At 70.8% G+C, this 54,853-nt stretch carries 53 protein-coding genes and 1 pseudogene (2 of these 54 only partly in view); 23 read left to right on the forward strand and 31 right to left on the reverse strand.

The window, feature by feature from the left end; all coding sequences use genetic code 11:
• Positions 1-275: the 5' portion of a uroporphyrinogen-III synthase gene (locus MPE_RS15140; protein WP_011830577.1), read on the reverse strand. It extends 553 nt beyond the left edge of the window; the window shows 275 of its 828 coding nt (coding positions 1-275); the start codon lies at positions 273-275; the stop codon falls past the left edge of the window.
• Positions 276-304: 29 nt separating this feature from the next.
• Positions 305-1,258: a hydroxymethylbilane synthase gene (gene hemC / locus MPE_RS15145; RefSeq protein ID WP_011830578.1), complete on the reverse strand. Its 954-nt coding sequence runs from the start codon at positions 1,256-1,258 to the stop codon at positions 305-307.
• Between the two features lie 108 nt (positions 1,259-1,366).
• On the opposite strand from hemC, the gene ppc reads away from it, so the two are divergent.
• A complete protein-coding gene (gene ppc / locus MPE_RS15150; RefSeq protein ID WP_011830579.1) occupies positions 1,367-4,171 on the forward strand; it encodes a phosphoenolpyruvate carboxylase in 2,805 nt (934 codons plus the stop codon).
• A gap of 6 nt (positions 4,172-4,177) precedes the next feature.
• On the opposite strand, the gene MPE_RS15155 is transcribed toward ppc, so the two are convergent.
• Positions 4,178-5,041 carry a ZIP family metal transporter gene (locus MPE_RS15155; protein WP_049820910.1) on the reverse strand — a complete coding sequence of 288 codons (864 nt, stop codon included), beginning with the start codon at positions 5,039-5,041 and terminating at the stop codon, positions 4,178-4,180.
• Positions 5,042-5,158: 117 nt separating this feature from the next.
• Positions 5,159-6,031 (reverse strand): dienelactone hydrolase family protein, encoded by an 873-nt coding sequence (locus MPE_RS15160; protein WP_011830581.1) that lies wholly within the window; start codon positions 6,029-6,031, stop codon positions 5,159-5,161.
• 98 nt (positions 6,032-6,129) lie between these two features.
• On the opposite strand from MPE_RS15160, the gene MPE_RS15165 reads away from it, so the two are divergent.
• Positions 6,130-7,668 carry a Ppx/GppA phosphatase family protein gene (locus MPE_RS15165; RefSeq protein WP_011830582.1) on the forward strand — a complete coding sequence of 513 codons (1,539 nt, stop codon included), beginning with the start codon at positions 6,130-6,132 and terminating at the stop codon, positions 7,666-7,668.
• Between the two features lie 31 nt (positions 7,669-7,699).
• On the opposite strand, the gene MPE_RS15170 is transcribed toward MPE_RS15165, so the two are convergent.
• The 3 genes from MPE_RS15170 to MPE_RS15180 form a co-directional block, all read right to left on the reverse strand.
• The gene (locus tag MPE_RS15170; protein ID WP_011830583.1) at positions 7,700-8,161 is read right to left on the reverse strand and encodes a SixA phosphatase family protein; all 462 of its coding nucleotides are present in this window, start codon (positions 8,159-8,161) and stop codon (positions 7,700-7,702) included.
• 19 nt (positions 8,162-8,180) lie between these two features.
• Positions 8,181-10,277 (reverse strand): polyphosphate kinase 1, encoded by a 2,097-nt coding sequence (gene ppk1 / locus MPE_RS15175; RefSeq protein ID WP_011830584.1) that lies wholly within the window; start codon positions 10,275-10,277, stop codon positions 8,181-8,183.
• Positions 10,278-10,422: 145 nt separating this feature from the next.
• Positions 10,423-11,511 carry a porin gene (locus MPE_RS15180; protein WP_041930215.1) on the reverse strand — a complete coding sequence of 363 codons (1,089 nt, stop codon included), beginning with the start codon at positions 11,509-11,511 and terminating at the stop codon, positions 10,423-10,425.
• A 548-nt stretch (positions 11,512-12,059) separates the two neighbouring features.
• On the opposite strand from MPE_RS15180, the pseudogene MPE_RS15185 reads away from it, so the two are divergent.
• A pseudogene (locus MPE_RS15185) lies at positions 12,060-12,623 on the forward strand (OmpW/AlkL family protein); the annotation flags it as partial.
• Here the strand turns inward: MPE_RS15185 and MPE_RS15190 are convergent.
• Complete coding sequence (locus MPE_RS15190) at positions 12,534-13,676, reverse strand: glycosyltransferase family 4 protein (protein WP_011830587.1); 1,143 nt, start codon at positions 13,674-13,676, stop codon at positions 12,534-12,536. The pseudogene MPE_RS15185 and the gene MPE_RS15190 sit on opposite strands and share 90 nt — an antisense overlap.
• Positions 13,673-14,620 (reverse strand): UDP-2,3-diacylglucosamine diphosphatase, encoded by a 948-nt coding sequence (locus tag MPE_RS15195; protein WP_011830588.1) that lies wholly within the window; start codon positions 14,618-14,620, stop codon positions 13,673-13,675. The genes MPE_RS15190 and MPE_RS15195 overlap by 4 nt, the downstream gene beginning before the upstream one ends.
• A 140-nt stretch (positions 14,621-14,760) precedes the next feature.
• On the opposite strand from MPE_RS15195, the gene MPE_RS15200 reads away from it, so the two are divergent.
• Both MPE_RS15200 and MPE_RS15205 read left to right on the forward strand, forming a co-directional pair.
• Complete coding sequence (locus MPE_RS15200; protein WP_011830589.1) at positions 14,761-15,753, forward strand: YncE family protein; 993 nt, start codon at positions 14,761-14,763, stop codon at positions 15,751-15,753.
• A gap of 58 nt (positions 15,754-15,811) precedes the next feature.
• Complete coding sequence (locus tag MPE_RS15205; protein ID WP_011830590.1) at positions 15,812-16,333, forward strand: SRPBCC family protein; 522 nt, start codon at positions 15,812-15,814, stop codon at positions 16,331-16,333.
• A 347-nt stretch (positions 16,334-16,680) separates the two neighbouring features.
• Here the strand turns inward: MPE_RS15205 and MPE_RS15210 are convergent, their stop codons facing one another.
• The 12 genes from MPE_RS15210 to murJ all read right to left on the reverse strand — a co-directional run bounded on the left by MPE_RS15210 (position 16,681) and on the right by murJ (position 27,081).
• Complete coding sequence (locus MPE_RS15210) at positions 16,681-17,691, reverse strand: inorganic phosphate transporter (RefSeq protein ID WP_011830591.1); 1,011 nt, start codon at positions 17,689-17,691, stop codon at positions 16,681-16,683.
• Positions 17,692-17,699: 8 nt separating this feature from the next.
• Complete coding sequence (locus MPE_RS15215) at positions 17,700-18,347, reverse strand: DUF47 domain-containing protein (protein WP_011830592.1); 648 nt, start codon at positions 18,345-18,347, stop codon at positions 17,700-17,702.
• Between the two features lie 66 nt (positions 18,348-18,413).
• The gene (locus tag MPE_RS15220) at positions 18,414-19,154 is read right to left on the reverse strand and encodes a deoxynucleoside kinase (RefSeq protein ID WP_011830593.1); all 741 of its coding nucleotides are present in this window, start codon (positions 19,152-19,154) and stop codon (positions 18,414-18,416) included.
• A complete protein-coding gene (locus tag MPE_RS15225) occupies positions 19,151-19,507 on the reverse strand; it encodes a DMT family protein (protein ID WP_011830594.1) in 357 nt (118 codons plus the stop codon). Before MPE_RS15225 ends, MPE_RS15220 begins: the two co-directional genes overlap by 4 nt.
• A gap of 9 nt (positions 19,508-19,516) precedes the next feature.
• The gene (gene folK, locus MPE_RS15230) at positions 19,517-20,008 is read right to left on the reverse strand and encodes a 2-amino-4-hydroxy-6-hydroxymethyldihydropteridine diphosphokinase (RefSeq protein WP_011830595.1); all 492 of its coding nucleotides are present in this window, start codon (positions 20,006-20,008) and stop codon (positions 19,517-19,519) included.
• Positions 20,009-20,010: 2 nt separating this feature from the next.
• On the reverse strand, positions 20,011-21,618 hold the full coding sequence (gene pcnB, locus MPE_RS15235; protein ID WP_011830596.1) for a polynucleotide adenylyltransferase PcnB: 1,608 nt from the start codon (positions 21,616-21,618) through the stop codon (positions 20,011-20,013).
• Entirely contained in the window at positions 21,615-22,283 is a 669-nt protein-coding gene (locus MPE_RS15240; RefSeq protein WP_011830597.1) for an HAD family hydrolase, read from the reverse strand. Before MPE_RS15240 ends, pcnB begins: the two co-directional genes overlap by 4 nt.
• Complete coding sequence (gene hda / locus MPE_RS15245; RefSeq protein WP_011830598.1) at positions 22,280-22,960, reverse strand: DnaA regulatory inactivator Hda; 681 nt, start codon at positions 22,958-22,960, stop codon at positions 22,280-22,282. The genes MPE_RS15240 and hda overlap by 4 nt, the downstream gene beginning before the upstream one ends.
• A 10-nt stretch (positions 22,961-22,970) precedes the next feature.
• Entirely contained in the window at positions 22,971-24,032 is a 1,062-nt protein-coding gene (locus MPE_RS15250; protein ID WP_011830599.1) for an AI-2E family transporter, read from the reverse strand.
• 187 nt (positions 24,033-24,219) lie between these two features.
• Positions 24,220-25,089: a SirB1 family protein gene (locus tag MPE_RS15255; RefSeq protein ID WP_011830600.1), complete on the reverse strand. Its 870-nt coding sequence runs from the start codon at positions 25,087-25,089 to the stop codon at positions 24,220-24,222.
• A gap of 66 nt (positions 25,090-25,155) precedes the next feature.
• Positions 25,156-25,359 carry a hypothetical protein gene (locus tag MPE_RS15260; protein ID WP_041929717.1) on the reverse strand — a complete coding sequence of 68 codons (204 nt, stop codon included), beginning with the start codon at positions 25,357-25,359 and terminating at the stop codon, positions 25,156-25,158.
• A 156-nt stretch (positions 25,360-25,515) separates the two neighbouring features.
• Positions 25,516-27,081 carry a murein biosynthesis integral membrane protein MurJ gene (gene murJ, locus MPE_RS15265; protein ID WP_011830602.1) on the reverse strand — a complete coding sequence of 522 codons (1,566 nt, stop codon included), beginning with the start codon at positions 27,079-27,081 and terminating at the stop codon, positions 25,516-25,518.
• Positions 27,082-27,251: 170 nt separating this feature from the next.
• Here murJ and rpsT point away from each other — a divergent pair, with 170 nt between their 5' ends.
• Positions 27,252-27,545, forward strand: coding sequence for a 30S ribosomal protein S20 (rpsT, locus tag MPE_RS15270; protein WP_011830603.1), 294 nt, complete (start codon positions 27,252-27,254; stop codon positions 27,543-27,545).
• 58 nt (positions 27,546-27,603) lie between these two features.
• Here rpsT and MPE_RS15275 read toward each other — a convergent pair whose 3' ends face one another.
• Entirely contained in the window at positions 27,604-27,945 is a 342-nt protein-coding gene (locus MPE_RS15275) for a DUF3579 domain-containing protein (RefSeq protein ID WP_041930219.1), read from the reverse strand.
• A gap of 196 nt (positions 27,946-28,141) precedes the next feature.
• Here MPE_RS15275 and MPE_RS15280 point away from each other — a divergent pair, with 196 nt between their 5' ends.
• From MPE_RS15280 to MPE_RS15295, 4 genes are read left to right on the forward strand one after another with little or no spacing between them, the layout of a single operon-like run.
• Positions 28,142-29,374: an aspartate aminotransferase family protein gene (locus tag MPE_RS15280; RefSeq protein WP_011830605.1), complete on the forward strand. Its 1,233-nt coding sequence runs from the start codon at positions 28,142-28,144 to the stop codon at positions 29,372-29,374.
• 39 nt (positions 29,375-29,413) lie between these two features.
• A complete protein-coding gene (gene argF, locus MPE_RS15285; RefSeq protein ID WP_011830606.1) occupies positions 29,414-30,376 on the forward strand; it encodes an ornithine carbamoyltransferase in 963 nt (320 codons plus the stop codon).
• Positions 30,377-30,413: 37 nt separating this feature from the next.
• The gene (locus MPE_RS15290; protein WP_011830607.1) at positions 30,414-31,157 is read left to right on the forward strand and encodes a metallophosphoesterase family protein; all 744 of its coding nucleotides are present in this window, start codon (positions 30,414-30,416) and stop codon (positions 31,155-31,157) included.
• Positions 31,154-32,605, forward strand: a complete 1,452-nt coding sequence (locus tag MPE_RS15295) for a serine/threonine protein kinase (protein WP_011830608.1) — start codon at positions 31,154-31,156, stop codon at positions 32,603-32,605. Before MPE_RS15290 ends, MPE_RS15295 begins: the two co-directional genes overlap by 4 nt.
• 6 nt (positions 32,606-32,611) lie before the next feature.
• On the opposite strand, the gene MPE_RS15300 is transcribed toward MPE_RS15295, so the two are convergent.
• Together MPE_RS15300 and MPE_RS15305 are read right to left on the reverse strand one after the other, a co-directional pair.
• Entirely contained in the window at positions 32,612-33,544 is a 933-nt protein-coding gene (locus MPE_RS15300) for a bestrophin family protein (protein ID WP_011830609.1), read from the reverse strand.
• 46 nt (positions 33,545-33,590) lie between these two features.
• Entirely contained in the window at positions 33,591-33,971 is a 381-nt protein-coding gene (locus tag MPE_RS15305; protein WP_011830610.1) for a YdeI/OmpD-associated family protein, read from the reverse strand.
• A gap of 129 nt (positions 33,972-34,100) precedes the next feature.
• Between MPE_RS15305 and argG the strand changes: the two genes are divergently transcribed.
• Both argG and MPE_RS15315 read left to right on the forward strand, forming a co-directional pair.
• Positions 34,101-35,441 carry an argininosuccinate synthase gene (gene argG, locus MPE_RS15310; RefSeq protein WP_011830611.1) on the forward strand — a complete coding sequence of 447 codons (1,341 nt, stop codon included), beginning with the start codon at positions 34,101-34,103 and terminating at the stop codon, positions 35,439-35,441.
• Between the two features lie 105 nt (positions 35,442-35,546).
• Complete coding sequence (locus MPE_RS15315; protein ID WP_011830612.1) at positions 35,547-36,338, forward strand: M48 family metalloprotease; 792 nt, start codon at positions 35,547-35,549, stop codon at positions 36,336-36,338.
• Between the two features lie 25 nt (positions 36,339-36,363).
• Here MPE_RS15315 and MPE_RS15320 read toward each other — a convergent pair whose 3' ends face one another.
• The 3 genes from MPE_RS15320 to murB all read right to left on the reverse strand — a co-directional run bounded on the left by MPE_RS15320 (position 36,364) and on the right by murB (position 38,425).
• Entirely contained in the window at positions 36,364-36,828 is a 465-nt protein-coding gene (locus MPE_RS15320; protein WP_011830613.1) for a hypothetical protein, read from the reverse strand.
• Between the two features lie 130 nt (positions 36,829-36,958).
• Positions 36,959-37,360, reverse strand: a complete 402-nt coding sequence (locus MPE_RS15325) for a 4a-hydroxytetrahydrobiopterin dehydratase (RefSeq protein WP_036230038.1) — start codon at positions 37,358-37,360, stop codon at positions 36,959-36,961.
• A 36-nt stretch (positions 37,361-37,396) separates the two neighbouring features.
• Positions 37,397-38,425, reverse strand: coding sequence for a UDP-N-acetylmuramate dehydrogenase (gene murB / locus MPE_RS15330; RefSeq protein WP_011830614.1), 1,029 nt, complete (start codon positions 38,423-38,425; stop codon positions 37,397-37,399).
• 42 nt (positions 38,426-38,467) lie between these two features.
• On the opposite strand from murB, the gene MPE_RS15335 reads away from it, so the two are divergent.
• Complete coding sequence (locus MPE_RS15335) at positions 38,468-38,956, forward strand: YajQ family cyclic di-GMP-binding protein (RefSeq protein ID WP_011830615.1); 489 nt, start codon at positions 38,468-38,470, stop codon at positions 38,954-38,956.
• 12 nt (positions 38,957-38,968) lie between these two features.
• Positions 38,969-39,622 (forward strand): retropepsin-like aspartic protease family protein, encoded by a 654-nt coding sequence (locus MPE_RS15340; RefSeq protein WP_011830616.1) that lies wholly within the window; start codon positions 38,969-38,971, stop codon positions 39,620-39,622.
• 112 nt (positions 39,623-39,734) lie between these two features.
• Here MPE_RS15340 and ggt read toward each other — a convergent pair whose 3' ends face one another.
• Positions 39,735-41,402 carry a gamma-glutamyltransferase gene (gene ggt, locus MPE_RS15345; protein WP_237706419.1) on the reverse strand — a complete coding sequence of 556 codons (1,668 nt, stop codon included), beginning with the start codon at positions 41,400-41,402 and terminating at the stop codon, positions 39,735-39,737.
• Positions 41,403-41,616: 214 nt separating this feature from the next.
• Here ggt and MPE_RS15350 point away from each other — a divergent pair, with 214 nt between their 5' ends.
• On the forward strand, positions 41,617-42,318 hold the full coding sequence (locus MPE_RS15350) for a pseudouridine synthase (protein WP_011830618.1): 702 nt from the start codon (positions 41,617-41,619) through the stop codon (positions 42,316-42,318).
• 29 nt (positions 42,319-42,347) lie between these two features.
• On the opposite strand, the gene MPE_RS15355 is transcribed toward MPE_RS15350, so the two are convergent.
• Both MPE_RS15355 and MPE_RS15360 read right to left on the reverse strand, forming a co-directional pair.
• Positions 42,348-42,977, reverse strand: coding sequence for a response regulator (locus MPE_RS15355; protein WP_011830619.1), 630 nt, complete (start codon positions 42,975-42,977; stop codon positions 42,348-42,350).
• A gap of 184 nt (positions 42,978-43,161) precedes the next feature.
• Positions 43,162-44,532, reverse strand: coding sequence for an ATP-binding protein (locus MPE_RS15360; protein WP_041930221.1), 1,371 nt, complete (start codon positions 44,530-44,532; stop codon positions 43,162-43,164).
• 190 nt (positions 44,533-44,722) lie between these two features.
• Between MPE_RS15360 and pqqA the strand changes: the two genes are divergently transcribed.
• The 5 genes from pqqA (at position 44,723) to MPE_RS15380 (ending at position 50,322) form a co-directional block, all read left to right on the forward strand.
• Positions 44,723-44,797, forward strand: a complete 75-nt coding sequence (pqqA, locus tag MPE_RS23380; RefSeq protein WP_081771315.1) for a pyrroloquinoline quinone precursor peptide PqqA — start codon at positions 44,723-44,725, stop codon at positions 44,795-44,797.
• 121 nt (positions 44,798-44,918) lie between these two features.
• A complete protein-coding gene (locus MPE_RS15365; protein ID WP_011830621.1) occupies positions 44,919-45,968 on the forward strand; it encodes a bifunctional riboflavin kinase/FAD synthetase in 1,050 nt (349 codons plus the stop codon).
• Between the two features lie 86 nt (positions 45,969-46,054).
• A complete protein-coding gene (gene ileS, locus MPE_RS15370; RefSeq protein WP_011830622.1) occupies positions 46,055-48,895 on the forward strand; it encodes an isoleucine--tRNA ligase in 2,841 nt (946 codons plus the stop codon).
• Between the two features lie 4 nt (positions 48,896-48,899).
• Complete coding sequence (lspA, locus tag MPE_RS15375; protein ID WP_011830623.1) at positions 48,900-49,394, forward strand: signal peptidase II; 495 nt, start codon at positions 48,900-48,902, stop codon at positions 49,392-49,394.
• A gap of 100 nt (positions 49,395-49,494) precedes the next feature.
• A complete protein-coding gene (locus MPE_RS15380) occupies positions 49,495-50,322 on the forward strand; it encodes a DUF2189 domain-containing protein (RefSeq protein ID WP_011830624.1) in 828 nt (275 codons plus the stop codon).
• A gap of 10 nt (positions 50,323-50,332) precedes the next feature.
• Here MPE_RS15380 and MPE_RS15385 read toward each other — a convergent pair whose 3' ends face one another.
• Positions 50,333-51,328, reverse strand: a complete 996-nt coding sequence (locus tag MPE_RS15385; RefSeq protein ID WP_011830625.1) for a quinone oxidoreductase family protein — start codon at positions 51,326-51,328, stop codon at positions 50,333-50,335.
• A gap of 63 nt (positions 51,329-51,391) precedes the next feature.
• On the opposite strand from MPE_RS15385, the gene MPE_RS15390 reads away from it, so the two are divergent.
• From MPE_RS15390 to MPE_RS15400, 3 genes are all read left to right on the forward strand, one after another.
• Entirely contained in the window at positions 51,392-51,715 is a 324-nt protein-coding gene (locus MPE_RS15390) for a putative signal transducing protein (protein ID WP_011830626.1), read from the forward strand.
• 6 nt (positions 51,716-51,721) lie between these two features.
• Positions 51,722-52,687 (forward strand): DMT family transporter, encoded by a 966-nt coding sequence (locus MPE_RS15395; RefSeq protein ID WP_011830627.1) that lies wholly within the window; start codon positions 51,722-51,724, stop codon positions 52,685-52,687.
• Positions 52,688-52,777: 90 nt separating this feature from the next.
• Positions 52,778-54,853, forward strand: the 5' portion of a protein-coding gene (locus MPE_RS15400) for a sensor domain-containing protein (protein WP_148210967.1). Its footprint extends 327 nt past the window's final position; the window shows 2,076 of its 2,403 coding nt (coding positions 1-2,076); it begins with the start codon at positions 52,778-52,780; the stop codon falls past the right edge of the window.

Genomic DNA, 54,853 nt, shown 5'->3' on the forward strand with positions numbered 1-54,853 from the left:
GCGCTGGTGCCCGGCCCCGGCGAGCCGAAGCGCAGCGTGGCCTGCCACTCACAGCCGGCCGGCCGCTGCGAAAAGAACTGCGTCACTGCATTCGGGCTCACGAACACCAGCAGGCTGCGCTGCGGCAGCGTCTGCCATGCCAGCCGCACCGGCGCCGGGTCGGCCGGCGCCTCGATCGCGATCAGCGGCAAGGCCGCCGCCGCGACCCCGCGCTCGGTCAGCCGCGCCACCCACTCGCGTGCCTGCTCCTCGGGACGGGTGACGAGCACGCGCATGCGGCGGAGACCCGTCGAGACAAGACCGTTCAGAGCGCCGCCAGCAGCGCGTCGCCACCGCGCTGGCGCAACTGCTGCGCCACCGCGAGGCCCAGCGCCTCGGCCGCGGCGGTGTCGGCCACAGCCGCGCCGGCCTCGGCGTGCACCAGCGCGGGCGCGGCCTCGGCCACGCTGCCGAGCGCCGCCCGCAAGACCAGCCGGCCGTCGGCCTGCCATTGCGCATGCGCCGCCAGCGGCATGCTGCAGCTGCCGCCCAGTGCGCGCGAGACCGCGCGCTCCGCATGCACCGCCAGCCAGCTCGGCTCGTGCGTCAGCGCCCGCAGGGCGGCCCACAGCGCCGGATGGCGCTCGGGCGCATCGGCCCGCAGCTCGATGCCGAGCGCCCCCTGGCCCGCAGCGGGGATCATCGCGTCGGCCTCGAACACGCTGCGGATGCGCTCGGCCAGGCCCAGGCGCTTCAGGCCGGCGGCGGCCAGCACGATGGCGTCGTACTGACCCTCGTCGAGCTTGCGCAGGCGGGTGTCGAGGTTGCCGCGCAGCGGCTCGATGCGCAGGTCGGGCCGGCGCGCCCGCAACTGGCTGAGCCGCCGCAGGCTCGAGGTGCCGACCACCGCGCCGGCCGGCAGCGCGGCCAGGTCGGCGTAGCGTGGGGAGACCCAGGCGTCGCGCGGGTCCTCGCGCTCCAGCACCGCGGCCAGCACGAAGCCGGCCGGCAGGTCCATCGGCACGTCCTTCAGCGAATGCACGGCGAGGTGGGCGTCACCGGCCTCCAGCGCGGTCTCGAGTTCCTTGACGAACAGGCCCTTGCCACCGACCTTGCTGAGCGTGCGGTCCAGGATCTGGTCGCCGCGCGTCGTCATCCCCAGCAGCTCGACCGGCTCGACCAGGCGCGAGCCGAGCAGGGCACGCACATGCTCGGCCTGCCACAGCGCCAACCGGCTCTCGCGGGTCGCGATGACCCAGGCTTGTGTGCTCGCTTCCATGCGGGAATGCTAGCAGCGCCTCGGGCCGCACCGAAGCCGCTGGCATGAGCGCTGCTAGCATCCTTGCGCCTTCGGGCCAGCCCCTTCCACTCGACCCTCCTTCCGCCCATGGCCACCGCCAAGACCCCCCGCAGCGCCGACCGCGGCGCCGACAAGAACCGCCCGCTGATCGAGGACATCCGCCTGCTCGGCCGCATCCTGGGCGACGTGATCCGCGAGCAGGAAGGCGCACTGGCCTTCGAGCTGATCGAGCGCATCCGCCAGCTCGCCGTGGCCTACCGGCTCAAGCGCGACACCCAGGCCGGCCGCGCACTCGACCGGCTGTTGAAGAACCTGTCGGTCGAGCAGGCGGTGTCGGTGGTGCGCGCCTTCAGCTACTTCTCCCACCTCGCCAACCTGGCCGAGGACCGCCACCACGTGCGGCGTCGCGAGCACCACGAGCAGCTCGGCCACGTGCAGGAGGGCTCGCTGGCGATGAGCTTCGAGCGGCTCGCCAAGCGCGGCGTGCGCGCCACCGAGATCGCCGAGCTGCTGGGCCACGCCTATCTGTCGCCGGTGCTCACCGCCCACCCGACCGAAGTGCAGCGCAAGAGCGTGCTCGACGCCGAGCGCGCGGTGGCCGAGCTGATCGGCGCGCGCGACACGCTGCCGACGCAGCGTGAGCGCGCCGCCAACGAGGCGATGCTGCGCGCCCGCGTGACGCAGTTGTGGCAGACGCGGCTGCTGCGCACCTCCAAGCTCAGCGTCGCCAACGAGATCGACAACGCGCTGTCGTACTACCAGAGCACCTTCCTGCGCCAGATCCCCAGGCTCTATGCCGAGCTCGAGGCGCTGCTGCCCGGCTTCGAGGTCGCGCCGTTCTTCCGCATGGGCAACTGGATCGGCGGCGACCGCGACGGCAACCCCAACGTCACCGCCGAGACGCTGCGACTCGCGCTGGCGCGCCACAGCGAGACGGTGCTGCGCTTCTACCTGACCGAGGTGCACGAACTCGGCGCCGAGCTGTCGATCTCGGCGCTGCTGGTGCAGGTCACGCCCGAGCTGCAGGCGCTGGCCGACCGCTCCGGCGACCACAACGCGCACCGGCTCGACGAGCCCTACCGCCGCGCGCTGATCGGCGTGTACGCACGCCTCGCCGGCACATTGACGGCGCTGACCGGCACCGAGGCGCTGCGCCACGCGGTCGCGCCGTCCACGCCCTATGCGACCGCCGAGGAGCTGCTGGCCGACCTGCGCACCGTCGAGGCCTCGCTGGCCTCGCACCACGGCGCGGCGCTCGCGGCGGCGCGCCTCAAGCCGCTGATCCGCGCCGTGCAGGTGTTCGGCTTCCACCTCGCCACCGTCGACCTTCGCCAGAGCTCCGACCAGCACGAGGCGGTGCTCGCAGAGCTGATGGCCGGCGCCCGCATCGAGGCCGACTACGCGGCGATGCCCGAGGAGGCCAAGGTCGCGTTGCTGCTGGGCCTGCTGAACGACGCGCGCAGCCTGCAGGTGCGCGGCGCCGTCTACAGCGAGCGCACGCGCGGCGAGCTGGCGATCTTCGAGGCCGCGCGCGAGGGCCGGGCCCTCTATGGCCACGCCGCGATCCGCCACTGCATCATCTCCCACACCGAGACGGTGAGCGACCTGCTGGAAGTGCTGGTGCTGCAGAAGGAAGCCGGCCTGCTGCAGGGCACGCTCGACACCGACGCACGCTGCGACCTGATCGTCGTGCCGCTGTTCGAGACCATCACCGACCTGCGCCAGGCCGCGCCCATCATGCGCGAGTTCTACGCGCTGCCGGGCGTGCTGCCGCTGGTGCTGCGCAGCGGCGCCGACCAGTACTGCGAGCAGGACGTGATGCTCGGCTACTCCGACAGCAACAAGGACGGCGGCTTCTTCACCAGCAACTGGGAGCTCTACCGCGCCGAAACCGCGCTGGTCGAGCTGTTCGAGCCGCTCAAGCGCGAGCACGGCCTCACGCTGCGCCTGTTCCACGGCCGTGGCGGCACCGTGGGCCGCGGCGGCGGCCCGAGCTACCAGGCCATCCTGGCGCAGCCTCCGGGTACCGTGAACGGCCAGATCCGCCTCACCGAGCAGGGCGAGGTGATCGCATCGAAGTACGCCAACCCCGAGATCGGCCGGCGCAATCTCGAAACGCTGGTAGCGGCGACGCTGGAGGCCACGCTGCTGCCGCCGAAGCGCCACGCGCCGAAGCTGTTCCTCGACACCGCCGACACGCTGTCGCAGCTCAGCATGGCGGCCTACCGCAAGCTGGTCTACGAAACCCCGGGCTTCGCCGACTACTTCTTCGCCGCCACGCCGATCCGCGAGATCGCCGAGCTCAACATCGGCTCGCGGCCGGCCTCGCGCAAGGCCACGCGCGCCATCGAAGACCTGCGCGCCATCCCCTGGGGCTTCAGTTGGGGCCAGTGCCGCGTGGCGCTGCCGGGCTGGTACGGCTTCGGCTCGGCCGTCGAGGGCTTCCTGGGGGATGCGCCCAAGCAGCGCAAGGAGCGCCTCGCGCTGCTGCAGCGCATGCACGCGCAGTGGCCCTTCTTCGGCACGCTGCTGTCGAACATCGACATGGTGCTGGCCAAGAGCGACCTGGCGATCGCGACGCGCTACGTGGAGCTGGTGCCGGACAAGCGGGCCGCGAAGAAGATCTTCGCGGCCGTCCAGGCCGAATGGCAGCGCACCGATGCCGTGCTGGCCGCCATCACCGGCGAGCCGCGCCGGCTGGCCGGCAACGCCGCGCTGGCGCGCTCGATCGAGCACCGCCTGCCCTACATCGACCCGCTGAACCACCTGCAGGTCGAGCTGATGCGCCGCTACCGCGCCCAGCAGGGTCGCGGCGAGCTGCACGAGCGCGTGCAGCGCGGCATCCACATGTCGATCAACGGCGTGGCGGCCGGGCTGCGCAACTCCGGCTGAACCGGCTCAGCGTGCCGGGTCGGCCGATCCGGCCGGGGACGGCGCGGCCGCCGCTTCGTGGGCGTGCTCGTGGTGCGCTTCGCCGCTGGCGTGATGGTGCTCTTCCGTCAGCGTGGACATGAGCGCCATCGCGCCCAGGCCGGCGGCCAGCCAGGCGAGCTGGGTCAGCGTCTCGCGCCACGCCAGCCGGCGCTGCAGCTGCGGGATCAGGTCGGCCACCGCCACGTAGATGAAGCTGCTGGAGGCAATGACCAGCAGGTAGGGCACCCAGGGATCGAAGGGCTGGATCACGAAGTAGCCCAGCACACCGCCGACCACTGCCGCAAGCCCGGAGATCGCGTTGTAGACCAGCGCACGGGCACGCGAGAAGCCGGCGTTGAGCAGCACCATGTAGTCGCCCACCTCCTGCGGGATCTCGTGGGCGATCACCGCCACCGCGGTGGCCACGCCCAGGTGCGGGTCGGCGAGGAAGGCGGTGGCGATCAGCACGCCGTCGCAGAAGTTGTGGATGCTGTCGCCGAGCAGCACGCTCCAGCCGCCGCGGCCGGCCTGCTCGGCGTCGAAGTGGTGGTGGTGGTGGTGGCCGTCGCCCTCGTGGTGGTGGCTGTGGCGGTAGAGCTCGACCTTCTCGAGCAGGAAGAAGAACAGCAGGCCGCCGAGCAGCGTGGCGAACAGCGCCTGCGGCGAGCCGCCGGTCTCGAAGGCCTCGGGCAGCAGCTTGAGCAGCGCGGTGCCGAGCAGCACACCGGCCGACAGGCTGACCAGGTGGCGCACGATCAGCGACAGCACCGAGACCGTCAGGCCGGCCGCGATCACGACCGACAGCACGCCACCGGCGAAGGTGGCCAGCACGATCCACAACAGGGTCATCGACATGTTCTTCTTTCTTCTCTCACTCTCGCTCGCTGCTCGGACCGCAGTGTGCGTCGTCGGGCAAAACAAAGCCGCGCCCGAAGGCGCGGCTCGCTCTGGGGGCCGGCGGCCGGATCAGGCCACGCCGTTCGCCCTGAACCAGACCAGGCAGCGCTTCCAGCCATCGTCGGCCGCCTCCTTGCGGTAGCTCGGTCGGTAGTCGGCATGGAAGGCGTGCGGCGCGTCGGGGTAGACGACGAACATCGACTGCTTCGCCGCGGCGTTCCCGGCCGCCAGCGCCGATTTCATCTTATCAACGGTGTCAAGCGGGATGCCGCCGTCCTTCTCGCCATAGAGGCCGAGCACCGGGCCGTTCAGGCTGCCGGCGACGTCGACCGGGTGCTTCGGCGCGAGCGGCGTGGCCTCGCCGACCAGGCGGCCGTACCAGGCCACGCCGGCCTTCACCTGCGGGTTGTGCGCGGTGTAGAGCCAGGTGATGCGCCCGCCCCAGCAGAAGCCGGTGACGCCGAGCCTGGCGCGGTTGCCGCCATTCGCGGCCGCCCACGCGACGGTGGCGTCGAGGTCCTGCATCGTCTCGGCGTCGCCCTTCTTCGACACCACCTCGGCGATCAGCTTCGGGATGTCGCTGTAGGCCTTGGCATCGCCCTGGCGCACGAACATCTCGGGCGCGATCGCGAGGTAGCCTTGCTTCGCGAAGCGCCGCGCGACGTCGGCGATGTGCTCGTGCACGCCGAAGATCTCGCTGATCACCAGAACGATGGGCAGGTCGCTCTTGCCGGCCGGCGCGGCGCGGTAGGCCGGCAGCGCGAAACCACCGACCGGGATGCTCACCGGTCCGGCCGTCAATCCGGCCGTGTCGGTGGTGACGGTCTGCGCCGAGACCGGCAGCACCGCGGCGGCGAAACCCGAACCCAGCGAAGTGGCGACGAAATCGCGTCGGCTGAACTCACGGGTCGGGGTCAGGCTGTCGAGATCCTGCTTCAGCATCGTTCGCTCCAGTGTCGGGATGCGGCGGATTCTAGGAAGAGGCTGTCGGCCCTGCCGCAGTGGGGGCAGCGTCACCGATTGCAGGGACAATCCCGACCATGCCGACGAACGCCCTGCCCGAGTTCCCCGAAGCCGCCCCGCTGGCCGCCATCGACATCGGCTCCAACAGCTTCCGCCTCGAGATCGGCCAGCTGACCCGGGGCCGCTACAAGCGCATCGACTACCTGAAGGAGACCGTGCGGCTCGGCGGCGGGCTCGACGCCGACGGCCGCCTGAACGAGGAGGCGCAGCTGCGCGGCCTGGCCTGCCTGGCGCGCTTCGCGCTGCGGCTGCGCGGCTTCGCGCCGGCCCAGGTGCGCGCCGTGGCGACCCAGACGCTGCGCGAGGCCCGGAACCGCGACGCCTTCCTGGCGCGAGCGCGCACCGTGCTCGGCCACCCGATCGAGGTCATCTCGGGCCGCGAGGAAGCCCGCCTCATCTTCGCCGGCGTGGCGCGACTGCAGCCGAGCGAGCGGCCGCGCATCGTGATCGACATCGGCGGCCGCTCCACCGAGATGATCCTCGGCCAGGGCCGCACGCCGCGCCAGGCCGAGAGCTTCCAGGTCGGCAGCGTGAGCCTGTCGATGCGCTACTTCCCCGACGGCCGCTTCACCGCTGACGCCTTCCGCGCCGCGCAGGTGGCGGCCGGCGCCGAGCTCGAGGAGGCGCTGCAGCCCTTCGCACCGGGACAGTGGATCGAGGCGCTGGGCTCCTCGGGCACGGTGGGTGCGGTGTCACAGCTGCTGGCGGCCAACGGCATCAGCGACGGCGTCATCACCCCGGTGGGCCTGCGCTGGTGCATCGAGACCTGCCTTGCCGCCGGTCACCAGGACGCGCTGGACCTGCCAGGACTCAAGCCCGAACGCCGCGCGGTGCTGGGCGGCGGCCTGTCGATCCTCTACACGCTGGCACTGCAGTTCGGCATCGACGCGCTGCAGCCTGCACGCGGCGCCCTGCGCCAGGGCGTGCTGTTCGACCTGGCCGAGCGCCTGGAGGCGGCGCAGGCCCCGGCCCGCCACGCGCACCGGCAGGACATGCGCGACACCTCGGTGCACGAACTGCAGCGCCGCTTCGGCAGCGACCTTTCCCAGGCCGCGCGCGTGCAGCGCCTGGCCGGTTCGCTGTACCGGAGCACCTCGACGCCGCGCAACGGGCACACCGAGGCCGCGCGCGAGCTGGCCTGGGCCGCCGCGCTGCACGAGATCGGCATGTCGGTGTCGCACCACGACCACCACCGCCACAGCGCCTACCTGTTGGCGCACGTGGACGCGCCGGGCTTCTCGCAGAGCCAGCAGCGGCGCGTGGCGGAGCTGGTGCTCGGCCACCGCGGCAGCCTGCGCAAGCTCGACTCCACGCTGGACCAGGAGGCCACGCTGTGGCCGGTGCTCAGCCTCCGCCTCGCGGCGCTGTTGTGCCATGCGCGCAACGACGTGCCGGAGCGGGTGGTGGCGTTGCGGCGCACCGACGACGGCGCGCTGCTCCGCATCGACCGCGCCTGGGCCGACGGCCATCCCCGCACGATGCACTTGCTGGGCGAGGAGGTACGGGCCTGGGAACGGGCTGGCCGCCTGAAGTTGGCGGTCCGCACGGACGGCTGAGCGCCGCCGCGGTGAGAGCCGCTGCGCCTGCTCAGAGCAGGTCGGGCCCCTGCACCGCCTGCAGCACGACCTGCACCACGCCTTCGCGCTCTCGGTGCCGCAGCCACCAGACGGCGCCCTTGCGGATCGACCAGTAGCGCTCGGCTTCGGCCAGCAGCCGCGCCGCCACGAAGCCCAGCGTGGGCTGGTGGCCGATCACCAGCACCGGCTCGTTCGAGTCCGGCCAGCGTGCAGCGGCCAGCAGGTCGTCGGGCGTGCCCTCGGGGGCGAGCGCCGCCACGGTCCTGAAGCTGCGGTCGAGCGCGCGCGCCGTCTGCTGAGCCCGCAAGGCCGGGCTGACGAGCACGCGCGTCGATTCGGCCAGGCGCTGGTTCAGCCACTCGGCCATGCGCTGCGCCTGCCGTTCGCCCTTGGCGGTGAGCGCCCGCTGGGTATCGGCCTGCCCCTCGCGCAGCAGGTGCGCTTCGGCGTGACGCCAGAGGATCAGGTCCATGCCGCGTCCGGAGGCCCGCTCAGGCCGGGTGGTAGCGCGTCATCAGCGCCTGCTGGGCGCTGGGGCCGTCGGCGCCGATGCGCTCGTAGCGACCGTCGGCGAGCTGGCGCCAGGCATCGCGACGATCGTGCAGGTAGGGCAGCAGGCACTCGTCGATCACGCGCTGCCGGTCGCGCGCATCGCGCACCGGCCAGGCCACCTCGATGCGGCGCATCATGTTGCGCGTCATCCAGTCGGCGCTCGACAGGTAGAGCACTTCGTCGTCGTCGGTCGGCCCCCAGCGGAAGTACAGGATGCGGGTGTGCTCAAGGAAGCGCCCCACCACCGAACGCACGCGCACACGCTCGGTGAACCCCGGCAGGCCCGGCGGCAGCATGCAGGCCCCGCGCACGACGAGATCGATCTCGACGCCGGCCTGCGAGGCCTCGGCCAGCGCCAGCATCAGCGGCTCGTCGGTCAGCGAGTTGATCTTCACGACGATGCGCGCGGCCTGGCCGCTGCGCGCCGCCTCGGTGCAGCGCTGGATGAATCGCAGCATCTGACGGTGCAGGCTGCTCGGCGCGAGCAGCAGCTGCTTCGGCGCCTTGCCGCGCGTCAGGCTCGCGAGCTGCTGGAAAACCAGATCGATGTCGGCAGTCAGACCGCCGTCGGCCGTCAGGCAGCCGATGTCGGTGTAGAGGCGCGCCGTCCTGGGGTTGTAGTTGCCGGTCGACAGATGGCCGTAGCGCCGCAGCAGCGGGCCGCGAGCACCCGCTTCGCGGCGTGTGATCAGCAGCAGCTTGGCGTGCGTCTTCAGGCCGACGATGCCGTACACCACCTGCGCACCGACCGCCTCCAGGCGCTCGGCCCAGTTGATGTTGGCCTCCTCGTCGAAGCGTGCCTTCAGCTCCACGACCGCCATCACCTCCTTGCCGCGCCGCGCCGCCTCGAGCAGCAGGTCCATCAGGACCGACTGCGCACCGGTACGGTAGATGGTCTGCTTGATCGCCAGCACGTCGGGGTCGTGCACCGCCTCGCGCAGCAGCTGCACCACCGGCTCGAAGCTTTCGAATGGGTGGTGCATCAGCACGTCGCCCTGGCGCAGGCGCTCGAACATCGAGCCCTGGGTCCCCTCGCCGTGCGGCAGCCCTCTCGGCCAGGCCCATTCGTAGGGAGGGAAGCGCAGCGCGTCGGCTTCGGCCTGGTCGATCAGCTGGTTCAGCCGCACCAGGTTCACCGGCCCGTTCACGTGGTACAGCGCCGCATCGGGCAGGCCGAACTGCTGAAGCAGGAACTCGCTCAACTCCTCCGGACAGGTGGCCACCACCTCGAGCCGGATCGCCTGACCGAAGTGACGCGTCGACAGCGACGAGCGCAGCGCCTGGCGCAGGTTGGTCACGTCGTCGTCGACGTCGAGGTCGGAATCGCGCGTCACGCGGAACTGCGAGAAAGCCTCGACGGTGCGGCCGGGAAACAGCTCCTCGAGGTGGGCGCGGATCACGCTGGACAGCATCACGAAGGCCTGCCGCCCCGGCGCCAGCGGCTCGGGCAGGCGGATCACGCGCGGCAGCACGCGCGGCACCTTCACGATGGCGATCGAGTTGTCGCGCCCGAAGGCATCGCGCCCGCCGAGCTTGACGATGAAGTTGAGCGACTTGTTCGCCACCTGCGGGAAGGGGTGGGCCGGGTCCAGGCCGACCGGGACCAGCAGCGGCCGCACCTGGCGCTGGAAGAAGCCGTCGACCCACTGGCGCTGCGCGGCGTCGCGCTCGGCATGGTTGAGCACCACGATGCCCTCGCGCTGCAGGGCCGGCATCACCACCTCGTTGAAGGCGGCGTACTGCGCATCGATCAGCGCATGGGCCGCGGCGGCCACCTCCGCCATCTCGCGCGAGGTGATGCCCGAACCGGGGAGCCTGGACGCCTCCAGGTAGTCGGCGAAACGCACTTCGAAGAATTCGTCCATGTTGGACGAGACGATGCACACATAGCGCAGCCGCTCCAGCAGCGGCACGTCCTCGCGCAGGGCCTGGGCCAGCACGCGGCGGTTGAATTCCAGGATGGCCTGCTCACGGTTGAGCAGCGGGGGGGGCGGCGGGATCAACGGCTCGACGGGGGACTTCGGGAGGGCGCTCATTTCCAGAGTCTATGAAAGACATGAGGCAGATTCGTGACAGTCCCGTGTCCTGCGGCGGACGAGCCGGCGCGCGACCAACAAAAAAGGGGCTGCGGATGCAGCCCCTCGACAGAACCCCGACGCGTCGGGGTGCTCACACGGTCGATCAGAAGTCGTGCTTGATGCCGACGCCCAGGATCTTGGTCTTCTCGCCGGGGATCGGGCCACGGTCCGCGGCGATCGACAGGGCGGGGTTCGCGCCGGTGTCGACATCCGAGTACACGAACTGCGCGTACAGGGTCGTGCGCTTCGACAGGGCGTAGTCGTTGCTGATCACGAGGTCCTTGGACTTGCCGGTGAACACGTCGTCTTCGCCGTGATAGAACGCCACGGTCATCGTGTTCTGCGGATTCCACGCCCAGTCCACGCCGACGCCGAAGTAATCGGAGTCGGAGCTCTTGGCGCCCGTCGCATCGTCGGTCTCGGCCTTCGCGTAGTACACCTTGCCGGTCAGCGCGCCGAACGGAACCGCGAGGCCGAGGGAGAAGCGCTTGCTTTCCGCGTCGCCCGCCGCGATGCCCTTGATCTGCTGGTAGGAGCCCGACACGGTCACAGGACCAGCGTACGTGAGGCCCAAGGCCACGGTGCTGCCCTCGGAGCCGCCGCCCGCCACTTCGCCCAGGCCATAGCCGGCACGCAGCGTGACCGGGCCGAAGGCGTTGGTGTACGAGATCATGTTGCCAGTGAAGATCCCGAGGAAGTTGTTCCCGGTCACGCCGTTGCCGGCCGGGTTCTGCGTCAGGGCGTAGGGCAGCAGGGACGAGAACGATTCCTTGAAGCCGCGCGGGTCGGTGCCCAGGTCGGCCAGGATCGCCGGGCTGTACTGGCGACCCAGCAGCACGGTGCCCCAGTCGCCGGACAGGCCGACGTTGGCCTGACGACCGAAGAGCTGCAGGCCGCCGCCGAAGCGCGTGCCGCCCGTGCTGCCGTCGAAGTCGCCTTCGAGGTTGAACACGGCCTTCAGGCCACCGCCGAGGTCTTCATTGCCACGGAAGCCCCAGATGCTCGGCAGGATGCCGCCATTGGCCAGGGACGTGCGCGAGCTGTCACCGGTGCCGGTCGCGACCTTGTCCTGGTACTCGACGCCCGTGTCGATGCGACCGTAGATCGTCACATTGCTTTGGGCACTGGCCACGCCGGCCGTCGCCAGCACGGCTCCTGCGATGAGCGAGCGTTTGACAAGGGTGTGAGCCATCGTCTTTTTCGTCATGGTGTCTCCTCGTTATGGGAAGGTCTTGGATCAGTTTCGACATGTCGCGGCCAAAACCGCAGGTGTTAGCGCGCAATCGCTATGCCAGTTGCTCAATCCGCGCCGAAGAGGCCCGTCTGCGCCGCAATGGCGCAGACGAAGGGGCGAATGAGCAGCCCGAACCCAGGAAACAAGGGATAACACCAAGGGGGGGCGCAAGCATGTGTTCCCACGGCCCATGACACATTTCCGTTCCACCTGTCACACAGTGATCGGCGGGTGGAACAACCGTTCAGCGCACTTCGACTGCGGCGGCAGAGCGCGATGCGCGGCCCACCGCAGCGCTCCGCAAGCACCGTGACAGCCAGCCGGGGCAGCCTTCGGCCGCACCGATGGCTTCCCCTATGATCTGCCCGGTTCCGGCCACGCCGGGGCAGCGGCGGGAGCCGCGGGCGTGCTGTCACCCGCCCTGATTCGCCACGGGAACTGCAACAACAAGATCGGAGCGTCCGTTGAAACTCGAGACCCAAGGCCGCATCGGCCGTGCCCTTGTCGTGTCCGGCCTGCTCGGCAGCGTCACGACGGCCACCCTCGCGGCCGGCGAAGACTGGCGACTGCGCGTCGGCCCCGGCCGCATCGCCTTCCACGAACAGATCACCCTCAGCATCGGCGGCGCGCCGGTCCCCGGCGCCGGCGCCAAGCTGTCGAACGACACGACGCTGCTGGCCGAGATCGGCTACCGCTTCACGCCCGAATGGTCGGCCGGCCTGACCGTCGGCATCCCGCCCACCACCGACATCGACGGCACCGGCAGCGCCGCGGCCTTCGGGCGGTTGGGAGAGATGAAGTACGGGCCGCTGGCGCTGACTGGGCAGTACCAGTTCAACGCCGGCGGCAGGCTGCAGCCCTATCTCGGCGCGGGCGCGGTGTACTACCTCGTGATGGACGAGAAGGACGGTGCGGTCGCCGGCCTCACGGTCGACAACGCCTGGGGCTCGGTGCTGCAGGCCGGCGCGGACTACAAGCTCTCACCGACGCTGGGCCTGTTCGTCGACGTGAAGAAGCTCTTCCTCAAGACCACCGCCAGCGGCAGCCTGCCGGCGCTCGGTGGCGCCCCCGTCAAGGCCGACGCGAAACTCGACCCGCTGGTGATCCAGGCCGGGTTGCTGCTGCAGTTCTGACGGCACCAGCAGGTCGATGAACTGGTCGCACACTGAGGACCAGTCGAACTGCTGGGCACGCGCCCGCGCGCCCGCACGCGGCAGCTCCAGCGCGCGCAGCGCGGCGGTGCACAGGTCCTCGTGCAGCACGCCGCCTCGCGAGTCGCCGACCACGTCGAGCGGGCCCGCGACCGGGTAGGCCGCCACCGGCGTGCCGCAGGCCATGGCCTCCAGCATCACCAGACCGAAGGTCTCGGAGCGACTCGGAAACACGAACACGTCGGCCGCGCTGTAGATCGCCGGCAGCGCGCGGCGCGGCACGACGCCGCGCCAGTGCACCTGTGGGTACTGGCGCCGCAGGGTCGCCTCGACGGGACCGACGCCGTAGACGAGCTTGCTGCCGGGCAGGTCGAGCCGCAGGAAGGCCTCGAGGTTCTTCTCGTACGACACCCGCCCGACATACAGGAAGATCGGCCGCGGCAGGTCGAACTCGCTGCCCGCCACCGGCGTGAAGAGGCGCAGGTCGACGCCGTGCGACCACGACCGCAGGTGGCGGAAGCCGCGCGCCTCGAGCTCCTGCCGCATGCCCTCGGAGGGCACCATCACGCCACTGGAGGCGTCGTGGAAGCGGCGGAACCAGGCATAGCTCCAGCTCGAGGGCACCCGCAGCGCCTTGGCCAGGATGTCGGGGAAGCGGGTGTGGAAGGCCGTGGTGAAGGCGAGGCCGCGCCGCAGGCAGTGCCGGCGCGCCGCGCCGCCGAGCGGCCCTTCGGTGGCGATGTGGATCGCATCGGCGCCGGCCGCGTCGATGCGGCGCGCCACCTCGGCGCCGGGGCGCCACGCCAGCTCGATCTCGCGGTAGCCGGGGCAGGCGAAGCGGCGGAAGCCCGAGGGGTCGATCACCTCGACCTCGTGCCCCCGCTGGCGCAGGCCGTCCACCAGCTCGACCAGCGTCGTGACGACGCCGTTCACCTGCGGATGCCAGGCGTCGGTGACCAGCAGCAGCTTCATGCAGCGACTCCGCGGCCGGCGGCCGCGCCGACACCCTGCGACGCCGTCGCGGCGTCACCGGCAGCCTGTGCACCCCATGCGGCGCGGTCGCTCCAGTCCAGGATCTCCAGCCGGCCGTCGAGGTGTTCGACCAGCGCGGTGAGGCTCTCGACCCAGTCGCCGTCGTTGGCGTAGAGGATGCCGTCGATGTCGCGCAGCTCCGCGTGGTGGATGTGGCCGCAGACCACCCCCTGGACGCCGCGCCGGCGCGCCTCGCGCGCGACCGCCTGCTCGAAGTCGCCGATGAAGCTGACCGCGCGCTTGACCTTGAGCTTCAGGTATTTCGACAGGCTCCAGTACGGCAGCCCGAGCCGGGCCCGCAGCGAGTTGAAGTGCCGGTTCAGCCGAAGCGTGAACTCGTAGGCCGAGTCGCCCACGTAGGCCAGCCACTTGGCGCACTGGATCACGCCATCGAAGTGGTCGCCGTGGGTGATCCACAGCTGCCGGCCATCGACGGTGGCGTGCACGCAGTCGTCCACCACCTCGATGCCGCCGAAGCTGTGGCCGAGGTACTTGCGCGCGAACTCGTCGTGGTTGCCAGGCACGAACACCACGCGGGTGCCCTTGCGCGCCTTGCGCAGCAGCTTCTGCACCACGTCGTTGTGCGCCTGCGGCCAGTACCAGCTGCGCCGCAGCTGCCAGCCGTCGATGATGTCGCCGACGAGGTAGAGGTGGCGGCTGTCGACGGCCTTCAGGAAGTCGAGCAGTGCGGCGGCCTGGCAGCCCGGCGTGCCCAGGTGCACGTCGGAGATCCAGACGCTGCGGACCCGCAAACGCCCTTCCCCCTCGTCGTCCGACGGCGACAGCGGCGACGCGAGGGGCGCGAGGGGCGCGAAGTGTGCGGTGCCCGACGGAGCCGCCGCTTGCGTGTCCACGGTTCGGAAGGAAAGAGACGCCCATCGCATGGACCGCCATGGTCACGCCGGCCGATGACGCGCCGGCGTCCGGCGCATGACGTTTCGATGACCGCAGCGCCGCCGACAGCCCTTCGGCGCGGCAGAACTTTGGCAGGGGCGACGGCGGCGAGCGTTGTTATCGTTCCGGCATGCCGTTCCTTTCCCTGCCTGTGGTCTTCCCCACGCGCCGCATGACTGCGCTGCTGGCGCTGCTGATGCTGTCGTCGGCCTCCCCCGCCGCACCCTATGCCTACATCACCAACCAGGGCGATCACAGCGTGTCGGTGATCGATCTGGCGAACGACCGCGTGACGGCGACCATCCCGGTGGCCCGCTCGCCGGCCGGCGTGGTGGCGGTCGGGCGGGTCGGCAAGGTGTTCGTCACCGCGCCGGACAGCAACGCCGTGTCGGTGATCGACATGCGCACGCAGCGTGTGATCGACACGCTGCCGGCCGGCCAGGGCGCGGTCGGCATCGACGCCTCGGCCGACGGCCGGCGCGTCTATGTGGCCGACTGGTTCGGCCGGCATCTGCTGGGCTTCGACACCGCTACGCACCAGGAAACCCTGCGGGTGCCGCTGGGCCGCGCGCCGGCCGGCGTGGCGGTGGCGGCCGACGGCGCGACCGTCTATGTGGCCGAGCGCGACGACAACCTCGTGGCGCTGGTCGACGTGGCCAGCGCTTCGGTGCGGGCGCGCGTGCCGGTCGGCGAACATCCGTTCGCGCTGCTGCTCGACGGCCCGCGCCAGCGGCTCTACGCGCTGAACGTCTACAGCGACGACCTGACGGCCATCGACGTGCGCGATGTGGCAGCGCCGCGCGTGATCGGCCGCGTGAAGGTGGGCAAGGCGCCCTACGGCGCCGCGCTGGCCCAGGGCGGCCGGCGACTGTACGTCACCAATCAGCGCGACGACACCGTGTCGGTGGTCGATCCCGACACACTCACGCTGGTACAGACCCTGACGGGCTTCGGCTACCCGGAAGGCGTAGCCTCCTCGGGCGACCACGTGCTGGTGGTGAACTGGATGGACGAGAATGTTTCGGTGCTCGACGCGGCCACCGGACAGCTCTTGCGCCGCGTGAACACCGGCAGCAACCCGCGCGGCTTTGGCGCCTTCGTCGGTGCACCGGTCGCACCCTGAATCGACGCACGGCTCTCGCCCTGCGCCTTGTGTTCCCCCAACAGACAGGAGACTTTCGATGTTTTCACGGTGGCTCGCCCTCGCGGCACTGACACTGGCGTCCGGCGTGGCGCTGGCCCACGGCCCGACGCGCCAGAAGGTGGTCGAGAAGATCACGATCGACGCGCCGGCCGACGCGGTGTGGGCACAGATCAAGGACTTCGACGCGCTCGCCAAGTGGCATCCCGCCGTGGCCGAGAGCCCGGCCGACAAGGGCAACACCGAAGGCTCGGTGCGCACCATCAAGATCAAGGGCGGCGGCAGCCTCGTCGAGTCGCTCGAGCGCTATAACGCGGAGGGCAAGAGCTACAGCTACCGCGCCAAGGACGGCGGCGCGCTGCCGGTCACCAACTACACCTCGACGATCACCGTCAGCGGTGACGGCACCAAGAGCACCGTCGAATGGCGCGGCGCCTTCTACCGCGGCTTCCCGAACAACGACCCGCCGCCGGACCAGAACGACGAAGCCGCCGTCAAGGCGGTGACCGGCGTCTACCAGGCCGGCCTGGCGAACCTGAAGTCGCTGGCCGAGAAGAAGTGAGCGCCTGAGGCACCGGCTTGCACGCGGTTGCCTTCAAACGTACAAGATGGGCAGCGTCGGGCGCGCCATCAGGCCGGCGGGGCGCTCTGCTGCGCTCATGTCCCCCGCCGCCGGCCTTCGGCCGTCGCCTCCTCCTCTACTTCGCTCCGCAAAGCGCCCCACCGGCCTGATCCACGACCGTCATGGGTGTTCGACCGTTGCAACTCGCCGTTGTGTCTGCCAAGGACGTCGGGTGGCCGACGAAGCGAAGTAGAGGAGGAGGCCAGGCGCAGCCTGGCCGGGGGACATGAGCGCAGTCGGCCGCCCGATGGCCTTGGCCGCCGCGCCGACGAACAACGCAATCCGTATCAGAACACCAGCAGGCTCAGCCCGTAGAACACTGCTGCGATCAGCGCCGAGGCCGGGATCGTGAAGATCCAGGCCCAGACGATGCGGCCTGCGACGCCCCAGCGCACCGCCGACAGGCGGTGCGTCGAGCCCACGCCGACAATCGCGCCGGTGATGGTGTGCGTGGTCGACACCGGGATGCCCATGCCGGTGGCGAGGAACAGCGTGATCGCCCCACCGGTCTCCGCGCAGAAGCCGCCCACCGGCTTGAGCTTGGTGATCTTCTGCCCCATGGTCTTGACGATGCGCCAGCCGCCGAACATAGTGCCGAGCGCGATCGCGATGTAGCAGGACCAGATCGCCCACCACGGCGGTGACGTGTCGCCGGCCGCCGCGTAGCCCGAGGCGATCAGCAGCATCCAGATGATGCCGATGGTCTTCTGCGCGTCGTTACCGCCGTGGCCCAGGCTGTACATGCCGGCCGACACCAGCTGGGCGCGGCGGAACCAGCGATCGATGCGCAGCGGTGTCTTGCCGCGAAACATCCAGGCCACCAGTACCATCAGGCCCGAGCCAAGCACGAAACCGAGCAGCGGCGAGACGAGGATGAAGGCGACCGTCTTCATCACGCCGGCCAGCACCAGAGCGTCGGGCCCGGCCTTCGCGATCACGGCACCGACGATGCCGCCGATCAGCGCGTGCGAGCTCGACGACGGGATGCCGTAGTACCAGGTGATCAGGTTCCAGGCGATCGCGCCGACCAGCGCGCCGAACACGACGTTCGGATCGACGATGCCGGGCTGCACGATGCCCTTGCCGACGGTCGCCGCCACCGACAGGTGGAACACGAAGATCGCGACGAAGTTGAAGAAGGCCGCGAACACCACCGCCTGCTGCGGCTTGAGCACGCCGGTCGACACGACGGTGGCGATCGAGTTCGCCGCGTCGTGGAAGCCGTTCATGAAGTCGAACGCGATCGCCAGCAGCACCAGCAATGCCACGACCCAGAAGCTGATTTGGACCGCCTCCACGAACGGTCTCAGGAATTCTCGAGGACGATGCCCTCGATCAGATTGGCCACGTCCTCGCAGCGGTCGGTGATCGACTCGAGCATCTCGTAGATCGCCTTGAGCTTGATCAGCTCGCGCACGTCGGGCTCCTCGCGGAACAGCTTGCTCATGGCCGAGCGCATCACGCGGTCGGCATCGCTCTCGAGGTGGTCGATCTCCTCGCAGGTCTTCATCGCCGCCTCTACCGCGCTCGGCTCGCTGATGCGGGGCAGCAGGGCCACCACGTCGCGCACCCGCTCACAGCAGCGGGCGCTGAGCTGACCCAGGCGCAGCGTCTCCTCGGTCATGCGGCGCACGTCGTAGAGGCTCATCGTCTCGGTCGTGTCCTGCAGCAGGTCGAGCACGTCGTCCATCGCGTTGATCAGGCCGTGGATCTGCTCGCGGTCGAGCGGCGTGATGAAGGTCTTGTGCAGCAGGCGGTTGACCTCGGCGGTCACCTTGTCGGCCTTCTTCTCGGCGGAGATCACGGCCTCGGCGTAGCGCTCGCGCTCGACGGCGTCGCCGTAGTGCTCGATCATGCCGATGAACGCTCGCGCGCCCTCGACGATGTGCTCGCCGTGCTGGTTGAACAGCTCGAAGAAATTGCCTTCACGCGGCAGCAGCTTGCCGAACAGCATGGACGCTCCAGATGCAGGTGCGGCGCCGAGGGCCGGCGCCGCGCGAGGCGGATTGTCACATTACTGTCACAGCTCGATCAGCCCCCCGGCGACGGTGTCGCCGATCTGTCCATCGGCACCTCGACCGGGCGGATCCGGCGGGTCGAAGAGCTCGAACGGGCCCTTGAAGCCATCGATGCGATCGAGCAGCCGCCGGAAGTCGGCCGGGTTCTCGCTGGGGTGGAAGACCTCGGTGTTGATCGCCAGCACCGGTGCGCCCCGGTGGTTGGCGAAGTAGCGCACGTAGCCGCGACACAGCGAGCCGAGGTAGTCCTCGGTGATGTGGCGCTCCATCTCGATGCCACGGCGGCGGATGCGCGCCATCAGCACGTCGGGCTCCGCCTGCAGCCAGATGACCAGGTCGGGCTGGGGCGCCTGCGCGCTGTGACGCTTGTAGATCTGGCGGTAGAGCGCGAGGTCCTCGTCGCCCAGCGTGAGCATCGCGAAGATCGCGTCCTTGGCGAACAGGAAGTCGCTCACCACGCCGTGGTCGAACATGCCGCCCTGCCCCAGTTCCTTCATCTGCTCGACGCGCTGGAACAGGAAGCTGAGCTGGGTCTGCAGCGCCAACGGGTTGCCGCGACCGCGGCCCTGCGGCGTCCCCATGTGCTCGTAGAAGCGCGCGAGGTAGGGGTTCTCGGCCGGCTGCTCCAGCACCAGCCTCGCGCCCCAATGGGCCGCCAGCGTGCGGGCGAGCGTGGTCTTGCCCACGCCGATCGGCCCTTCCACCACCACGTGCGCGAAGCGCATCCCGGCCGCAGCGCTCATGACGACCGGAACATGAAGTACACCGCCGCCACCAGGCACAGGCCAGCCCACAGGTAGTCGAGCTTCAGCGGCTCGCGCAGGTAGAACACCGCGAACGGCACGAACACGCTCAGCGTCACCACCTCCTGGATGATCTTCAGCTGACCGACGCTGAACTGCTGCACGCCGATGCGGTTGGCCGGCACCATGAGCATGTACTCGAACAGGGCGATGCCCCAGCTCAACAGGGCCGCCACGTACCAGGGCCGGTCGGCCAGGTTCTTCAGGTGGCCGTACCACGCGAAGGTCATGAAGACGTTGGACGCGGTGAGCAGCAGGATGGTCTGCAGCGGGATGGGCAAGGACAGGTTCATGCGCGGCTTTCAGTCGGAGGGGCAACGCTCGACGGTCTGGTCGGCGACACCCGGCAGCCAGTCCGCCACGGCGCCGCGGCCGGGCAGCGCCAGCGCCGGCGCGATCTCGGCCAGCGGGAGCAACACGAAGGCGCGCTGGTGGAGGCGCGGATGCGGCAGCGTCAGCGTCGGCGTGTCGAGGCGGGTATCGCCGTGCAGCAGCAGGTCGAGGTCGAGCGTGCGCGGCGCGTTGCGATAGGGGCGCTCGCGGCCGTTCACCTGCTCGATGGCCTGCAGCGCGGACAGCAGCGCGTGGGGCTCGAGCGCGGTGTCCAGCGCCGCGACGGCGTTGAGATAGTCGGGGCCGCTGGAATCGATCGGCGCGCTGCGGTACAGGGAAGAGACTGCCACCAACCGCGTGTCCGGCAGCGCTGCCAGGGCGTCGAGCGCGACCTGCAGCGTGAGCCGCGCATCGCCCAGGTTGGCGCCGAGACCAACGTAGGCCCGCCGCAGCACCGTCATGTTCAGGCGTCTCCGTCGCCTGCCGACGCGCCCACCGGCACCTCGCCGGCGCCGGTCGCACCGCCGGCCGGCTTGCGACGCCGGCGCCGGCGCTTCTTCGCCGGTGCGTCGACGGCGCTGGCCAGAGCGGATTCGCCGCCACCGCCGGTGTGATGTCCACCGCTGCGGCCCATGCCACCGCCAGCCGCACGACGGCCCTGGTCTTGCTCGCGCGCCAGATCGAGCAGGGCGCGGCGCTCCTCGTCGTCGCCGAGCGAGAAGTCTTCCCACCACTCGGCCAGTTCGGGCTCCACCTCGCCGGTGTCGGCGCGCAGGCGCAGGAAGTCGAAGCCGGCGCGAAAGCGCGGCTGCTCCACCAGGCTCAGCGGCGTGCTGCCGCTGCGGCGCTCGAAGCGCGGCTGCATCATCCAGATCTCGCGCATGTCGGTGCCGAGCTTGCCGCGGCCCGAGATGTCGCCGATGCGCATGTCGAACACGCCGTCGATCGCCAGCTGCAGCGCCGGGAACGGCGGCTCGCCCTGGGCCTTGGCGCGCTCCCAGCCTACCAGCACCTCGTGCCACAGCAGGCAGGCGAGCAGAAAGCTCGGCGCGACCGGCTTGTCCTCGCCGACCCGGCGGTCGGTGTCGGCCAGCGCGGCGTCGATGAAGGCGGCGCGCGCCGGGTTGCGCCCGGCATCGGCCAGCACCGCGTCGAGCAGCGGGAAGATGCCCGGCGCGTCGGGGCCTGCGCCCAGCAGTCCCTGCTTGCGCAACTGGGCAATCGAGGCCAGCGCATGGCCGGTCTGCAGCAGCTTGATCATCTCGTCGAACAGCCGCGAGATCGGCACCGCCTCGAGCAGGGCCGCGCAGTCGCGCATCGGCGCGCGCGTCTTGGGCTCGATCTCGAAGCCCAGCTTGGCGGCGAAGCGCACCACCCGGATGATGCGCACCGGGTCCTCGCGGTAGCGCGTGACCGGGTCGCCGATCATGCGCAGCAGGCGCTTCTTCGCGTCGGCGATGCCGCCGTGGTAGTCGACGACGATCTGCGTCTGCGGGTCGTAGTAGAGCGCGTTGACGGTGAAGTCGCGCCGCGCGGCGTCTTCGTGCTGGGGGCCCCAGACGTTGTCGCGCAGCACGCGGCCGCTGGCGTCCACCACGTGGCTCTTGCCGGACAGCTCGGCCTTGGAGGTCTTCTCGTTGCCGGCCACCTGCTCGGCCGCGGCCGCGTCGAGGTAGGCGCGGAAGGTCGACACCTCGATGACCTCGTGCTCGCGCCCGCGGCCGTAGACCACGTGCACGATGCGGAAGCGCCGCCCGATGATGAAGGCGCGGCGGAACAGGCCCTTGACCTGCTCGGGCGTCGCGTTGGTGGCGACGTCGAAGTCCTTGGGCCGCAGGCCCAGCATCATGTCGCGCACCGCGCCGCCGACGATGTAGGCCTCGTAGCCGGCCTCGTGCAGCGTGGCCACGACCTTCAGCGCGCGGTCGTCGACCAGCGCCGGATCGATGCCGTGCTCGGCCTGCGGCACCTCGACGCGCTTGCCGGCCTTGGCCTGGCCCTTGCCGGGGCGTGCCGCCGGCGTGCCGTCGTCGCCCTTGCCGAGCAGCTTGTTGATGAGTCTCTTGATCATGGGAACAGTTTCAGTAGGGGCCACCCGCGTTCACGGGCGATCGCCTCGAGCGCCGGCGAGGGGTTGGTCGCGACCGGGTGGGTCGCGAGCTCGAGCAGCGGCAGGTCGTTGGTCGAGTCGCTGTAGACGGTGACGCGCTCGGAGTCTTGCACACGCCGGCCCATGCCGTGCAGCCACTGCTGCACACGCACCGTCTTGCCCTCGCGGAACGACGGCGTGCCGTGGATGCGGCCGGTGACGGCGCCGGCCGCGTCGCGCTCGAGTTCGACCGCAATCAGCGTCTCGACGCCGAAGGCGGCCGCGATCGGCCGGGTGACGAACTCGTTGGTCGCGGTGACGATGGCCGTCAGCTCCCCGCGCCGCTGGTGCTCGCGCACCAGTGCCAGCGCCTCGGGCCGGATCGCCGGGCGGATCAGCTCGCGCATGAAGCGCTCATGGGCGGCGGCCTGCTCGGCCGCCGGGCGCTCCCGCCATGCGCGGGTGGCGAACTCGACGTAGGCCGCGATGTCGAGCGTGCCGTCCTGGTACTGCGCATAGAAGGCGTCGTTGGCGCGCCGTTGCTCGGGACCGTCGGCCCAGCCCAGCGCCACGACGAACTCGCCCCAGGCATGGTCGGAATCCAGCGGCAGCAGCGTGTGGTCGAGATCGAACAGGCAGAGATTCATGCACCTTCCTTCGTGGTCTGCTCGGCCAGCATGCGCTTGAGCAGGGGCACGGTGACCGCGCGCTGCTCGCTGAGCGCAAATTCGTCCAGCGCGTCCAGCAGCGCCATCAGCGAGCCGAGATCACGCGCGAAACGGGTCAGTAGATAGCCCGTCACGTCGTCCGACAGCGCGATGCCGCGGCGGCCTGCCTCGCGCTGCAGCGTGACGCGCATCTCCGCCTCGGCGAGCGGCAGCAGCTGGAACACCGGCCCCCAGCCCAGGCGCGTGCGCAGGTCCTCGCGCACCGGCAGGTCGACCGGCGGCAGGCGCCCGGCCGCGACCACCGGCACACGGTGCGTCGCGGCCTCGACGAACAGCGCGAAGGCGGCGTGCTGCCGGGCAGCGTCGAAGTCGTCGCAGCCGTCGAGCAGCACCAGGTCGACGCCTTCGCCCCAGGTCCAGGGCGTCTCGAGCGACGGACCGAAGGCACCGACGCGCCGGCCCTGCACCGCCGCCTCGCGGGCCAGCGCACGCAGCAGGTGGGACTTGCCGGCACCGGCCGGCCCCCACAGGTAGAGCGGGGTCGGCGAGGCCGATGCCGCGCGCACGGCGCCGACGGCCGCCGCATTGGCGCCCACCGCGAAGTTCTCGAAGCTCTGCGCCGGGCCGGGCCCGAGCTGCAAGGGCAGTTGCTTCATGCGGACGGCATCACCCCTGGTACAGCGGACTGCTGAGGTAGAGCGCCTTCAGGCGCTGGAAGGCCACCACGCCGACCGCGCTGACCGGCAGCGCCACCAGCACGCCGATGAAGCCGAACAGCTGGCCGAAGGCCAACAGCGCGAAGATGACGGTGATCGGGTGCAGGCCGATGCGCTCGCCGACCAGCCGCGGCGTGAGGTAGAAGCTCTCGACCACCTGGCCCAGGCCGTAGACGACCGCCACCGCGACGATGCCGTACAGCCCGCCGAACTGCAGCAGGCCGACCAGCAGCGCCAGCGCCAGGCCGAGCCCGAAGCCCACGTAGGGGATGAACACCGCGACGCCGGTGAACACGCCCACCGGCAGGGCCAGGTCGAAGCCGAACAGCGCCAGGCCGATGCTGTAGAAGGCCGCCAGGATGCCCATCACCAGCAGCTGGCCCCGCAGGTACTGCCCGAGCATGCGGTCGCAGTCGCCCATGAAACTGTCGAAGCCGGGGCGACGGCGCGGCGGCACCAGCGCCTGCACGCGGGCCACGATCTGCGGCCAATCGACCAGCACGTAGTACAGCACCAGCGGCAGCAGCACCGCGCCGCCCAGCAGGCCCAGCATGAAGCTGCCGCCGATGCGCAGGGAATCCAGCGCGGTGGCGATCCAGCTCTCGGTGTTGTCGCCCACGTGGCCGAGGATGAAGGCCTTGATGCTGGCCACGTCGAGCGACACGTCGACGCCGAAGCGCGCCAGCGTCGGCTGCAACCAGCGATCCAGCCGCGTCAGCAGCTCCGGGATCTGGTCGCGCAGCACCGGCAGCTCCTTCACGAAGATGGGCACGATCAGCAACAGCACCGCCAGCAGCACCAGCAGGGCCAGCACCTCCACCAGCAGGGCGGCCAGCGGCCGCGGCACGCGTCGGCGCGTCAGCCCGTCGACCAGCGGGTTGAGCGCATAGCCCAGCACCGCGGCAATGACGAAAGGCGTGAGCACCGGCCCCAGCAACCACAGCGCGAGCGCCAGCGCAGCTCCGATGACGAGCCAGGCCAGGCTCTGCTTTTGGGCGGCGGTCAGGGTCATGGGTGAGGTCGTGAACGGGCGACGAGGCGGGCGACGCGCAGCCGGCGTCGGCGAGTGGGCGGCCCCTGCCTGGCGGGCCGCTCCGGTGAAAGTCGGATTTTATGGGGCGCCCCGGCCGAGCCGGACCCGGAGGTGTTTCGCGCCGGCCCATGCCGGCCACGGCGCGCCGGGATCGCTCGGCGGCGGATCAGTGCAGGCGCGGCCGGCCCTGCGCCCGCAACTCGGCTGCGCGCTCGGCGATCGCGCGCCGGTCCTCGGCCTGCGGGCTGTGCGCCACATACGCGTCCAGGTCGTCGGCAGCGGCCTCCCAGACGCCCAGTTCGGCCTGGGTCAGGCCACGATCGCGCCGCTCGTCCCATTCGCGCGGCAGCAGCAGCACCAGCCGCTGCTGCACCGCCAGCAGGCGGGGCCAGTCCTCGGCCGCGCGGTGGATCTCCTTCAGGTTGCGCAGCAGCCGCGCGAGCACCTCGCGCGGCGACGCCGCCTGCAGGAACAGGCCCAGCGGCATGTCGAACTCGCCCTGCAGGCCCTGGCGCCGCTTGTAGGGCACCAGGCGCTCGTCGAGTTCGTCGCGCGACAGCGACTGGCCGGAGAAGGGATCGAGGATCACCTCGCCCTGCGGCATCCTCACCTTGACCAGGAAGTGGCCGGGGAAGGACACCCCGCGCGCGGTAAGCCCCACCTGTCCGGCGAACTCGAGATAGATGATCGCGAGCGAGATGGGGATGCCGCAGCGGGTGCGCAGCACCTCGTGCACATAGCTGTTGCCGCTGGCGTAGTAGTCGTTCAGGTTGCCGGCGAAACCCAGCTCCTGGAAGAAATAGCGGTTGAGGAAACGCAGCTTCTGGACCGGTGGCGCATCGGCCGGAATCCGGCGCTTGAGCCGATCGGCCAGCACGTCGAGTTCCGCCAGCACCGACTGGCTGTCGAGCAACGGGTGCTCGTCCTGGGCGATCGAGATGGCAGCCTCGGTGAGCGAGAGGCTGGCGTCGTCGGCCACCAACGCGGCGAAATGCTCGAGCGCGGTGGGCACCTCGACGGAAAACGGTGCGGACATGCACCGAGTCTAGAGCGGATCGTCAGCAGCGGCGAGCCGACCCCGGCCCGCCGCCCGGGCGCGGCCTCAGTTGCTCAGTCCCTTCTTCGCTTCCTTGGTGGCGTCCTTGATCTTGTCGCCGGCCTTCTCGACCTGATCGCCCACCTTCTCGGCGGCGTTGTCGATCTGCTTGCCGGCGCGCTCGGCCGGACCTTCGGCGGGCTGGCAGGCGGCCAGCGCGAACAGGGTGCTCAGGGCCATCACGGCCAAAGTGGAACGGGCGGTGTTCATGGGCTTCTCCTCGGTGTGCTTGGGTGCCGGTTGGATTCGGTTCTGCGAGGCCACCGCGCATGTGCTGCGACCTGGAGGCACTGTAGGCAGCCGGCTCCGACCTGTCGGCCGGACGCTGGCGCGACGCCCTGTAGGCGGCGTCCTACCGGGACGGCCTCAGCCGCGGCGCGCGAAGTGCCGCACCCGCACGCCCAGCGCCAGCAGCGTGCCGAAGTACAGCACCGCCGCCGCCAGCAGCACGGCAGCCAGCGTGCCGGCACGCTGCAGCTCGCGCGCGCCGAGCGCCACCCAGTCGAAGGTCTGGGCCGCCCAGGTCAGCCCGGCCCCCATCAGCAGGCTCGCGACCAGCACCTTGCTGCCGAACGCCAGCCAGCCCGGCGCCGGCCGCCAGCTCCCGCGCCGGTACAGACCGATCAGCAGCCAGAGGGCATTGACGAGCGCGCCGCAACCGATCGACAGCGCCAGGCCAGCATGGCCGAGCCGCGGCACGAACAGCAGGTTCAGCAACTGGGTGAGCACCAGCACCACGATCGCCACCTTGACCGGCGTGCGGATGTCCTGCTTGGCGTAGAAGCCTGGCGCCAGCACCTTCAACGCCACCAGCCCCAGCAGACCGGCGCCGTAGCCGCGCAGCGCGGTGACGGTCTGGTGCACGTCGAAGGCGCTGAACGCCCCACGGTGGTAGAGCACCGACACCAGCGCCTCGGGAAACACGATCAGCGCCACCGCACAGGGCAGCGCCAGCAGCACGACCAGGCGCAGGCCCCAGTCCAGCAGCGCGGCGTAGCGCTCGCTGCCGCCTTCGGCCTGCGTGGCCGACAGCTGGGGCAGTAGCACCACCCCGAGCGCCACACCCAGCAGCGCAGTCGGGAACTCCATCAACCGGTCGGCATAGGTCAGCCACGACACCGCGCCAGCGCCGATCTGCGTGGCGATCTGGGTGTTGATCAGCAGCGAGATCTGCGCCACCGACACGCCCAGGACCGCTGGCGCCATCTGCTTCAGCACGCGGTGCACGCCGGGGTGGTGCCAGGCACGGCGCAGGCGCGCCACCGACAGGCCGAAGCTCGGCAGCGCGCCGATGCGCTTCAAGGCCGGCAGCTGCACGGCGAGCTGCAGCATGCCGCCGACCATGACGCCCAGCGCGAGCGCGTAGATCGGCTCGATGCCCCAGGCCTTGAAGTGCGGCACACCCCACCAGGCGGCGGCGATGAACGACAGGTTCAGCAGCACCGGTGTGGCCGCCGGCACCGCAAAGCGCTTCCAGGTGTTCAGGATGCCGGCCGACAGCGCGACCAGCGACATGAAGCCGATGTAGGGGAACATGAAGCGTGTCATGGCGACCGCGACGTCGAAGCCGCCGCTCTTCTGCAGACCCTGCGCCATCAGCCACACCAGGACCGGCGCGCCGACGACACCCAGCACGCAGGTCACGAGCAGCGCCCACAGCAGCACCGTGGCGACGGCATCGATCAGCGCGTGCGTCGCCTCGTCGCCGTCGCGCGCGCGACTCTCGGCCAGCAAGGGCACGAAGGCCTGCGAGAACGCACCTTCTGCGAACAGCCGGCGCAGCAGATTGGGGATGCGGAAGGCGACGTTGAAGGCGTCCGTCATCACGCTCGCGCCGAACGCCGCCGCCACCATCTGTTCGCGCACCAGCCCGGTGATGCGCGACGCCAGCGTCAGCAGGGAGACGGTCGACGCGGCGCGCAGCAGGTTCATGGAGGGGATGGGTTGGCCGATCGCGGGTCGAGAGCGGGGCAGCCGGGCAAGGCAGGTGCGCGAGTATAGAAGTGCCTACTAACGTGGGTTCACGCCGGCCCTCGGCCCCATGGACGACCTCGGGGCCGGTGATATACTCGCAGGCTTTCCCCCCGGAACCCCGTCACACAATGGCCACCTCTTCCAAAGTCAAGAAATCGGTCCGCATCGCGTCGGGCCGCAAGCGCGTGCGTCAGGACGTCCGCCTGAACGCCGCCAACACCTCGCTGCGCTCGAAGTTCCGCACCGCCATCAAGGGCGTGCTCAAGGCCGTGGCCACCGGCGACAAGGCCAAGGCCGGTGAAACCTTCAAGTCGGCCCAGAAGGTGATCGATTCGATCGCCGACAAGGGTCTGTTCCACAAGAACAAGGCCGCTCGCTACAAGAGCCGCCTGTCGGCCAAGATCAAGGCGCTGGCGGCCTGAAACCGCATCCGGGTGGGAAACGAGAGGGGCTCCGCAAGGAGCCCTTTTTCATGGGTCTTCAACGGTCGGGGGCCGGCGGCACATCCGGCAGCAGGCAGGCGTCGACCACCTGCAGCTGGTTGTCGCGCGCGAAGTTCATGACGAAGTCCCAGGCCATCGGCTCCAGCTCGCGCAGCGCCTCGTTGACGACCACGCACTTGACGCCGTTGATCACGTTGGGTACGCAATAGGGCGAGTAGCCGATGTAGGCCGCGCGGCCCTTCTGCGCGCCGCCGGGACGGAAGCTGGACATCGCGCCGGCCAGCCGCTCGGCCCAGTCGCTGGGGCGGAAGCTGCGCCCGTCCAGGGTCAGGCCCTGGATGAAGACTTCTCTCGGTTTGGAGCGTTCGGGTGTGGGCACGGACAGGCGCAGACGGGACACCGCTGGGAGCGGCCAGGGACGACGCTATTGTGCTGCAGTGCAGCAGGTGCAATCGGCAAATCGGTGCGAGCCAGCGAGACGCACGGCGTCGCTGCGTTGTCGTCGGGCATCCGTAGAATCTCGCAGGCGCAGCATCCGTGATGGACTGCGCCTTTTTCATTCAAGGAAGCCGCTCATGAACGCGCCCGAAGCCCCGAAGCCGCCGCCGTCTCCCCACGTGATGAACACCTACGGCCGCCTGCCGTTCGCGCTGTCGCATGGCCAGGGCTGCCGCGTGTGGGACACCGAAGGCCGCGAGTACCTCGACGCGCTGGGCGGGATCGCCGTCAACACCCTGGGCCACGCCCACCCGAAGCTGGTGCCGGCGCTGACCGACCAGATCGGCAAGCTGATCCACTGCTCCAACTACTATCAGGCGCCGATGCAGGAGCAGCTGGCCGCCAGGCTGTGCGAGCTGAGCGGGCTGACCAATGCCTTCTTCTGCAGCACCGGCCTGGAGGCCAACGAGGCCGCGCTGAAGATCGCGCGCAAGTTCGGTCACGACAAGGGCATCGACCGCCCGGAGATCATCGTCTACGAGAAGGCCTTCCACGGCCGCTCGATCGCCACGCTGTCGGCCACCGGCAACCCCAAGGTGCAGGCCGGCTTCGGGCCGCTGGTGGAGGGCTTCGTGCGGGTGCCGCTGAACGACGTGGCGGCGATCGAGGAAGTCGCCCAGACGCGGCCGAACGTGGTGGCGGTCTTCCTGGAAGTGATCCAGGGCGAGGGCGGCATCAACCCGGCGACCGTACCCTACCTTCAGGCCCTGCGCCGCCTATGCGACGAGCACGACTGGCTGCTGATGCTGGACGAAGTGCAGTGTGGCATCGGGCGCACCGGCAAGTGGTTCGCCCACCAGTGGGCCGGCATCCACCCCGACGTGATGCCGCTGGCCAAGGGCCTGGGCTCGGGCGTGCCGGTCGGCGCGGTGGTGTGCGGCCCGCGCGCGGCCGGCGTGCTCGGCCCGGGCAACCATGGCACCACCTTCGGCGGCAACCCGCTGGCGATGCGCGCCGGCATCGAGACGCTTGCCGTGATGGAGCAGGACCGCCTGCTGGAGAACGCCGCGACAGTGGGTGAACGGCTGCGCGCCGGACTGGCGCGCGAACTGGCCGACCTGAGCGGGCCGAACGGCGTCACCGAGATCCGCGGCCAGGGCCTGATGATCGGCATCGAGCTGGCGCGCCCGTGCGGCGAGCTGCTCGGCCGCGCCGCCGAGGCCGGCCTGCTGCTCAGCGTGACCGCCGACCGCGTGATCCGGCTGGTGCCGCCGCTGATCCTCAGCGCAGCCGAGGCCGATCGGGTCGTGGCGATCCTGTGCCCGCTGATCCGCCGCTTCCTCGCCGAGCCGCCGAAGCCGGCCGCCTGAGCCGTGCACCGCCCCTCGACCTCCGCCCGACCGAGCGCCATGAAACCCGGCTCCAGCCTCATGAAGCACTACCTGCAGTTCAAGGACCTCCGCGCCGAGGAGTACGCCTACCTGTTCGAGCGCGCCGCGATCATCAAGCGCCGCTTCAAGAACTACGAGAAGTACACGCCGCTGTTCGACCGCACGCTGGCGATGATCTTCGAGAAGGCCAGCACCCGCACACGCGTGAGCTTCGAGGCCGGCATGTACCAGATGGGCGGCTCGGTGGTGCACCTGACCACCGGCGACAGCCAGCTCGGCCGCGCAGAGCCGGTGGAGGACAGCGCACGCGTCATCAGCCGCATGGTCGACCTGGTGATGATCCGCACCTTCGAGCAGGCCAAGCTCGAGCGCTTCGCCGCGCATTCGCGGGTGCCGGTGATCAACGGCCTGACCAACGAATTCCACCCCTGCCAGATCCTGGCCGACCTGTTCACCTACATCGAGCACCGCGGTACGCAGGACGGCGGCGCGAAGGCGGCCGACTGCCTGCGCGGCATGGTCGTGGCCTGGGTCGGCGACGGCAACAACATGGCGCACACCTGGCTGCAGGCCGCCGAGATCCTGGGCTTCACGGTGCACGTCAGCACACCCGGCGGCTACGAGATCGACCCGGTCGTGGCCGGCATCTCGGGCACCCACTGCTACAAGGTCTTCGCCGACCCGATGGATGCCTGCCGTGGCGCCCACCTGGTGACCACCGACGTGTGGACCAGCATGGGCTACGAAGCCGAGAACGAGGCCCGCAAGCAGGCCTTCGCCGATTGGTGCGTGGACCGCGAGATGATGGCCGCGGCGCGCCCGGATGCGCTGTTCATGCACTGCCTGCCGGCCCATCGCGGCGAGGAGGTCGAGGCCGAGGTGATCGATGGCACGCAGTCTGTGGTCTGGGACGAGGCCGAGAACCGCATGCACGTGCAGAAGGCCCTGATGGAGTACCTGTTGCTCGGCCGCATCGGCTGAGCCGGCAGGCTGCGGCGTCGCCCGACGGTGCACTGCCATGAAGCTCGCGCTGCTGACCGACCTGCACGCCAACCGCGAAGCCTTCGAGGCCTGCCTGGGCGCGGCCGCATCCTGCGGGGCGACCGACTACGCGATCCTCGGTGACCTGGTCGGCTACGGCGCCGACCCGGCCTGGGTCGTCGACCGGGTGCGCGCGCTGGCCCGCAATGGCGCCATCGTGCTCAAGGGCAACCACGACGAGTCCGCCGCGCAGGGGCCGCGACCGACGATGGTCGACGACGCGCGCCGTGTCATCGCCTGGACCCGGGCGCGGCTCGACGCCGATCAGCTCGCCTTCCTCGACGCCCTGCCGTTCACCGTCGAGCGGGACGGCTGCGGCTTCGCCCACGCCAACACCTGGGCTCCGGCCGGCTGGGAGTACGTGACCAGCCGGCACGACGCCGTGCGCTGCCTGCAGGCCACTGCAGCGCGCCACGTGTTCATCGGCCACGTGCACGAACCGCGGCTCTACCACCTGGCCGGCACCGGCAAGTCCGGTGATTTCGTGCCGGTGCCCGATGTCGAGATCCCGGTGCCGGCGCACCGGCAGTGGCTGGTGCTGCCGGGTTCGGTGGGCCAGCCGCGCGACGGCGATCCGGCAGCCTGCTGGGCGCTCTTCGACACCGACACGCGCAGCCTGTGCTTCCACCGCGTGCCCTACGACCACGAGACGGCGGCCGCGAAGGTGCGCGAGGCCGGCCTGCCGGATCGCCTGGCCGATCGGCTGATCGAGGGTCGATGAGCGGCAGCGCCGGTCCCGTGCCGCTGCAGCCGGGCGCCGTGGTCGACGGCTTCCGGCTCGAGGAGCACCTGCACCAGGGCGGCATGGCCAACCTGTGGCGCGTCACCCACCCGGACCACGCGCAGCCGATGCTGATGAAGCTGCCGCGCATCAAGGGCGGCGAGGACCCGGCCACCATCGTCGGCTTCGAGGTCGAGCAGATGATCCTGCCGCGTCTGCAGGGGCCGCACGTGCCGCGCTACGTGGCGCAGGGCGATTTCACCGCGCAGCCCTACCTGGTGATGGAACAACTGCCGGGCGAGTCGCTGCGCCCACGGCTGGACCGCGCGCCGCTGCCGATCGACGAGGTGGTGACCATCGGCGCCAAGGTCGCCACCGCGCTGCACGACCTGCACCGCCAGCACGTGATCCATCTCGACGTGAAGCCGAGCAACATCCTGTTCCGCCGAGCGGCCGACGGCAGCGAGGCCGAGGCGGTGCTGGTGGACTTCGGCCTGTCACGCCACGACCACCTGCCCGACCTGCTGGACGAGGAGTTCACGCTGCCGATGGGCACCGGCCCCTACATGTCGCCGGAGCAGATCCAGTTCGTGCGCGACGAGCCGCGCAGCGACCTCTACGCGCTCGGCGTGATGCTCTACCACCTGACGACCGGCGAGCGCCCGTTCGGCCAGCCGACCAGCATCGCCGGCCTGCGCCAGCGGCTCTACCGCGAGCCGGTGCCGCCGCGCGTGCTGCGCCCCGACTGTCCCCCGTGGCTGCAGGAGATCCTGCTGCGCTGCCTCGAGCCGCGCGCCGACCAGCGCCACGACACCGCAGCCCAGCTGGCCTTCGACCTGATGCACCCGCAGCAGGTGCCGCTGACCGCCCGGGCCGAGAAGCGCGAGCGCTCCGGGCGCCTGCGGGCGCTGCGTCGCTGGTTCGCGTCGGTCGGGTCGGAGCCGCAGGCCAGCGGCGGCGCCAGCGCCGACCTGCCGCGGCACGCGATCCTGATGGCGGCGGTCGACGTCGGCGGCACGCCGGGGCTGCTGGAGACGCTGCGCGACACCGTGCAGCATTTCCTGCAGGCCGAGGCCGGTGCACGACTGGCCTGCGTGGGCGTGATGAAGACCACCCGCATCGGCATGGACGAACTCGTGGACGCCGAAGGCAGCAGCCTGCACGTCAAGCAGCTGGTCGCACTGAAGCACTGGGCCCGGCCGCTGCAGCAGGCGCTGGGTCTCGACGGCCTCGATCGCAGTGGCCGCGTGACATTCCACGTGCTCGAGGCGCCCGATGCGGCGAACGCGATCGTCGAGTTCGCGCGCCGCAACGAGGTGGACCACATCATCATGGGCGCCCGCAGCGCCTCGCCGCTGCGTCGCTACCTCGGCAGCGTGTCGGCCCAGGTGGTGGCGGAGTCGGACTGCAGCGTGACCGTGGTGCGCGACCCGGCCGGCCGCGGCTGAGCCGCGTCAGCGCAGCACACCGGCCAGCGGCGCCAGCGGCGGCGGCAGGTCCGTCTCGCCCAGCGCCTCCAGCAGGTTGATCTCGATGGTGCGGCAGATCGCCTCGAGCGGCAGGTGGTTGGGCTTCAGGCCGAACGGGTCCTTGATCTCGTCGCCCACGGCGTCGAGGCCGAAGAAGGTGTAGGCGACGACGAGCACCACGAAAGGCGTCAGGTAGCCGATGAGATCGACCAGACCGAACGGCAGCAGGAAGCAGTAGACGTAGGCAGTGCGGTGCAGCAGCAGCGTGTAGGCGAACGGGATCGGCGTGCTCGCGATGCGCTCGCAGCCGGCGGCCGCGGCGGCCAGCCCCGAGACGTGGGTGTCGATCTCGGCGGCGATGCGGGCATCCACCTGCCCGGCGCGCAGCGCCTCGCCGAGGCCGCGCCCCACGCCGCGCAGCAGGTGCTCGGTGCCCAGGCTCGCGGCCCGGAAGGCGCGGGCCTCGTCCGCGCCGAGCAGGCGCTCGATGTCGGGGCCGGCATCGCTGTCGCGCAGCTGGTGGCGCAGGGCGTGGGCGAAACCGATGGTCCGCCGCACCAGCACGGCCCGCGCGTCGTCGGCCGGGTCGGGCGCCGCGGGGGTCTGGAACAGCGTCTGCACCTCGCGCGCGAGGCTGCGCGAACGGTGCACCACATCACCCCAGAGCCGGCGGGCCTCCCAATAGCGGTCGTAGGCCGCGGTGTTGCGGAAACCGAGGAAGATCGCCAGCGCCAGTCCGATCAGCGAGAACGGCACCGGGGTCAGCGTCACCTTCCACTGGAACAGCATGCCGTGGCTGAATGCGACGGCAGTCGCGAGCACGGTGCAGGTGGCCAGGCTCCAGAAGATGCGCGGCAGGATCGACCCGCGCAGCGCGAAGAACAGCCGCAGGGCGTTCGGGCGGTCGACGACGATCATGGCGCGGACGGGCTCGGTGGCCGGCCGGGAGCACGCAGGTCGCGCATCAGGCCGGCGGCTTGTGCCAGAGGCCGCTGCGCCGCGCCTCGTCGACCTTGGCCTGCCCGGCCGGCTGCATCAGGCCGGCGGCCTCCAGCGCCTCGGCACGGCGCTGGTGCGGACCGGACCAGGCACTCTTGGGCTTGCGCGGCGCGAACCACAGCAGCGAGCGGCGCTCGTCGAGCCGGCCCTGCTTGCTGTCGATCCAGCCGAAGCACAGCGCCTCGTCGATCGCCTCGTCCAGCGTCGGCGCCTCGTGGTCGCTGCCCTTGCGGGCCATCACCAGCCACACGCCGTTGGCCTGGCCCTGATGCCGGCTCAGCCAGCGGCGCCATGCAGCGCGGTCGGCCGCTTCGACGGCGTGGGGGGGCAGGGTGTCTCCAGGCATCGCGGGCTTTCTCGGTCGGGGGCGGTTCGGGGGCGCGCCTAAAATCTCGGCTTCGCCGATTTGACCTCACCCGCGCGCCCTCCCCGCCCGCGCCCCGGCGAGCCCGAACCCGCAGCACTGTTCCCCACCATGGCAACCATCCTCCAGCACCTTCCCACCGGCCAGAAGGTCGGCATCGCATTCTCCGGCGGACTGGACACCAGCGCCGCGCTGCACTGGATGAAGCTCAAAGGCGCCCTGCCCTACGCCTACACGGCCCACCTCGGCCAGCCCGACGAGCCCGACTACGACGAGATCCCGCGCAAGGCGATGCAGTACGGCGCCGAGAAGGCACGCCTGATCGACTGCCGGGCGCAGCTGGTCGCCGAAGGCCTGGCCGCGCTGCAGGCCGGTGCCTTCCACATCTCGACCGCCGGGGTGACCTACTTCAACACCACGCCGATCGGGCGCGCGGTCACCGGCACGATGCTGGTCGCGGCCATGAAGGAGGACGACGTCCACATCTGGGGCGACGGCAGCACCTTCAAGGGCAACGACATCGAGCGCTTCTACCGCTACGGCCTGCTCACCAACCCGGCGCTGAAGATCTACAAGCCCTGGCTCGACCAGACCTTCATCGACGAGCTCGGCGGCCGTGCCGAGATGTCGGCCTTCATGACGCAGGCCGGCTTCGGCTACAAGATGAGCGCCGAGAAGGCCTACTCGACCGACTCCAACCTGCTCGGCGCCACGCACGAGGCCAAGGATCTGGAGCACCTGAGCAGCGGCATCCGCATCGTCAACCCGATCATGGGCGTGGCGTTCTGGCGCGACGAGGTCGAGGTGAAGCGCGAGGAGGTGACCGTGCGCTTCGAAGAGGGCCGGCCGGTCGCGCTGAACGGCATCGAGTTCGCCGACCCGGTGGCGCTGCTGCTGGAGGCCAACCGCATCGGGGGCCGCCACGGGCTGGGCATGAGCGACCAGATCGAGAACCGCATCATCGAGGCCAAGAGCCGCGGCATCTACGAGGCCCCGGGTCTGGCGCTGCTGCACATCGCCTACGAGCGCCTCGTGACGGGCATCCACAATGAAGACACGATCGAGCAGTACCGTGACAACGGCCGCAAGCTCGGCCGCCTGCTCTACCAGGGCCGCTGGTTCGACCCGCAGGCCATCATGCTGCGCGAGACCGCGCAGCGCTGGGTGGCGCGCGCCGTGACTGGCGAGGTCGCGCTCGAGCTGCGCCGCGGCAACGACTACTCGATCCTCGACACGCGCTCCCCCAACCTCACCTACCAGCCCGAGCGGCTGTCGATGGAGAAGGTGGAGGATGCCCCGTTCTCGCCGGCCGACCGCATCGGCCAGCTGACGATGCGCAACCTCGACATCGTCGACACCCGCGCCAAGCTCGGCATCTACGCGAAGAGCGGGCTGCTGTCGCTGGGCAGCGGCGCGGCGCTGGCGCGCCTGCAGAACGACGACCCGTCCTGAGCCGGCCCGGGGCCCGGCGGCAGCCCAGCCGGCTCCGGTCTGAACGGCGCGAAGGGGCTTTCACACCCACGTCACAAGGCGTAGTCTCCGCCCAGGAGGCTTGCAATGAACGCTGGGTGCCGCCGTGTCCTGACCCTCGCGCTGACTGCGGCTTGCGCCGGCGCCCCGGCGCTGGAACTCGCCTACGAACCGACCTCGCTCAACTGGACCGCCGGCGAGGTCGGGCGCATCGGCACCGAGACGCTGCAGCAGACCGTGGCCAGCGCCGCAGCACGCGACCGGCTCGGTTGCGTACAGCACTGCGAGCGCCTGCAGCGCATCTTCGACCGGCTGGTCGCCGAAGCGCGCCGGCAGACCCCGCGCGCCGCCGTGCTGCCGTGGTCGCTGACGGTGCTGCACCACGACGACACCGGTGCCTTCGCGCTGCCCGACGGCCAGGTGGTCGTGTCCGAGACGCTGATCGAGGATCGCGGCCTGTCCGACGAGGCGCTGGCCTTCGTGCTGGCGCACGAGATGGCGCACAGCATCCTCGAACACGAACGCCAGATGCTGACCGCCGGACGCCTGCTGCTGCCGCGCCAGGTGGAGCGCAGCGTGCCCGACATGTATGTCGAGCTCGAGCACAACTTCGGCCTGCTGAAGTCGCTGGAGCCGGTTCTGCAGCAGGGCGAGTTCGAGGCCGACGAACTGGGCCTGCTGCTGGCCGCGCTGGCCGGTTTCGCGCCGGCCCGGCAGCTCGAGTTCATGCAGAACGAGGTGGCCGAGGACGACGGCCGGCGGCCGGTCGCCGCCACGCACCCGCCGGCCACCGAGCGGCTGGCGCGGCTGCAGGAACGGCTGCCGCTGGCCTGGCGGCTGGTCCAGGCGCGTCGGGAGCACGCGACCCGCCGCCCCTGAGCGCCGAAGCCGGCGTGGCGCCGGCTCAGTTTGGCAACGCTGCCAGGCTGTCGCCCTGCACCAGCACGCGGTCGTTCACGCGGAGGCCGAGGTCACGTTGTCCCACCACGGTCTGTGTCCCGCCACCGTCGAGTTCGACGGTGTATTCATAGCGGGGCTGCGGCGGCGCCTTGGGGCCGGCGTCGACAGTGGCCGCCGGCGCGGCCGGTGCCTCGGATCGGGCTGCCGGCGCAGACGCCGACGCGCGCTTGTCGCGCTTGCCGCTCGCCGGCGGCTTCGCCTTGGCGGCCGGGGCCGGCTTGGGCACCGCGGTTGGCACGGCGGCGGCGGCCACCGGTGGGTCGACCCATGCCGCGAAATAGGTGATCCGGCTCACCGTGGCATTGCCCTGCGCCGCAGCGGACCCGCCCGGTTCGGCAGGACGAGACGAGGCACAGCCCGCCAGCGCGACGGCGAGCGACAGGGCGAGGGCGGGAACACGGACGGGCATGGCGGGGCACTCCTCGAGGCGATGCCGAGCGAGTGTGCCCAAGCCCGCGGCCTGCGCGCATGAACTTGCGTGGCGCGGCCTCCCGCATTCGAGTGGCTTGCCAGGCCCGCGGTCGCGCGGCAGCCGCCGCTCACGCCGGGTCGTCGTACTTCAGGTACTTGAAGCGGGCGTCGTCGTTGGGCGTGCCCTCGAGCACCGCGCCCGCCTCCTTCGCCGGCTGCCACTGGACCACCTCCTCGATCTTCTTCGCCAGCGCGAAGTCCTTCTCGGTCACGCCCTTGGCGGCGTGGTTGACCAGCTTCACCACCACGAAGGCGTAGCTGACCGCCAGGTCCGGGTGGTGCCAGGCCGCCTCGGCGAGATGCCCGACGGTGTTGACGACCATCAGCGTGGCCTTCCAGCCGCTGGTCCTGTACTTGCGCCGGATCCAGCCATCCTCGTAGGTCCAGTGCGGCAGTTCGGCCTTCAGCCGGGCCTCGATCTCCTCGGGAGCGTAGACCTCGTCGGCCCCCTTGCTGCGCCATTGCGTCATCGCCGTCTCCTCGATGGCCGGACCCTTGCCCAGCGGCTACACCACCACCGGCTCCGGTTCGAGCCGGATGCCGAAGCGGCCGTAGACACTCTCCTGGATGGCCTGCGCCAGCGTCACGATCTCGCCGCCGATGGCCTGTCCGCGGTTCACCAGCACCAGCGCCTGCTTCTCGTAGACGCCGGCCTGGCCGATCGACTTGCCCTTCCAGCCGCAGGCGTCGATCAGCCATCCTGCCGCGAGCTTGAAACTGCCGTCGGCCATGGGGTAATGCACGATGGCCGGGTCGCGCGCGATGATGTCGCGGCACTGCTCCGGCGTGACCACCGGGTTCTTGAAGAAGCTGCCGGCGTTGCCGATCACCGCCGGGTCGGGCAGCTTGGCGCGGCGGATCTCGCAGACCCAGTCGTACACCTGGCGCGGCGTCGGGTGGCTGATGCCGGTGTCGGCCATCCTGCGCTCCAGGTCCAGGTAGCCCAGCACCGCGGTCGGTGGCTGCGGCAGGCGCAGTCGCACGCGGGTGATCAGGCAGCGGCCGGCGAGCGCCTGCTTGAACACGCTGTCGCGGTAGCCGAAGCGGCAGGCCGCGGCGTCCAGCGTGAGCGCGGCGCCGGTCTGCAGGTCGATGGCGTCGAGCGAGTCGAAGCGGTCCTTCAACTCCACACCGTAGGCGCCGATGTTCTGCACCGGCGCGGCGCCCACGCTGCCGGGGATCAGCGCCAGGTTCTCCAGCCCGGGCAGGCCCTGCTCCAGCGTCCAGGCGACGAACGCGTGCCAGTTCTCACCGGCGCCCGCCTCGACGATGACCGCATCGTCCCGGCGCGCGAGCACGCGACGCCCGGCGATCTCCACCTTGAGCACCAGCGCACGCAGGTCGCGGGTGAGCACGATGTTGCTGCCGCCGCCCAGCACGAATTTCGGCATCGCGGCCAGATCGGGGTCGGCCAGCAGGCGCTGCACGTCCTCGGGTGCGTGCACGCGCACCAGCCGCTGGGCCAGCGCGGGCAGGCCGAAGCTGTTGTACGGCCTCAGGCTGACATTGGTTTCGACGGCGGGCAGGTCCGGCATGGCAGAATTTTCGCTGATCTCCGTCTCAGGAAGCCCTTCATCATGCCCAGCTTCGATACCGTGCTAGAACCCAACCTCGTCGAGGTGCGCAACGCGGTCGACCAGAGCAGCAAGGAGATCGGCACGCGCTTCGATTTCAAGGGCTCGTCGGCGCGCGTGGAGCTCAAGGACAAGGACATCACGCTCTACGCCGACAGCGACTTCCAGCTCTCGCAGGTGATGGACATCCTCACGCTCAAGCTCACCAAGCGCAGCGTCGACGCGCGCTTCCTCGACAGCAGCGCCAAGATCGAGAAGATCGGCGGCGACAAGGTCAAGCAGGTGCTCAAGGTCAAGGAAGGCATCGACAGCGAGACGGCGAAGAAGATCCAGCAACTGATCAAGGCCAGCAAGATGAAGGTGCAGGCCGCGATCCAGGGCGACGCGGTGCGCGTCACCGGCGCCAAGCGCGACGACCTGCAGGCGGCGATGGCGCTGATCCGCAAGGACGTGGCCGACGTGCCGCTGTCGTTCAACAACTTCCGCGACTGAGCCGGCCGAGGGATGCGCGCCGCACTGCTGTCGGCCGTGCTGATCCTCGCCGCGGCCGGGGCGGCGGCGCAGCAGCCCTCACGTCGCGTGGCCCTGAGCGGCAGCATGGGCAGCCGCGCGCTGCTGGTGATCGACGGCGATGCGCCACGCGCGGTGGCGGTGGGCAGCACCGTGCAGGGCGTCAAGTTGCTCAGCGTGAACGAGGCGCAGGCGGTGGTCGAGATCGACGGCCGGCGGCAGACGCTGCGCCTCGGCGAAGCGGCGGTGAACCTGGGCGGCGCGGCCAGCGCCGGCAGCGGCACCCAGATCACCCTCAGCAGCGACGCCAACGGCCACTTCCAGGCCCAGGGCCAGATCAACGGCCGTGGCGTGCTGTTCCTGGTGGACACCGGCGCGACCATGATTTCGATGGGGCAGGACGAGGCCGAGCGCCTGGGCCTGGCCTACAAGAACGGCGAGCGCATCGGCCTGCGCACCGCCAACGGCAACACCGTGGGCTACCGCATCTCGCTGAACACGGTGCGGGTCGGTGACGTCGAGGTGCACAACGTGGCGGCGGTGGTGCAGCCCCAGCCGATGCCCTTCATCCTGCTCGGCAACAGCTTCCTGACGCGCTTCCAGATGAAGCGCGAGAACGACACGCTGCTGCTGCAGCGGCGCTACTGATCGCGCACCGGCGATGCGCGACGTGGCTGTTCTCAAGGAAACGTCGGGCCGCCCCAAGTTTCCTTGACCCCCGCGGGGGGGCGGGCTGGGCGCAGACCGGCCCTGGGGGTGCTCAGTAGCCGGCCGCCAGACCGGTGTTGCGCCGCGGGTCGTTGGCGCCGTAGTAGCGGTTGCTGCCGACCGGCTTGCCGCCCAGCGAGGGCGCGCCGACCAGGATGGCTGCCAGATGGTTGGCCGGTTGCGGGGCGCCGAATCGGTGCCCCATGCCGAGCAGGATCTGCCGCGTGTCGGGGCTCAGCGCGAACGGCTCGAGGTTCGTCGCCTCCGGCTGCCACTGCTGGTGGAAGCGCGGGGCATCGACCGCCTCCTGCACCGTCATGCCGTAGTCGATCAGGTTCAGCAGCACCAGCGCCGTCACGGTGATGATGCGGCTGCCGCCGGGCGTGCCCAGCACCAGCACCGGCTTGCCGTCGCGCGACACGATGGTCGGGCTCATCGAGCTGAGTGGACGCTTGCCGGGGGCGATCGCGTTGGTTTCGCCCTGCACCAGACCGTACATGTTCGCGGCGCCGAGCTTGATGGTGAAGTCGTCCATCTCGTTGTTGAGCAGCACGCCGGTGCCGGCCGCGGCGACGCGGGCGCCGAACCAGTCGTTGAGCGTGTAGGTCACCGAGGCCGCATTGCCCTCGCGGTCGATGATGGAGTAGTGGGTGGTGTTGCTGCCCTCGTGCGGCGCGACGCCGGGTCGCAGGTCCTGCGACACGCCGGCCCGCGCCGGGTCGATGGCGGCCCGGATGCGCGCCGCGTAATCCTTGTCGAGCAGGCGCTCCAGCGGGTTGTGCACGAAGTCGGGGTCGCCCAGGTAGCTGTTGCGGTCGACGTAGGCGTGGCGCATCGCCTCGATCTGGTAGTGCACGCCCTGCGCCGCGCCATAGCCCAGCTCCTGCAGCGGATAGCCCTCCAGGATGTTGAGGAGCTCGCACAGGATCACGCCGCCGGCGCTCGGGGGCGGCGCCGAGACGATCCGGTAGCCGCGGTAGTCACACTCCACCGGCGCGAGCTCGCGGGTCGCGTACCGGTCCAGATCGGTCTGCGTGATCAGGCCGCCACCGGCCCGGCTCGACGCCACCAGCGCCTCACCTACCGGACCCTGGTAGAAGCCGCGGCTGCCGTGGCGGGCGATGCGCTGCAGCGTGCGCGCCAGGTCCTTCTGCACCAGCCGCTGGCCGGCGGACCACGGCGCTCCCTCGCGCAGGAAGATCGCGGCCGAGGCCGGGTCCTTGCGGAAGTCGTCGGTCGCGGTAGCGAGCATGGCGATGTCGCCCGGCTCCAGCACGAAGCCGCGACGCGCCAGTCGCAGCGCGGGTGCCACGAGAGCCGCACGTTGCATCGTGCCGTACTTCACGCGCGCGAACTCGAGCCCGGACACCGTGCCGGGCACGCCGACGGCCAGATGGCCGCGCGTGCTGAGACCCTTGACCGGCTGGCCATCGGCGCCGAGGTACATGTCGGCCGTGGCCGCGAGCGGCGCCTTCTCGCGGAAGTCGAGAAAGGTCCTGCGGCCATCGGCGAACTGCAGCGTCATGAAGCCGCCGCCGCCCAGGTTGCCGGCCGCCGGGTAGACCACCGCCAGCGCGTAGCCGACCGCCACCGCGGCATCGACCGCGTTGCCGCCGCGCTGCAGCACGTCGACCCCGACCTGCGTCGCCAGCCGGTGCGCGGTGACCACCATGCCGTTCTCGGCCGCCACCGGCGCGACCGACGCCGCCTGCACGGCCATCGCGACCAGCACCGCGGCCGCGGCAAAGAGGGACCTCAAGCATTGGGCTGCATGCATGGCAAAGCTCCTGGGCACACGTCGTCCGCTCGAGGACGCTCGGCCCAGGATAGCCCGCAGGCCCCGGCCTGTGCGGGACGCAGGGCATCACCGCAGCCGGCCGCTGCGGCGCTGCACAGTCCCGGTGAGCGTATGGAGCCGCTCGCTACACTGCCGGATGCGCATCTCGCAGGTGTTGTTCTCCCAGGGTTTCGGCACCCGGCGCGACTGCGCCGGGCTCATCCACGCAGGCGCCGTCGAGGTGGCCGGGCGCGTGGTCGACGACCCCGACGAGGAGCTGCCGACCGAGGACCTGGTGTTCAGCGTGCAGGGCCGGGCCTGGCCCTTCCACGACAAGGCGCTGGTGCTGCTGCACAAGCCCACCCACTACGAGTGCTCGCAGAAACCGCGCCACCATCCCGGCGTGCTCTCGCTGCTGCCGACGCCGCTGCGCGTGCGCGGTCTGCAGCCGGTCGGAAGGCTCGACGAAGACACCACCGGCGCGTTGCTGCTCACCGACGACGGCACGCTCATCCACCGGCTCACATCACCCAAGCACCACGTGCCCAAGGTCTACGAGATCACGGCCAAGCATGCGCTGGCCGACGAGCAGATCGCCCGCCTGACCGAGGGCGTGGTGCTCGACGACGATCCCCAGCCGGTGCGCGCGGCCGCGGCCGAACGCACCGGCGAATTCACGCTGCGCCTCACGCTGACCGAAGGCAAGTACCACCAGGTCAAGCGCATGCTGGCGGCGGTAGGCAACCGCTGCGAGGCGCTGCACCGCAGCCGCATCGGCGCGCTGGCCCTGGACGACCTCCCGGTCGGCCAGTGGCGCTGGGTCGGCCCGGACGAGCGGGCCCGGCTGCTGCAGAAGTAGCGGCCCCGCGCCGCCGCGCCAGGCCGGCATCAAGCCTGGATCAGTCCCCAGCGCAGCGCCACCAGCGTGATCTCGCTCTGGTTGCTGGCGTTGAGCTTCTGCTTGATGTGGTACAGGTGCGTGCCGACGGTGCTGGGCGAGAGCTTCAGCGTCTCGGCGATCTGCGCCACCGTCATGCCGCGCGCGAGCTGGATGAAGACCGAGAACTCGCGCTCGCTCAGCATGTCGGCCGGGCTGGTCTCGCCGTCGATCTGTGCCACCGCCAGGCGCTGCGCGGTCTGGGCGTCCACGTAGCGCTCGCCACGCGCGACGGCCGTCACGGCAGCGATCAACGCCTCGGGCGCGCTGCGCTTGGCCAAGTAGCCCAGCGCGCCGGCGCGCAGCACGCGCTGCGGATGTGCGGTGTCCTCGTGGGCCGACAGCACCAGCAGCTTGAGCTTCGGGTCCTGGGCCAGCAGCCGCCGCACCGCTTCCAGCCCGCCCATGCCGGGCATCGACAGGTCCATCACCACCACGTCGGGTCGCGCCTTGGGCACCGCCAGACAGGCTTCCTCGCCGGTCTCGGCCTCGGCCACCACCTCGATGTCGGCATTGGCCAGCAGCATGCGAAAGCCCATGCGCACCAGCGCATGGTCGTCGACCAGCATCACGCGGATCATGTTCAGGCAGGACGCAGCAAAGAGAAGATCGGCAGGACAGCCCGGCCCGCGAGGGCCCGGCCGCTGGGACAGCCTAACGCAGCCGGCTGCTGACGGCCTCCTATCGTTGTCCCCCACGTGGCACGCAGTGAAGCGGCCGCCGTGTGCCATCGCGGAGCGCTACCGGCGCCGGCCGACGCGCGCTTCACGCCGGCTCCGCCGCGGTGAACGGCAACCACACCCGCAGGGCGACACCGCGCGGGCTGCGGTTGTCGATGCGCAGCACACCGCCCAGCGCCTCCACGCGCTCGGCCAGCCAGCGCAGGCCGTAGTGGCCGCCGTCCTGCCGCGCCTTCTCGCGCCAGTCGGGCGCAAGGCCCTGGCCGTCGTCGTCGACCTGCAGCTCGGCGCCTTCGGACTCGGCATGCAGGCTGACGCTCAGCTGCCTGGCCTGGCCGTGGCGCAGCGCGTTGGTCAACCCCTCCTGGGCCGCACGGTACAGCGCCAGCGTCGCTTCGCTGCCCAGCTGCACGTCGCCCAGGTCGATGTGCAGTTCGACGCTGGCCTGCGGCTGGCTGACCCGGGTGCGCTCGACCAGGTCGCGCAGCGCATCGGCCAGCCCGAAGACGTCGAGCACCAGCGGCGCCAGCCGCGGGATCAGGCCGTGCATCGCATCGTAGAGGCGCGAGCTTTCGTCGGCGATCACCTGCGCGGCGCGCGCGGCCTCGGGGTCGGCGATGGCGACACGCTGCGCCACCGACAGCGCCAGGCTGCGCATGCCGGTCACCGACTGGCCCAGTTCGTCGTGCAGCTCACGAGCGATCAGGCGGCGTTCCTGCTCCAGGTGGCGGTCGATCCAGCGTGCCAGGTCGCGGCGGTCGGACAGCTCGTGCTCGGCCTGCGCGGCCCGGCGCTCGGCCTCGATGCGCTCGCTGACGCCCACCACCATGCGGTTGAAGGCGGCGCCGATGGCAGCCGCCTCGGTGCCCGGCAGGCGCGGCAGCGTGACGTCGAGCTGCCCGGCCTCGATGCGGTTGAGCGCCGCGACGATCTGCCCGAACGGCTCGACCGTGCGGCCGACCACCCAGAACACCACCAGGTTGAGAACCGCCAACACGCCCAGCGCGGCCAACCCCAGCACCGCGAACTGGTCCCAGGCATCGAGCGCCGCGCGCGAGGGGTCGGCCCGCACCACCAGCGTGCCGTCGGGGAAATCCATCTTCTGCGGCTCCAGCGGCGGCGCCATGAAATCGACGAACCAGTCGGGCGCATCTCGGCCCGACTTGTAGGGCGACGGCGGCGACTGGTAGACCAGTTCGCCCTTGCCGTCGAGCAGCGTGATGTCGTTCGCCCGCACGCGGCCCACCCCCTGCAGGTAGCCGATCATCGCCGGCGTGCCGCGCGCCGCCTGCAGCCACAGCGTGCGCTGCAGCAACTGCGCGGCCACGCGGTTGGCGGCCTCGATCTCCTCCCGGATCGCGTCGCGCGCGCTCTTGACCTGCAGCGCCATGACGGCCACCAGGCACAGCGCCACCAGCACACCGACGATCAGGTGGATCTTCAAGCGCAGACTCATGCGCCGCATGGTATCGGCCGGCCACCCGCCGGCGCGGCGCCGATTCCAGAAAATCATGAGGCGCGAATCATGGCCGGGACCCTGCCCGACGGCCGCTCACGTGGGCATCATGAGCCATGAGTTGACGGGAAACCGTTCACTCCGCAGCCGCCAAACCGGCCCTGTGCCACCCGAGTGAAGGAGATTCGACATGCAATGGCAAAAGCCCCAAGCGACCGACCTGCGTTACGGCTTCGAGATCACGATGTACATCTCGAACCGTTGATGACAACGGTTCCGGCCGGCCTTGCGCCGGGCCGGTTCAGGAAGGCCCGCCTCGAGCGGGCCTTTTTGCGTCTGCTCCCGAGGCGACAGGGTCCTGCGCGCGCTGTCGCGATAATCCGCCGATGCAAGTGTTCCGAGGTCTGCACCACATCCTGCTGGCCGATGGCGGCGCGTCGGCCGTCACGGTCGGCAACTTCGATGGCGTGCACCGCGGCCACCAGGCGATGCTGGCGCTGCTCAAGAGCGAGGCCGAGCACCGCGACCTGCTCAGCACCGTGCTGACCTTCGAGCCCCATCCGCGCGACTTCTTCGCCGCGCGTGCCGGCACCCCGGCCAAGGCGCCGGCGCGCATCGCCACGCTGCGCGACAAGCTCGGCGAACTGGCGCGCTGCGGCGTGCAGCGCGTCGTCGTGCTGCGCTTCGACCAGACCTTCGCCGACCAGTCGCCGCAGGCCTTCATCGACGACGTGCTGCTGCGCGGCGTGAAGGCGCGCTACGTGCTGGTGGGCGACGACTTCTGCTTCGGCGCGAAGCGGGCCGGCGACTACGCGATGCTCGACGCCGCCGGCGAACGCCAGGGCTTCGACGTGGCGCGGATGATGAGCTACGAGGTGCACGGCCTGCGCGTCAGCAGCTCGGCGGTGCGCGAGGCGCTGGGCGCCGGCGACATGGCGCTGGTCACCCGCCTGCTGGGGCGGCCCTACAGCATCAGCGGCCACGTCACCCACGGCCGCAAGCTGGGCCGCGAGCTCGGCGCCGGCCCGGACGGCGGCGACGGCTTCCGCACGCTGAACCTGCGTTTCCCCCACCCCAAGCCGGCCGCGCACGGCATCTACGTCGTGCGCACCCACGGCCTGACCGCCGAGCCGCTCGACGGTGTGGCCAGCTTGGGGGCCCGCCCCACGGTGGACGACAGCGGCCGGGTGCTCCTCGAAGTGCACTGCCTGGACTGGCCTGCGCACCTGGGCGCCGAGGGGGGCTACGGTAAACTCGTCCGCGTGGAACTGCTGCACAAGCTACGCGACGAAGCCCGCTACGACGGGCTCGCTGCGCTGACCGCCGCGATCGCGCAGGACGTGAGCCAGGCGCGCCAGTGGCTGACGAGCAGCCCGCACGCGGCCCATGCGGCCGAGCGCCGCCAGACCACCCGCGATCGAATTCAGGGCCGCTGACCCTGCGGCGCCGGCGCCCGCTGCGCCGACGCACCCCCTGCCCTGTCCCCGCCGCGCGCCGCCCGCGCGGCCGCGCCGAGAACGCCATGAGCACCGACCAGCCCACCGACTACCGCGCCACGCTGAACCTGCCCGACACGCCCTTCCCGATGCGCGGCGACCTGCCCAAGCGCGAACCGGGCTGGGTGAAGCAGTGGGAGCAGCAGGGCACCTACCAGCGCCTGCGCGACGCCCGCGTCGGCCGGCCGCGCTTCGTGCTGCACGACGGCCCGCCCTACGCCAACGGCCAGCTGCACATCGGCCACGCGCTGAACAAGGTGCTGAAGGACATGATCGTCAAGGCGCGTCAGCTGGCCGGCTACGACGCGCTCTACGTGCCGGGCTGGGACTGCCACGGCCTGCCGATCGAGAACCAGATCGAGAAGCTGCACGGCCGCGGCCTGGGGCGCGACGAGGTGCAGGCGAAGAGCCGTGCCTATGCCACCGAGCAGATCGAGCAGCAGCGGGCCGACTTCAAGCGCCTGGGCGTGCTCGGCGCCTGGGACCAGCCCTACCGCACGATGGACTTCGGCAACGAGGCCGGCGAGATCCGCGCGTTGAAGCGCGTGATGGAGCGCGGCTTCGTCTACCGCGGCCTGAAGCCGGTGTACTGGTGCTTCGACTGCGGCAGCTCGCTGGCCGAGTTCGAGATCGAGTACGAGAACAAGTCCTCGCCGACGGTGGACGTGGCCTTCCTGGCCGCCGAGCCGCAGAAGCTCGCCGCCGCCTTCGGCCTGCCGGCGCTGGCCAAGGACGCGTTCGCGGTGATCTGGACCACGACGCCATGGACCCTTCCCGCCAACCAGGCGCTGAACCTCAACCCCGAGCTCGAGTACGCGCTGGTCGACACCGAGCGCGGCCTGCTGCTGCTGGCCAATGCGCTGGTGGAGAAGTGCCTGGCGCGCTACGGCCTGGCCGGCACGGTGCTCGCCACGACCGCCGGCCAGGCGCTCGAGGGCCTGGAGTTCCACCATCCGCTGGCCCACGTGCACCCGGGCTACGCGCGCCGCAGCCCGGTCTACCTGGCCGACTACGCCACCGCCGAGGACGGCACCGGCATCGTCCACTCGGCGCCGGCCTACGGCGTGGAGGACTTCAACTCCTGCATCGCGCACGGGATGAAGCACGACGAGATCCTGAACCCCGTGCAGGGCAATGGCGTGTACGCGGCCGAGCTGCCGCTGTTCGGCGGCCAGTTCATCTGGAAGGCCAACCCGCTGATCGTGCAGGCGCTGCAGGATGCCGGCCGGCTGATGGCGACCGCAAAGCTCGAGCACAGCTACCCGCACTGCTGGCGCCACAAGACGCCGGTGATCTACCGCGCCGCGGCGCAGTGGTTCGTGCGCATGGACGAGGGCGAGGGCGTGTTCACCGTCGACAAGGCGCCGAAGACGCTGCGCCAGACCGCGCTGGCGGCGATCGACGCCACCGCCTTCTACCCCGAGAACGGCCGCGCCCGACTGCGCGACATGATCGCCAACCGGCCCGACTGGTGCATCAGCCGCCAGCGCAACTGGGGCGTGCCGCTGCCTTTCTTCCTGCACAAGGTGAGCGGCGAGCTGCACCCCGACACGCTGGCGCTGATGGACCGCGCCGCCGCGCTGGTGGCGCAGGGCGGCGTGGAGGCCTGGTCGCGGCTCGACCCGCGCGAGTGGCTGGGCGAGGCAGCCGGCGATTACGCCAAGAGCACCGACATCCTCGATGTGTGGTTCGACTCCGGCTCGACCTTCTTCCACGTGCTGCGCGGCAGCCATGCCGGCGCCGGCCGCGACGACGGCGGGCCCGAGGCCGACCTCTACCTCGAGGGCCACGACCAGCACCGCGGCTGGTTCCACAGCTCGCTGCTGATCGCCTGCGCGATCGAGGGCCGTGCGCCCTACCGCGGCCTGCTGACGCACGGTTTCGCGACCGACGGCCAGGGCCGCAAGATGAGCAAATCGCTCGGCAACACCGTGGTGCCGCAGTCGGTGAGCGAGAAGCTGGGTGCCGAGATCATCCGGCTGTGGGTCGCCAGCACCGACTACTCGGGCGACCTGAACATCGACGACAAGATCCTCGCACGCGTGGTCGACGCCTACCGGCGCATCCGCAACACGCTGCGCTTCCTGCTCGCCAACACCAGCGACTTCGACCCGGCGACCGACGCGGTGCCGGACGAGCAGTTGCTGGAGATCGACCGCTACGCGATCGACCGCGCGGCGCAGCTGCAGGCCGAGATCCTGGCGCACTACGAGGTCTACGAATTCCACCCGGTGGTCGCGAAACTGCAGGTCTACTGCAGCGAAGACCTCGGTGCGTTCTACCTCGACGTGCTGAAGGACCGGCTCTACACCACCGCCCCGAAATCGCTGGCGCGGCGCAGCGCGCAGACCGCGCTGCACCGCATCACCGGCGCGATGCTGCGCTGGATGGCGCCGTTCCTGAGCTTCACCGCCGAGGAGGCCTGGCCGATCTTCGCGCCGGGCGTGTCGCCGTCGATCTTCACGCAGACCTATACCCCCTTCGCGCCCCCCGATGCCGCGCGCCTGGACAAGTGGGCCCGCGTGCGCGAGATCCGCGATGCCGTCAACAAGGAGATCGAGGCCGTCCGCACCGCCGGCGCGGTGGGCGCCTCGCTGCAGGCCACGGTGGCGGTCGGCGCGCCGGCCGACGACCTGGCGCTGCTGCAGTCACTGGGCGAGGACCTGAAGTTCGTGTTCATCACCTCGGCCGCCACCGCGGCGGCGGCCGACGCGCTGACGGTCGCGGTCACGCCGAGCAGCGCCGCCAAGTGCGAACGCTGCTGGCACTACCGCGACGACGTCGGCGCCGACCCGGCCCACCCGACGATCTGCGGCCGCTGCACCAACAATCTCTACGGTGCCGGCGAAAGCCGCACGGTGGCCTGACGCCATGGCCAGGACAACGACCCTCGGCCGCGGCGGCCTGCTCACCTGGCTGGGCGTCGCACTGATCGTGATCGTGCTGGACCAGCTCACCAAGACGCTGATCCTCGGCCACTTCCAGTACGGCGATGCACGCCACGTGACGGGCTTCTTCAACATCGTGCGCGTGCACAACACCGGCGCGGCGTTCAGCTTCCTGGCCGGCGCCTCGGGCTGGCAGCGCTGGTTCTTCGTCGGCCTGGGCCTGGTGGCGGCCGGCTTCATCGTCTGGATGCTGCGCAGCCAGGGGCACCAGCGCCTGTTCGCCTGGGCACTGTCGCTGATCCTCGGCGGGGCCATCGGCAACGTGATCGACCGGCTGCTGCACGGCTACGTGGTCGACTTCCTCGACGTCCACTGGGCCGGCTGGCATTTCCCGGCCTTCAACATCGCCGACAGCGCCATCACCGTGGGCGCCGCGCTGCTGATCCTCGACGAACTGCGGCGCGTGCGACGCGGCTGACGACCGGGCGGCCGCGGGGCCAGCCGCGCCGCTGCCACCGACCTTGTGCTCGGTGTCTACCCGCTAGGACCGCGGGCCGCGCAGCGTCTACGCTGCGCGCATGACCTCCGACGACCCCGCGCCACTCGGACCCGCACCCGACCTGGGTCCGCCGCCCGGCGCCGCGCTGACCGCCTTCGACCTGCCGCTGACCCGACTGCACCTCGGCGACCCGCTGCGCTGGCTGGCGGCCGGCTGGCGCGACTTCCGCCGCTGTCCCGGACTGGGCCTGTTCTACGGCGGCTGCTTCGTGGCGATGGGCTGGTTGTTGATGCTGGTGTTCCGCCATGCACCGGCCTACACGCTGGCGCTGTCGGCCGGCTTCCTGCTGGTCGGCCCCTTCCTGTGCACCGGGCTCTATCACGCGAGCCGCGCGCTCGAACGCGGCGAGCGGCCTTCGCTGGCCGCGTCGCTGTGGGCCTGGCGCGAACGGCCGGGCAGCATGGCCCTGTTCGGCGGGGCCCTGCTGATCCTCGAGATGCTGTGGGGACGCGCCGCGCTGATCGTGTTCGCGCTCAGCTTCGACGGCATGCCCGACTTCAAGGGCTCGCTGCTCGCGCTGCTGGACCCGCAGAACCTCGGCTTCATCACCGCCTACGTCGGGGTCGGCAGCGTGTTCGCCGGGCTCATCTACGCGGTGAGTGCGGTGTCGATCCCGCTGCTGCTCGACCGGCCGGCCGACGCGATCACCGCCGCCCTGGTCAGCCTGCGGCTGGTGCTGACGCAGACCGGCGTGATGCTGGCATGGGCGGCGCTGATCGTCGTGCTGGTCGTGCTGGCGATGCTGCCGGGGTTCCTGGGCCTGCTGGTGATCGGGCCGGTGCTGGGTCACGCGTCCTGGCATGCCTACCGCAGTGCGGTCGGCGCGCCCGGCACCGCGGGCGGCTGAGCCGCCCGGCTCAGGGCAGCAGCACGCTGCAGCCGGTGGTCAGGCGGGCCTCCAGGTCGCGGTGCGCCTGCGCCGCGTCGGCCAGCGCATAGCGACGCTCGACCGGGATCCTCACCTCGCCGCTGCCGACGACAGCGAACAGGTCGTCGGCCATCGCCTGCGTGCTCTCGCGCGTGGCGATGTGGGTGAACAGCGTCGGTCGGGTCACGTACAGCGAACCCTTGGCTGCCAGCACGCCCAGGTCCACCGGCGGTGCCTTGCCCGAGGCGTTGCCGAAGTTCGCCAGCAGGCCGAAGGGCTGCAGCACATCGAGCGACTTCTCGAAAGTGTCGAGGCCCACCGAGTCATAGACCACCTTCACGCCACGCCCGCCGGTGAGCTCCTTCACGCGCGCGACGAAATCCTCGCGCCGGTAGTTGATGGCGTGCTCGGCGCCGTGCTGCACGGCCAGCGCGCACTTCTCGTCGCTGCCGGCGGTGCCGATCAGGCGCAGGCCCAGCGCGCGCGCCCACTGGCAGGCGATCAGGCCCACGCCGCCGGCCGCGGCATGGAACAGCACGCTGTCGCCCGGCTGCAGGCCGCCCTGCGGCAGCGTCTTCTTCAGCAGGTACTGGACGGTCAGGCCCTTGAGCATCATCGCGGCCCCGGTCTCGAAGTCGATGCCGTCGGGCAGTTGCACCACGCACTTGGCCGGCATCACCCGCGCCTCGCAATAGGCTCCCGGCGGCGCGCTGGCGTAGGCGGCGCGGTCGCCGGCGCGCAGGTGCGTCACGCCGGCGCCGACCGCCTCGATCACGCCGGCCCCCTCCATGCCCAGCGTGAGCGGCATCGGCAAGGCGTACAGGCCGCTGCGCTGGTAGACGTCGATGAAGTTCAGCCCGCAGGCATGGTGGCGGATGCGCACCTCGCCGGGACCGGGTTCCCCGATCGGCAGGTCGACGAGTTGCATCGCGTCGGCACCGCCGGCGTGCGGGACCTGGATGGCTTTGACGGTGGCTGCGGGCATGCGGGAGTCCTCGGGGGTTTCGTGTTCTCCGGTATCGTGCCAGGGTTCCCAAACCCCTTGCCGATGCGCCGACTTCGACCTGCCCCCAACCTCGCCATCGCCACGCTGTGGGCCGACCTGCTGGGGCAGGCGGGCATCGCGGCCACGGTGCAGCGGGCATTCGCCAGCAGCATCGCCGGCCAGGTGCCGCCCGACCAGGCCCTGCCCGAGGTCTGGATCCAGCACGAGGAGCAGTTCGACCGCGCCGGCGTCATGCTCGACGAGCTGACGCACTGCCCGCCGCGTCTGTGGGTCTGCCCGGGCTGCGGCGAGCGCATCGACGGTCCGTTCGAGCAGTGCTGGAACTGCGGCGCCGCCATGCCGCCCGACCCGCCGAGCCGGCTCTGAGCGTCGATGACCGGCCTGACCCCTCGCGTTGCCCTGCTGATGACCCTGCCGCCCCTCATGTGGGCCGGCAACGCGGTGGTCGGCCGGCTCGCGGTGGGCAGCGTGCCGCCGCTGACGCTGAACCTGCTGCGCTGGGGGCTGGCCCTGCTGTTGCTGCTGCCGCTGGGCTGGCGGGTGTTCCGCGCGCCGCGCGAACTGGCGGCGCGCTGGCCGCACCTGCTGCTGCTCGGCACGCTGGGCGTGGGCAGCTACAACGCGCTGCAGTACCTGGCGCTGCAGACGTCCACGCCGATCAACGTGACGCTGATCGCCGCCAGCATGCCGGTCTGGATGCTCGCGATCGGCGCGCTGTTCCATGGCGTGCGTCCGCAGCGCCGCCAGCTCGCGGGCGCCGCGCTGTCGCTGGCCGGCGTGGCGCTGGTCATCGCGCGCGGCAACCCGGCGGCGCTGGCGCGCGTGCAGTTCGTCACCGGAGATCTCTACATCCTGGTGGCAATCGTCGCGTGGGCGTTCTACAGCTGGATGCTGGCGCGCCCGCCGGAGCATCTGCGCGGCGCGCGGCAGCCGCTGCTGCAGGCCGAGGGGCAGGTGCCGCGCCCGTGGACCTGGTCCGAGGTGCTGCTGGTGCAGGTGGCGTTCGGACTGATCAGCGCTGCGGCGGCCGCCGCGGGCGAGCAGGCGCTCGGCAGCGCGCCGATCCGATGGAACGCCTGGGTGGTGGCCGCGCTGCTGTTCGTCGCCGTCGGCCCCTCGCTGATCGCCTACCGCTGCTGGGGCTTGGGTGTCGCGCTGGCCGGTCCGGCGGCGGCGGCCTTCTTCGGCAACCTCACGCCGCTGTTCGCCGCGCTGCTGTCGGCCGCGCTGCTGGGCGAGCTGCCGCAGTGGTACCACGGCGTGGCGTTCGCACTGATCGTGGCCGGCATCGGGGTGTCGACGCGACGATCGACGCCCGGACGCCGCGACGGCCCCTAGACAGCCCCTCTCCAGCCCCTAGTCCGACGAACGTTTGGTCGCATCCGTGGCGCGGTCGGCTCGCTATGATCCGCGCAAGCAGCCGCTCCCATGCACACCTCCCGCGACGTCGCCCTTCCGCAAGCGCACGACTGGCATCGGCTCCCGGGGCTGATGATGGCAATCGGCCGCGACGCGCGCCTGCTGGCCGTGAACGAACCGCTGGCGGCATGCACCGGCTGGCACCGCGACGCCGCCGCCGACGGCGAGGCGTGGCTCGACCGGCTCTCCGCGCCGTCGCGCCGCGAGCTGCTGAAGGCACTGGACCATCTCGACACGGCCGACCGCTTCCGCCTCGAGCTGCAGTTCCGCCGGCCTGGCGGCGAGGTCGGCTGGCTCGAGTGCGATGCACGATGGAACCGCGACACCGAGCTCTGCCTGTGCGCGCTGCACGACGTGAGCGCGCGCAAGCGCACCGAGCTCGCGCTGCGCGAGCAGACCACGCAGCTGCGAGTGCTGGCCGACAACGTGCCGGCGCTGATCGCCTACTACGAACAGCAGGGCTTCCGCTGCACCTTCGCGAACCGCCACTATGCGAGCGCACTGGGCTGGACCCCCGAGAACATCCTCGGCCGCACCGCGGCCGAGATCGTCGGCGAGCGCGGCTGGCAACAGATCCGCCCCTACATCGAGCGGGTGGTCGAGACCCGCGCCCAGGTGTCCTACGAGCGCGAACTGACCGATGCCGCCGGCCGGCCGCAATGGCTCGAGGTCGACGTGCTGCCGAACTTCGACGACGAGGGCGAGCTGTCGGGCGCCTTCGTGCGGGTCACCGACATCACCAAGCACCGGCTGGCCGAGCGCGCCGTGCGCGAATCGGAAGAACGGCTCGCGAAGTTCATGCAGGCGAGCGCCGAGGGCATCCTGTTCCACCGCAACGGCACGGTGATCGACATCAACGAGCCGATCTGCGAGCTCACCGGCTACACCCGCGACGAGGTCATCGGCCGGCAGACCGCGGAGTTCCTGGCGCCCGACCACCTGCCGCGCGCGCAGCAGGCGCTGGCCACCGGCGCCGAGGCGGCGTGGGAGAGCGTCGCGCTCGGCCGCGCCGGAGAACGCATCCCGGTCGAGCTGATCACGCGCTCGATCATGCGCAACGGCGAGCGGCTGCGCCTGGTGATCGTGCGCGACATCCGCGAGCGTGTGGCCGCGCAGGCGCGCATCCACCACCTCGCGCACCACGACGCGCTGACCGGGCTGCCCAACCGCGCCGCCTTCGGCCTGCAGCTCGAGCGACTCACGGCCTCGCACCGCAGCGGGGACGCGCAGATCGCGCTGCTGTTCATCGACCTCGACCACTTCAAGCGCATCAACGACTCGCTCGGCCACCTGGTCGGCGACCTGCTGCTGCAGACCGTGACGGCGCGCATCACCGACAACCTTCGCGCCGACGACCTGGTGGCACGCTTCGGCGGCGACGAGTTCATGGTGCTGATCCCGGGCGTGACCGACCGCAGCGTCGTGGAGCAGGTGGCGGGCAAGCTGCTGGCGGTGATCGAGGCGCCGCTCGAGGCCGCGGGCCGGTCGATCTCGGTGTCGCCGTCGATCGGCGTCTCGCTGTTCCCCGAGCATGGCCGCACGCCGGCCGAGCTGATCCAGCATGCCGACGCGGCGATGTACATGGCCAAGGCGCGCGGTCGCGCCAACGTGCAGTTCTTCGACCCGGTGGTGGCCAGCGCCGCCTACGACGCGCTGGTGGTCGAGAGCCAGCTGGCGCAGGCGCTGGAGACCGGGGCCTTCGAGCTCCACTACCAGCCGCAGCTGCGCTCCGGCGACGGCCGGCTGGTCGGGGTCGAGGCGTTGATCCGCTGGCACCATCCCGAGCGCGGCCTGCTGCTGCCCGATGACTTCATCCCGGTGGCCGAGGAGCGCCGGCTGATGCTGCCGATCGGCCAGTGGGTGCTGCGCGAGGCGATGCGCTGCGCCCGGCGCTGGCATGCGCAGGGGCTCGAGCTGCCGATCTCGGTCAACCTCAGCAGCATGCAGTTCCAGCAGCGCGGCTTCGTCGACTCGCTGGCCGAACTGCTGCGGCAGGAGCAGGTGAACGGGGCATGGCTGGAGCTCGAGCTCACCGAGCGCATGCTGATGGACGACCTGGACGAGGTGAAGGCCACGCTGGCGCAG

The organism is Methylibium petroleiphilum PM1, assembly GCF_000015725.1.
In the GTDB taxonomy this organism is placed as follows: domain Bacteria; phylum Pseudomonadota; class Gammaproteobacteria; order Burkholderiales; family Burkholderiaceae_C; genus Methylibium; species Methylibium petroleiphilum.

What these genes read in the sequence shown, in the direction of transcription:
- hemC (WP_011830578.1), bottom strand. Translation starts at nt 1,258, where the DNA reads ATGGAAGCGAGCACACAAGCCTGGGTCATCGCGACCCGCGAGAGCCGG.
- ppc (WP_011830579.1), top strand. Translation starts at nt 1,367, where the DNA reads ATGGCCACCGCCAAGACCCCCCGCAGCGCCGACCGCGGCGCCGACAAG.
- MPE_RS15155 (WP_049820910.1), bottom strand. Translation starts at nt 5,041, where the DNA reads ATGACCCTGTTGTGGATCGTGCTGGCCACCTTCGCCGGTGGCGTGCTG.
- MPE_RS15160 (WP_011830581.1), bottom strand. Translation starts at nt 6,031, where the DNA reads ATGCTGAAGCAGGATCTCGACAGCCTGACCCCGACCCGTGAGTTCAGC.
- MPE_RS15165 (WP_011830582.1), top strand. Translation starts at nt 6,130, where the DNA reads ATGCCGACGAACGCCCTGCCCGAGTTCCCCGAAGCCGCCCCGCTGGCC.
- MPE_RS15170 (WP_011830583.1), bottom strand. Translation starts at nt 8,161, where the DNA reads ATGGACCTGATCCTCTGGCGTCACGCCGAAGCGCACCTGCTGCGCGAG.
- ppk1 (WP_011830584.1), bottom strand. Translation starts at nt 10,277, where the DNA reads ATGAGCGCCCTCCCGAAGTCCCCCGTCGAGCCGTTGATCCCGCCGCCC.
- MPE_RS15180 (WP_041930215.1), bottom strand. Translation starts at nt 11,511, where the DNA reads ATGGCTCACACCCTTGTCAAACGCTCGCTCATCGCAGGAGCCGTGCTG.
- MPE_RS15190 (WP_011830587.1), bottom strand. Translation starts at nt 13,676, where the DNA reads ATGAAGCTGCTGCTGGTCACCGACGCCTGGCATCCGCAGGTGAACGGC.
- MPE_RS15195 (WP_011830588.1), bottom strand. Translation starts at nt 14,620, where the DNA reads ATGCGATGGGCGTCTCTTTCCTTCCGAACCGTGGACACGCAAGCGGCG.
- MPE_RS15200 (WP_011830589.1), top strand. Translation starts at nt 14,761, where the DNA reads ATGCCGTTCCTTTCCCTGCCTGTGGTCTTCCCCACGCGCCGCATGACT.
- MPE_RS15205 (WP_011830590.1), top strand. Translation starts at nt 15,812, where the DNA reads ATGTTTTCACGGTGGCTCGCCCTCGCGGCACTGACACTGGCGTCCGGC.
- MPE_RS15215 (WP_011830592.1), bottom strand. Translation starts at nt 18,347, where the DNA reads ATGCTGTTCGGCAAGCTGCTGCCGCGTGAAGGCAATTTCTTCGAGCTG.
- MPE_RS15220 (WP_011830593.1), bottom strand. Translation starts at nt 19,154, where the DNA reads ATGAGCGCTGCGGCCGGGATGCGCTTCGCGCACGTGGTGGTGGAAGGG.
- MPE_RS15225 (WP_011830594.1), bottom strand. Translation starts at nt 19,507, where the DNA reads ATGAACCTGTCCTTGCCCATCCCGCTGCAGACCATCCTGCTGCTCACC.
- folK (WP_011830595.1), bottom strand. Translation starts at nt 20,008, where the DNA reads ATGACGGTGCTGCGGCGGGCCTACGTTGGTCTCGGCGCCAACCTGGGC.
- pcnB (WP_011830596.1), bottom strand. Translation starts at nt 21,618, where the DNA reads ATGATCAAGAGACTCATCAACAAGCTGCTCGGCAAGGGCGACGACGGC.
- MPE_RS15240 (WP_011830597.1), bottom strand. Translation starts at nt 22,283, where the DNA reads ATGAATCTCTGCCTGTTCGATCTCGACCACACGCTGCTGCCGCTGGAT.
- hda (WP_011830598.1), bottom strand. Translation starts at nt 22,960, where the DNA reads ATGAAGCAACTGCCCTTGCAGCTCGGGCCCGGCCCGGCGCAGAGCTTC.
- MPE_RS15250 (WP_011830599.1), bottom strand. Translation starts at nt 24,032, where the DNA reads ATGACCCTGACCGCCGCCCAAAAGCAGAGCCTGGCCTGGCTCGTCATC.
- MPE_RS15255 (WP_011830600.1), bottom strand. Translation starts at nt 25,089, where the DNA reads ATGTCCGCACCGTTTTCCGTCGAGGTGCCCACCGCGCTCGAGCATTTC.
- MPE_RS15260 (WP_041929717.1), bottom strand. Translation starts at nt 25,359, where the DNA reads ATGAACACCGCCCGTTCCACTTTGGCCGTGATGGCCCTGAGCACCCTG.
- murJ (WP_011830602.1), bottom strand. Translation starts at nt 27,081, where the DNA reads ATGAACCTGCTGCGCGCCGCGTCGACCGTCTCCCTGCTGACGCTGGCG.
- rpsT (WP_011830603.1), top strand. Translation starts at nt 27,252, where the DNA reads ATGGCCACCTCTTCCAAAGTCAAGAAATCGGTCCGCATCGCGTCGGGC.
- MPE_RS15280 (WP_011830605.1), top strand. Translation starts at nt 28,142, where the DNA reads ATGAACGCGCCCGAAGCCCCGAAGCCGCCGCCGTCTCCCCACGTGATG.
- argF (WP_011830606.1), top strand. Translation starts at nt 29,414, where the DNA reads ATGAAACCCGGCTCCAGCCTCATGAAGCACTACCTGCAGTTCAAGGAC.
- MPE_RS15290 (WP_011830607.1), top strand. Translation starts at nt 30,414, where the DNA reads ATGAAGCTCGCGCTGCTGACCGACCTGCACGCCAACCGCGAAGCCTTC.
- MPE_RS15295 (WP_011830608.1), top strand. Translation starts at nt 31,154, where the DNA reads ATGAGCGGCAGCGCCGGTCCCGTGCCGCTGCAGCCGGGCGCCGTGGTC.
- MPE_RS15300 (WP_011830609.1), bottom strand. Translation starts at nt 33,544, where the DNA reads ATGATCGTCGTCGACCGCCCGAACGCCCTGCGGCTGTTCTTCGCGCTG.
- MPE_RS15305 (WP_011830610.1), bottom strand. Translation starts at nt 33,971, where the DNA reads ATGCCTGGAGACACCCTGCCCCCCCACGCCGTCGAAGCGGCCGACCGC.
- argG (WP_011830611.1), top strand. Translation starts at nt 34,101, where the DNA reads ATGGCAACCATCCTCCAGCACCTTCCCACCGGCCAGAAGGTCGGCATC.
- MPE_RS15315 (WP_011830612.1), top strand. Translation starts at nt 35,547, where the DNA reads ATGAACGCTGGGTGCCGCCGTGTCCTGACCCTCGCGCTGACTGCGGCT.
- MPE_RS15320 (WP_011830613.1), bottom strand. Translation starts at nt 36,828, where the DNA reads ATGCCCGTCCGTGTTCCCGCCCTCGCCCTGTCGCTCGCCGTCGCGCTG.
- MPE_RS15325 (WP_036230038.1), bottom strand. Translation starts at nt 37,360, where the DNA reads ATGACGCAATGGCGCAGCAAGGGGGCCGACGAGGTCTACGCTCCCGAG.
- murB (WP_011830614.1), bottom strand. Translation starts at nt 38,425, where the DNA reads ATGCCGGACCTGCCCGCCGTCGAAACCAATGTCAGCCTGAGGCCGTAC.
- MPE_RS15335 (WP_011830615.1), top strand. Translation starts at nt 38,468, where the DNA reads ATGCCCAGCTTCGATACCGTGCTAGAACCCAACCTCGTCGAGGTGCGC.
- MPE_RS15340 (WP_011830616.1), top strand. Translation starts at nt 38,969, where the DNA reads ATGCGCGCCGCACTGCTGTCGGCCGTGCTGATCCTCGCCGCGGCCGGG.
- ggt (WP_237706419.1), bottom strand. Translation starts at nt 41,402, where the DNA reads ATGGCCGTGCAGGCGGCGTCGGTCGCGCCGGTGGCGGCCGAGAACGGC.
- MPE_RS15350 (WP_011830618.1), top strand. Translation starts at nt 41,617, where the DNA reads ATGCGCATCTCGCAGGTGTTGTTCTCCCAGGGTTTCGGCACCCGGCGC.
- MPE_RS15355 (WP_011830619.1), bottom strand. Translation starts at nt 42,977, where the DNA reads ATGATCCGCGTGATGCTGGTCGACGACCATGCGCTGGTGCGCATGGGC.
- MPE_RS15360 (WP_041930221.1), bottom strand. Translation starts at nt 44,532, where the DNA reads ATGAGTCTGCGCTTGAAGATCCACCTGATCGTCGGTGTGCTGGTGGCG.
- MPE_RS15365 (WP_011830621.1), top strand. Translation starts at nt 44,919, where the DNA reads ATGCAAGTGTTCCGAGGTCTGCACCACATCCTGCTGGCCGATGGCGGC.
- ileS (WP_011830622.1), top strand. Translation starts at nt 46,055, where the DNA reads ATGAGCACCGACCAGCCCACCGACTACCGCGCCACGCTGAACCTGCCC.
- lspA (WP_011830623.1), top strand. Translation starts at nt 48,900, where the DNA reads ATGGCCAGGACAACGACCCTCGGCCGCGGCGGCCTGCTCACCTGGCTG.
- MPE_RS15380 (WP_011830624.1), top strand. Translation starts at nt 49,495, where the DNA reads ATGACCTCCGACGACCCCGCGCCACTCGGACCCGCACCCGACCTGGGT.
- MPE_RS15385 (WP_011830625.1), bottom strand. Translation starts at nt 51,328, where the DNA reads ATGCCCGCAGCCACCGTCAAAGCCATCCAGGTCCCGCACGCCGGCGGT.
- MPE_RS15390 (WP_011830626.1), top strand. Translation starts at nt 51,392, where the DNA reads ATGCGCCGACTTCGACCTGCCCCCAACCTCGCCATCGCCACGCTGTGG.
- MPE_RS15395 (WP_011830627.1), top strand. Translation starts at nt 51,722, where the DNA reads ATGACCGGCCTGACCCCTCGCGTTGCCCTGCTGATGACCCTGCCGCCC.